The organism is Mycobacteriales bacterium (assembly GCA_036497565.1).
Classification (GTDB): Bacteria; Actinomycetota; Actinomycetes; order Mycobacteriales; family QHCD01; genus DASXJE01.
Genome location: DASXJE010000148.1, coordinates 1 through 41641 on the forward strand (window position 1 = coordinate 1; position 41641 = coordinate 41641).

The following is a 41641-nucleotide window of genomic DNA, read 5'->3' on the forward strand; positions in this document are numbered from 1 at the left end:
ACGGCGCTCGTTAGCATTTAGGTCATGACCCCGCCCCGCGTGCCCGACAAGCCCAGCCTCGACGGCCTCGAGGACAAGTGGCTCGCGGTATGGGACGAAGAGGCCACCTACCGCTTCGACCGCAGCCGCGGCCGGGACGAGGTCTACTCGATCGACACCCCGCCGCCGACGGTGAGCGGGTCGCTGCACCCTGGGCACGTCTTCTCCTACACCCAGACCGACGCGATCGCCCGGTATCAGCGGATGCGCGGCAAAGCGGTGTTCTATCCGATGGGGTGGGACGACAACGGCCTGCCCACCGAGCGGCGGGTGCAGAACGTCTACGGCGTGCGCTGCGACCCCGGCGTGCCCTACGACCCCGATTTCACCCCGCCGGCCAAGCCCGGCAAGCAGGAACTGCCGATCTCCCGCCGCAACTTCGTCGAACTGTGCGTGCAGCTCAGCGCGGAGGATGAGACGGCGTTCAAGGAGCTCTGGCGCCGGGTCGGGCTGTCGGTCGACTGGGATCTGACCTACCAGACCATCGGCCCGATCGCCCAGGCCACATCGCAGCGGGCGTTCCTGCGCAATCTGGCCCGCGGCGAGGCCTACAAGGCCGAGGCGCCCACCCTCTGGGACGTCACGTTCCGCACGGCCGTCGCCCAGGCCGAGTTGGAGGAGAAGGACGTCGAGGGTGCCTACGCCCGGGTCGCGTTCCACGGCGCCGCGGGTCCGGTGCACATCGAGACCACCCGGCCCGAGCTGATCCCGGCCTGCGTGGCCCTCGTCGCGCACCCCGACGACGAGCGCTATCAGCCGCTGTTCGGCCAGACCGTGCGGACGCCGCTGTTCGACGTCGAGGTGCCGATCGTCGCCCATCACCTGGCCGAGCCGGACAAAGGCTCGGGCATCGCCATGATCTGTACCTTCGGCGACACCACCGACGTCACGTGGTGGCGTGAGTTGGCGCTGCCGACGCGGTCGGTCATCGGCTGGGACGGCCGGCTGCAGCCGGACACCCCGCCCTGGCTGGAATCGGAGCCGGGCCGCGCTGCCTACGAGCAGCTGGCCGGCAAGACCCCGAAGTCGGCGCAGGCACAGATCCTCGACCTGCTGCGGGCCTCGGGCGACCTCGACGGCGAGCCGCGGCCGATCACGCACCCGGTGAAGTTCTACGAGCGGGGCAGCCGGCCGCTGGAGATCGTCACCACCCGGCAGTGGTACATCCGCAACGGCGGCCGCGACCTCGATCTGCGGGCGGCGCTGATCGAGCGGGGCCGCGAGCTGCGCTGGCACCCGCCGTTCATGCGGCACCGCTACGAGAATTGGGTGGACGGTCTGACCGGCGACTGGCTGGTCAGCCGGCAGCGCTTCCTCGGCGTGCCGTTCCCGCTGTGGTACCGCGTCAACGAGCTGGGCGAGCCGCAGTACGACGACCCGATCGTGCCGGCGGAGTCCGAGCTCCCGATCGACCCGGCGAGCGCCGTCCCGCCCGGCTACATCGAGGACCAACGGGGCAAGGCCGGCGGGTTCGCCGCCGACCCCGATGTCATGGACACCTGGGCGACGTCGTCGCTGACCCCGCAGATCGCCGGCGGGTGGGAGCGTGACCCCGACCTGTTCGCCCGGGTCTTCCCGATGGACCTGCGCCCCCAGGCGCACGACATCATCCGCACCTGGCTCTTCGACACCATCGTGCGGGCGCACCACGAGCACGACAGCCTGCCGTGGACCGACGCCGCGCTCTCCGGCTGGATCCTCGACCCGGACCGCAAGAAGATGTCGAAGTCCAAGGGCACCGCGGTCACCCCGATGCAGCCGCTCGAGCGGCACGGCACCGACGCCTTCCGCTACTGGGCCTGCAACGGCCGGCTCGGCACCGACATGGCCTACGACGAGGGCGCGATCAAGGTGGGCCGCCGGCTCGCCGTGAAGCTGCTCAACGCCAGCCGGTTCGCGCTCGGTACCGGCGTGACCGCGCAGCCCGCGGACGCCGCCGCCGCAGCGACGGTCACCTCCCCGCTGGACCGGGCGCTGCTCGCCGAGCTCGCCGCGGTGGTCGACTTCGCCACCGCGTCCTACGACGCGAACAACTACGCCGCCGCGCTCGAGCGCACCGAGGCCTTCTTCTGGTCCTTCTGCGACGACTACCTCGAGCTGGTGAAGGCGCGTGCGTACGGCGAACGCGGCGAGCCTGACGCCGCCTCGGCCCGGGCCACGCTGTCGATCGCGCTCGCCACGCTGCTCCGGCTCTTCGCCCCGGTCCTGCCGTTCGTGACCGCCGAGGTGTGGTCGTGGTGGCAGGACGGGTCGGTGCATCTGGCGTCGTGGCCCGAGGCTGCGCCGCTGCGCGCGGCTGCGGGCGAGATCGTGCCCGGCATGCTCGCCGCGGCCGCCGACGCGATCGCCGCCGTCCGCAAGGCGAAGTCCGACGCCAAGCTGTCGATGCGGGCCGACGTCGTCAAGCTGGTCGTCTCCGGCGACGATGCGGCGCTCACCGCGCTGCGGACGGTCCTCGACGACGTCAAGGCCGCCGGCCGGGTCGCCACGGTCGAGTTCGCCGCGTCCGACGCCGCTCCGCCGCAGTACGAGGTCACGTTGTGACCAGCCAGGGGCCGGTGCCCGACGAGGCGGCTGTGCACGCCGCCTTCGCCCGGGTCGAGGCCGAACTCGCAGCCCGGTGGCCGGAGTCGCGGCTCGACCCGACACTGGAGCGGATCGAGGCGCTGGTCGACGTACTCGGCTCGCCGCAGCGCAGCTACCCGGTCGTCCACATCACCGGCACCAACGGGAAGACCTCGACCGCCCGGATCGTCGACGCGCTGTTCCAGAGCTTCGGGCTGCGGACCGGCCGCAGCACCAGCCCGCACCTCGCGTCGGTCACCGAGCGCATCAGCATCGACGGCGACCCGATCAGCCCGGCCCGGTTCGTCGAGATCTACGACGACATCGCGCCCTATCTGGAGATGGTCGACGCCAAGCTGCCGATCCCGCTGTCCTACTTCGAGGTCCTCACCGCGATGGCCTTCGTCGCGTTCGCCGACGCGCCGGTCGACGTCGCGATCGTCGAGGTCGGGATGGGCGGCTCGTGGGACTCCACCAACGTCGCCGACGGGCGGGTCGCCGTCGTGACGCCGGTGGCGATCGACCACGCCAATTACCTCGGCGACACGGTCGAGAAGATCGCCACCGAGAAGGCCGGCATCATCAAGCCGGACGCGGTGGCCATCCTCGCCGACCAGCAACCGGCCGCGGCGCAGGTGCTGCTGTCCCGCGCCGTCGAGGTCGGCGCCACCGTCGCCCGAGAGGGGATGGAGTTCGGGATCCAGGAACGCCGGGTCGCCATCGACGGCCAGATGCTGTCCCTGCAGGGCCTCGGCGGCACCTACGACGAGATCTTCCTCCCGCTCTACGGCGCCCACCAGGCGCAGAACGCCGCCGTCGCTCTCGCCGCAGTGGAGGCGTTCTTCGGCGCCGGTCAGGACCGCGCGCTGGTCGTCGAGACCGTGCGGGAAGGGTTCGCCGCAGTCACCTCACCCGGCCGGCTCGAGGCGGTTCGCAGCTCGCCGACCGTGCTCATCGACGCGGCCCACAACCCGCACGGCATGCGCGCGACCGTGGCGGCGCTCGAGGAGTCCTTCCACTTCCGCCGGTTGGTCGGTGTGGTCGCGATGCTCGCCGACAAGGACGTGCGCGGCATGCTCGAGGTGCTCGAACCCGTGCTGGACGCGGTCGTCGTGACGGAGAACTCCTCGCATCGGCGGATGTCGGCCGACGAGCTGGCCGATGCGGTGGTCGACGTCTTCGGGCACGACCGGGTCACCGTCGAGCCCCGCCTCGACGATGCGATCGAATCGGCCGTCGCGCTGACCGAGGAGGACGCCGACATGGTCGGCGGGGCCGGCGTACTCGTCACCGGTTCGGTCATCACCGCCGGCGATGCCCGGCTGCTGCTCGCCGGACGATGACCGGCGACCCGAGCACGGAGCACGCGGAGCGCACGCAGCGCGCCGAGCGGGCCGTGCGCGGTGTGCTGGCCGGCACCCTCGGACTCGAGGCCCTGATGGTGCTGTTCGTGCCGCGGGCGATCGCCCAGACCGGCCCGGGGCTCACCACCGGCCGGCTGGTGATCCTGTTGGTCCTCTTCGCGCTGCTGCTGGTCACCGCGTTCGTCGTCCCGCGCCGGGCCGGGCTGATCCTCGCCACGGTGCTGCAGTTCGCGGTGATCGCCTGCGGCGTGTTCACGCTCGCGATGTACGTCCTCGGTGTGATCTTCCTGGCGATCTGGGTCTACGAGCTGCGGGTGCGGTCGCAGCTCTTACGCCGCTGACCTACGACAGTGGTGTAGTTGGCAGGTCGGGTCGGGCAGCACGATGGTGGCCCGGTGCGGGAGAATGGCTTGAGGTGCCGTCGCGCAGGCGGCGCCACGTCCGGGAGGTGCGTGCGGTGAGCGAGAGTCGACGGCCGGCCGGTGCCCTGGAGGCCGAGGTGCTGGCAACGCTCTGGGCCGCCGCCGCGCCGCTCACCGCCGCGCAGGTCCGCGACTCGCTCGGCGGCGATCTGGCCTACACCACGGTGATGACGATCCTGACCCGGCTGCACGACAAGGCGGTGGTCGAGCGGCATCGCAGCGGCCGCGCCTACGCCTACGCCCCGGTCCTCGACCAGGCCGGTATCGCCGCGGCCCAGATGCGGGCGCTGCTCGATCACGGCGCCGATCGGGCGTCGGTGCTCGCGCTGTTCGTCGACGGCCTCAGTGGCGAGGATGAGCGGGTGCTCACCGACCTGATCCGCCGGGCCGAGGGGACGGACGGGCCCAACTGATGCGGTTCGACGTCTACCTGCCCCTGGCGCTCTCCCTGGTCTTCGGTCTCGGCGGCCCGTGGGTGGCGCGCCGACTCCCGCCGGCCCACGCCACCTGGCTGCTGACCATCGGAGCCGTGACGTCCGCAGTCGGCGCGGCGGCGGCGCTCGGGATGCTCGCCCTGACGATCATCGGCCAGGTGCCGGACATCGCGGTCGCGGGGCACTGGACGGTCGCCGCCCTTCGGCACGCCGACCCGGTCGGGCGCCCGGTCGGGTGGGTCGCGCTGGCCTGCGTCGTCGTCGTCGGCGTCCTGGCCCTGACCGCGCTGGTCCGGCGCCTCGGCGCACTGGTGGAGGCCTACCGCACCTGTCACCGGCTGCCGCAACCGTCGACCCCGCTGCTCGTCCTGGCCGACGCCGGGATGAATGCCTACGCCGTCCCCGGCCGCCCGGGCCGCGTCGTCGTCTCCCGCGAACTCCTGGCCACGCTGCCGCCCGAGCACCGCCGGGTGGTCATCGCCCACGAACGGGCCCATCTCGAGCACCACCACCACTGGCACAACACCGTCGTCTCGGTGGCGGCCGCGCTCAACCCCATGCTTGCGGCGCTGCCCGCAGCCGCCCGGCTGGCCACCGAGCGCTGGGCGGATGAAAGCGCGGCCCGTGCCGCCGGCGACCGGAAGGTCGCGGCCGCGGCCCTCGCCCGGGCCGCGCTCCTCGGCCGGCACTCAGCCCGGGTGCCGGTCGGTGCGATGGCGGCCGGCGGAGCCGACGTCGTCGTCCGGGTGCGGGCCCTGCTCGCCGAACCGGTGCGTTCGCGGCCGCTGCTGCTGCTCGCCGCGGCCGTGCCCCTGGTCCTCGCCACGGTGGCGGTCGCCGCGGCGACCCACGACGTGCACGCCCTGTTCGAGTTGGCCCAGGCGACGTCGGTCTGATCCGGCGACGGCTCAGCCGGCGAGGAACGACAGCCGGACCTCGCGGGTCGCGTTGTCGACGTTGAGGTCCACCAGGCACAGGCTCTGCCAGGTTCCCAGCGCCAGCCGCCCGTCGAGCACCGGAACGGTCGCGTACGGCGGGATCAGCGCCGGCATGACGTGGGATCGGCCGTGACCCGGCGACCCGTGCCGGTGCCGCCACCGACCGTCGGCCGGCAGCAGATCGCGGAGCGCGGCGAGCAGATCCTCGTCGCTGCCCGCCCCGGTCTCGATGAGAGCCAGGCCCGCGGTCGCGTGCGGGACGAAGACCTGCAGCAGGCCGTCCCCGCCGCCGGCCACGAACTCCCGGCACTCGTCGGTCAGGTCGTACACCGTCTCGGCGGACCCGGTCCGCACGGTGATCAGCTCGGAGCGCATCCCCCCATTGTCCGGGACGGCCCGCGCACCCGTTACCGTCTGGCCCGTGACTGAACGCACTCTCGTCCTCGTCAAGCCCGACGGTGTCCGCCGCGGCCTCGTCGGGGAGGTGATCGGCCGATGCGAGCGCAAGGGTCTCGACCTGGTGGCGCTGCAATTGCGCACCCTCGATCGGGACAGCGCGCAGACGCATTACGCCGAGCACGACGGCAAGCCCTTCTTCGCCGACCTGGTCGACTTCATCACCTCGGGCCCGCTCGTCGCGATGGTCGTCGAGGGCCCGCGGGCCATCGCGTCGTTCCGCGCGCTCGCCGGCGCCACCGACCCGCTCAAGGCCGCGACCGGCAGCGTGCGTGGGGATTTCGCCCTCGAGGTGCAGGAGAACATCGTGCACGGGTCGGACTCTCCGGAGTCGGCAGCGCGCGAGATCAAGCTCTTCTTCCCCGACATCGGCGACTAGCCCGGCGGCTCGCCGGGTCGCAAAGATCACCAACCTGACCGAAAGTGCATCGCCGCCCGGTTAGGTTTTTCTCCTGTGGACCCCGATCGTGGCGAGCCGCTGATCCGTGCCGAAGGGCTGACCAAGCGCTTCGGTGACTTCGTCGCGGTCGACGGCATCGACATCACGGTCGAGCGCGGCGAGGCGTTCGGCTTCCTCGGGCCCAACGGCGCGGGCAAGAGCTCCACCATGCGGATGATCGGGTGCGTCTCCCCGGTCAGCGAAGGGGTGCTGCGCATCCTCGGCATGGATCCGGCAGCGGACGGCCCGGCGATCCGGGCGCGGCTGGGCGTGGTGCCGCAGGAGGACACCCTCGACCGCGACCTGACCGTGCGGGAGAACCTCTACATCTACGGTCGCTACTTCGGCATCCCGCGGGCCACGATCCGGGAGCGCTGCGACCGGCTGCTCGACTTCGTCCAGCTCACCGAGCGGGCCGACGACCAGGTCGAGCCGCTCTCCGGCGGCATGAAGCGCCGGCTGACGATCGCCCGGTCCTTGATCAACGAGCCCGAGCTGATGCTCCTGGACGAGCCGACCACCGGGCTGGACCCGCAGGCACGGCACGCGCTGTGGGACCGGCTGTTCCGGCTCAAGCAGCAGGGGGTGACGCAGGTACTGACCACGCACTACATGGACGAGGCCGAGCAGCTGTGCGACCGGCTGGTCGTCATGGACAAGGCGCGCATCGTCGCGCACGGCTCGCCGCGGGACCTGATCGCCCGCTACAGCACCCGGGAGGTGCTCGAACTGCGCTTCGAACCCGGTGAGCACGAGGACATGGCCGGGAAGGTCGACGGGCTCGCCGACCGGGTCGAGGTGCTGCCCGACCGGCTGCTGCTCTACACCGACGACGGCGACGCCGCGGCGGCCGCGGCCCACCGCCGCGGCCTGCGGCCGCTGAGCGTCCTGGTACGCCGCAGCTCGCTGGAGGACGTCTTCCTCCGGCTGACCGGCCGAAGCCTGGTGGAGTGACGCGTGTCGACGACCTTCGCCTTCCGGTCCATGCGGCACTGGGCCTACCAGTACAAGCGGGCCTGGCGTGGGTCGGTCGTCTCCAGCGTGATCAGCCCGGTGCTCTTCCTCGCCGCGATGGGGGTGGGCCTCGGCACCCTGGTCAACCACCATTCGGGCAGCTCCGCCTCCCTCGGCGGGGTCAGCTACATCGACTTCATCGCCCCGGGGCTGCTCGCGGCCACCGCGATGCAGACCGCCACGGGTGAGTCGACGTACCCGGTCATGGACGCCGTCACCTGGGGCAAGACGTACTTCGCGATGATGGCGACACCGCTCGGCGCGGCCGACGTCATGCTGGGGCACCTGGCCTGGATCGGGGTGCGGCTGCTCTCGACCTGCACGGTCTACCTCGCCGTGATGGCCGCGTTCGGCGCGGTCCGCTCGCCGCTGGCGCTGCTGGCGGTGCCGGCCGGCGTCCTGACCGGGCTGGCGTTCGCCGCACCGGTCATGGCCTACGCCGCGACCCGCCGCAACGATGCGGGCCTCGCGGCGCTGCTCCGCTTCGTGATCGTGCCGATGTTCCTGTTCTCCGGGGTGTTCTTCCCCGTCACCCAGCTCCCCGCGGTGATCCGTCCGATCGCCTACGCCACGCCGCTGTGGAACGGCGTCGACCTCTGCCGCAGGTTCACCCTCGGTACGGCGACCCCGGGCGCCAGCCTGCTGCACATCGGGTACCTGCTGGTCTGGGTCGTCCTCGGCGTGGCCCTGGCCCGCTGGGCCTACCGCACCAGGCTGGTCCGGTGAGTGGCCCGGCCGGCGGCGGGACCGCCACCCTGCTCGCCCGGATCGCGCCGCTGCCCCCGGTGAGCAGCCGGGCCTGGCTGATGGTCGAGCGCAACCTGATGGTCTACCGGCGGGCCTGGCTGATCATCGTGTCCGGCTTCTTCGAACCCCTGTTCTACCTGTTCTCGGTCGGCGTCGGCATCGGAGCCCTGGTCGGGCACGTCACGGTGGCCGGGCACTCGATCGGCTACACCACCTTCGTCGCCCCCGGACTGCTCGCCTCCTCGGCCATGAACGGCGCGGTCTACGACTCGACCAACCTCTTCTTCAAGCTCCACTACGCCAAGCTCTACGACTCGATCCTGTCCACACCGGTCGGCGCCGGCGACGTCGCAGTGGGGGAGATCACCTGGGCCCAGCTGCGCGGGCTGGGCTACTCCGCCGCGTTCCTGATCGTCATGCTGGCGATGGGCCTGGTCGACTCATGGTGGGCGGTGTTCGCCCTGCCGGCGACCGCCGTGATCGGCTTCGCGTTCGGCGCGGTCGGCATGGCCGCGACGTCGTACATGCGCAGCTGGCAGGACTTCGAGTTCGTCCAACTGGCCATCCTGCCCATGTTTCTGTTCGCGACGACCTTCTACCCGCTCTCGACCTACCCCCGGACCCTGCAGATCGTGGTGGAGTGCACGCCGCTCTACCACGGGGTCGAGCTGATCCGGGCGCTCACGACCGGGGTGGGCGTCGGGCCGGGCCTGCTCGGGCACGTCGCCTACCTGATGATCATGGGTCTGGCCGGCCTCGCGGTCACCTCCCGGCGGCTGGAGCGGCTGCTGCTGCGGTGACCGCCGGGGCGGTCCGGGGTGTGACCGGAACGAGACTTGCGCAGTTCGGGTAGTTCCCCGGCAATATCGGCATCCGACGGTACGATCGGACCGCTGTTGACTGACGAGATCTGGCCGCCGGGGGTCCCGCTAATGACACGAAGCTCACTGTCGTTCCTCGGTCGAGACATGGCCGTCGACCTGGGCACCGCCAACACGCTGGTCTATGTCCGGGGCCGCGGTATCGTGCTCAACGAGCCGTCGGTGGTGGCGATCAACACCAACACCGGTGAGATCCTCGCGGTCGGCAGCGAGGCCAAGCGGATGATCGGGCGGACGCCCGGCAACATCGTCGCGGTCCGCCCCCTCAAGGACGGCGTCATCGCCGACTTCGAGACGACCGAGCGGATGCTCCGCTACTTCATCCGCAAGGTGCACCGCCGCCGGCACCTGGTGCGCGGCCCCCGGGTGGTCGTGTGCGTGCCGAGCGGGATCACCGGAGTCGAGCAGCGGGCGGTCAAGGAGTCGACCTACAACGCCGGCGCCAACAAGGTCTTCATCGTCGAGGAGCCGATGGCGGCGGCGATCGGCGCGGGCCTGCCGGTCAGTGAGCCCACCGGCAACATGGTCGTCGACATCGGCGGCGGAACCACCGAGGTCGCGGTCATCTCGCTGGGCGGGATCGTGACCAGCCAGAGCATCCGGGTCGCCGGCGACGAGCTCGACGCGTCGATCATCCAGTACATCAAGAAGGAATACTCGCTCATGCTCGGCGACCGCACCGCCGAGGAGATCAAGATGGCCATCGCCTCGGCGTTCCCCATCGCCGAGGAGCAGCAGGCGGAGATCCGGGGCCGCGACCTGGTCAGCGGACTCCCGAAGACGATCGTGGTGAGCGACGCCGAGATCCGCAAGGCGATCGAAGAGCCGGTCAATTCGATCATCGACGCGGTCAAGACGACGCTCGACAAGTGCCCGCCGGAGCTCGCCGGCGACGTGATGGACCGCGGCATCGTGCTCACCGGCGGGGGCGCGCTGCTGGGCGGGCTCGACGAGCGGCTGCGGCACGAGACGGCGATGCCGATCATCGTCGCCGACAACCCGCTGCATTCGGTCGCGCTGGGTTCGGGTCGGTGCGTGGAGGACTTCGACGCTCTCCGGCAGGTGCTGGTATCCGAGCCGCGGCGCGAGCTGCGGCGCTGACCGCCCGGCGATCTGGTCGGGCGGGCCACATCAACGTGAAGATTCCACGATGAACCGGCCCACCCGTCGACAGCGGCGGGTCACCGTCGTCCTGCTCCTGGTGTGCATCAGCCTGCTCGCGCTCGATTACGGCGGCAACGGGTTGGGCGGGGCGCGCCACGCGACCTCCAGCGCGTTCGGGCCGGTGGAGCGCGGGTTCAACACCGTGGTGATGCCGGTCGGCCGCTTCTTCGCCGGGCTGCCCAAGATCGGCAGCACCACCGCCACGATCGACTCGCTGCGGCGCAAGAACGCCGAGCTGCGCAGCCGCCTGAGCACCAGCTCGCTGGACGGCGCCCGGTCGGCCGAGCTGCGCCGGCTCGGCCTGCTGGTCGGCGCATCGCACTTCACGGCCGTGACCGGCACCGTCCTGGGGCTCGGACCGTCGCTCGGCTACGAGTGGACCGCGCAGATCGATGCGGGCAGCCGTAACGGGGTCAAGGCGGGGATGACCGTGATCAACGCCAATGGGCTCGTCGGGCGGATCAAGATGGTCGGCCCCACCACCAGCACGGTCATCCTGGCCGTCGATCCGGGGTCGTCGGTCGGCGTCCGGGTCGCCCGCACCGGCGAACTCGGAATCGTCACCGGGGCCGGACTCAAGTCGATGTCCTACGTGCCACTCAATCCGGGGTCGACCTTCCGGGTGGGTGACGAACTCGTCACCGGCCCCTACGGCGCGTCGACCTACGCCGCCGGCGTCCCGTTCGGCAAGGTCACCAGGGTGATCCGCGGCGGCACGACGTCGACCCCCACGGCCAAGATCTCCCCGGACGTCGACTTCACCAGCCTCGACGTGGTGGCGGTCGTCCTGGTCGCCCCCCGACCGGTCGCGCGGGTGCCCGTGCCGCCGACGAAGCCGAAGAAGCACCAGCCGTGACCGGCCGCCCGGCCCGGCTGCTGGTCGCCGCGCTGTCGATCGTCCTCGCGCTGGCGCTGCAGACGACGGTCTTCTCCCGCCTGCCGCTACCCGGCGGCACCCCGAGCCTGCTGCTCGTCCTCGTGGTGGCGTGCGCCCTGGTCGGCGGAGTGCCGTGGGGCGTCGGGATGGGCTTCACCATCGGGCTCGCCGCCGACCTGCTCAGCAACCACCCGGCCGGCCTGTTGGCGCTGGTCTTCCTGCTGGTGGGGTGGGCGGTCGGTCTGGTCGAGGCCGACGGGACCCACCTGGTGCTGCGCGGGATCGTCGCGGTCGCGCTCTCGGCGGTCGGGTCGTTCGCGCTCTACGTCGCGCTGCTCGCCCTGATCGGACCCGACCGTGTGCAATGGGCGTCCCAACTGGCCGACCTTCCGACCACGGTTCTCTACGATGTGATCTTGACACCTGTCGTCGTACCACTCGTTGCGATGGTTGAGCGTCGGCTACGGGCGGCGAGCTACCGGTGAGGATCGGTCGATGAAAGACGCCGCGGGGCTTCGGCTTCTTGTGCTGCGGGTGCTGGTGCTGTCGTTGCTGCTGACCCTCGGCGCCCGGTTGTACTACCTGCAGGTGCTCGACAAGAACAAGCTGACCCAGACCGCCAACGCCCAGCACACCCGGCAGATCGTCGTTCCGGCGCCGCGCGGCTCGGTCGTCGACGACGTGGGCCGGCCGTTGATCGACAACCGCACCGCGCTCGTCATCGCCGTCGACCGCAGCGCACTGGATCGTCAGGCCGACGGCGGCAAGGCGGTGCTGGCCCGCCTGGCCGCGCTGATCCACGTTCCGGCGCAGCACCTGTCCCGGCAGGTGACGCCGTGCGCGCCGCACGTTCCGAAGCCCTGCTGGACCGGGTCGCCGTATCAGCCGGTGCCGGTGCTGAACAACGCCTCACCGGCGGCCGTGCTGCACATCTCCGAGCACCGCGAGGACTTCCCCGGCGTGGTCGCCGACGCGCAGGAGGTGCGCCAGTACCCCGCGCACACCGTCGCCGCCCACGAGCTGGGTTACGTCGGGCCGGTCACCCAGGAGGAGCTCGACACCAACGCCGCCGACGGCAAGTCCACACTCAACTCCAGCGATCTGGTCGGCCGCAGCGGTCTCGAGGAGAGCTACGACTCGACGTTGCGCGGCGTGGACGGGATCAAGACCGTGACCGTCAACAACTCCGGTCAGGTCACCGGAACCGCCTCCGCCACCGCCCCCCGGCCCGGCGACACGCTGGTCACCAGCATCGACGCGAAGGTGCAGGCTCTGGCCGACCAGTCGCTCGCCGCGCAGATCAAGAAGAGCCGGGCCACCTTCGACCCCAAGAGCGGGAAGAACTTCGCCGCACCCAGCGGCGCGGCGGTCGTGATGGATCCGCGCACCGGCCGCGTCCTCGCCCTGGCGAGCTACCCGACGTTCGACCCCAACGTCTTCGTCGGCGGAATCAGCCAGAAGGAATTCCAGCAGCTCAGCGGCCCCGACAGCGGCGATCCGATGGTGTCCCGGGCCACCCAGGGTCAGTTCGCCCCCGGGTCGACGTTCAAGCTGTCGACGTCGTCGGCGATCGTCATGGACGGGCAGACGACGCTCAACCAGACCGGCAACTGTCCCCCCAAGCTGCAGGTCGGCAACCAGACCAAGACCAACTACGACAGCGAGAGCATCTCCGGGCCGATCACCCTGGGCCGGGCGCTCGCCTTCTCCTGCGACACGTTCTTCTACCGCTACGCCATCCAGGCGTGGTACGCCGACCAGAACCAGGCGCTGGCCGGTAAGAAGCCGGCGGAGAACCTGCAGAACATGGCCCGCGACTTCGGATTCGGCAGCAAGCCCGGCATCGACCTTCCCGGGGGACAGCAGACGGCCGGGCAGATCGTCGGCCGCGCCTTCCTCAAGCAGCGGTGGGAGGCCAACAAGGCGCAGTACTGCGGCAACGCCAAGAAGGGCTACCCGCAGGTCAGCGACCCGACCCGGCGCGCGTTCCTGACCTTGCTCGCGAAGGAGAACTGCTCCGACGGCTGGCGTTACAACATCGGTGAGGCCGCCGACCTCGCCATCGGTCAGGGCGAGACCACCGTGAGCCCGCTGCAGCTGGCCACCGCCTACAGCGCGATGGCCAACGGCGGAACGCTCTTCCAGCCGACCATCGGCAAGGCGATCGTCAACTCCCACGGCAAGGTCGTCAAGCGGATCACCCCGCAGGTGCGCCGTAAGGTGCCGGTGCGCAAGGACGTGCTCAACTACATCAAGAACTCCCTGAAGTTCGGCAAGGGCCTGGCCTCTGGCGAGATCGCGTTCGGCGGCTTCCCGTTCGCGAAGGACTCCATCGGAGGCAAGACCGGCACCGCGGAGGTCTTCGGCAAGCAGGACACCTCCTGGTTCGCCTCCTGGTCGCCCACCAAGGATCCGAAGTTCGTCGTCGTCGGGATGATCGAGCAGGCCGGCCTCGGGTCCGGCGCCGCGGCGCCGATGGTGCGCAAGATCTACGACGGTATCTACGGTCTGACCGGACGCAAGCACACCCCGGTCATCGCGGGCAGCGAGCCTCCCTCGGCGCTGCCGAAGATCGCGCCCTACGCGCAGTCCGTTCCCCCCGGCGACATCGTCGGGTCCGGCGACGCGGCGACGCCGACGGCGACCCCGGCCGCGGACCGCCAGGTCCGACCAATGCCCTGGTCGCCGGACACGATCCTCGCGCTGCCGCCGCTGCGCTCCACCCTCCGGCGGTCCGGCCGACGAGCCCGACGCCGCGGACCACCTCGACGGGCGAGAGGGGCGCCGCCATGGTCCAGCTGATCCGGTCGTCACCCTCGCGCGGGCTGCGGTCGCTCTCGGAGCCGGTACGCCGTGAGCCGACCTGGCACCGGGTCGACTGGGTGCTGGCCGGCACCTCCATCGTGCTCGCGCTGCTCGGCGGGGTCCTGATCTGGGCGGCCACCCGCCAGCACCAGATCGACCTGCACGCCGACCCGCAGTACTACCTGAAGAAGCACCTCATCAACCTCGCCATCGGGTTGCTCATCGGCGGCGTCGTCGCGGTGGTCGACTATCGCGCACTGCGCACCTATGCGCCGATCGTCTACGTGCTGTCGTGCATCGGCCTGGTCGCCGTGCTCGCGGTCGGTTCCACGGTCAACGGTGCCCACTCCTGGATCCTGCTGCCGGCCGGTTTCGCCATCCAGCCGTCGGAGTTCGCTAAAGTCGCGCTCATCGTCGGGATGGCGATGCTGCTGACCGAACGCCGGGAGCGGGAAAATCGGCGCCCGGTCGCCGACGTGCCCCTGCTGCTGGCGCTGGCCGCCGTACCGATGGCGCTGATCATGCTGCAGCCGGACGTGGGCACCGTGATGGTCTTCGTCTTCACGATCCTCGGTGTGCTATCTGTGGCCGGCGTCTCGTGGAAGTGGATCCTGGGGCTGATCGCCCTCGGCGCGCTGGTGGCCTACGCCGCCGTCGCCCTGCACCTGCTCAAGAGCTACCAACTCGACCGGTTCCGCTCCTTCGCCAACCCCAACGTCAGCAACGCCGCGACCTACAACGTCACCCAGGCACGGATCGCGATCGGATCGGGCGGGTTGACCGGCAGCGGGCTCTTCCACGGCTCGCAGACCAACGGCCGCTTCGTGCCGGAGCAGCAGACCGACTTCATCTTCACCGTCGCCGGTGAGGAACTCGGCCTGCTCGGCGCCGGGGGCATCATCGTGCTGTTCGGGATCATGATGTGGCGGGCCCTGCGCATCGCCGGGCGCTCGCCCGACCCGTTCGGCCGGCTGGTCGCGGTCGGGGTCGTCGCCTGGTTCTCGTTCCAGATCTTCGTGAACATCGGGATGACCCTCGGCATCATGCCGGTGACGGGTCTGCCGCTGCCGTTCATGTCCTACGGCGGATCGTCGATGTTCGCGAGCTTCCTGGCGGTCGGCCTGCTCGAGAACGTGCACATGCGCACCCAGGAGACCGGGCGGGTCCGCGCCGCGCTCTGACCCCCAATCCCTTGATCAAGAGGGGATTCGTACGGCGTTTCGCACCTGAATCCCCTCTTGATCAAGATGGGGCCGCACCACGTATGCTGAAATGACCGTGGCGTTGATCCGGCCATCACCGGTGAGCCTCCGGAAGAACGGGCGCCGCTGAGCGAGCGGCGCCTCAGTAGAACCGGGCGGGTCCGGCCCGTCATAGCCGGCGACGAGCGGGCGATCGGCCTCCGGGCGGATCGCCAAGCGGGGTGGTACCGCGGGGCCCGTGCCTCGTCCCTGCACTGTGGTGGAGGTGACGAGGAAGGGAGCGAGCGGTGGCATACCCCTTGGACGGCTCGGGTCGCGACGTCGAGCCGTCGCCGTCATTCCCCGGTCTCGAGGAGCGGATCCTCGACTTCTGGGAGCGCGACGGCACCTTCCGCGCCTCGATCGCCAACCGGCCGGCGGGGGAGAACGGCAGCAACGAGTTCGTCTTCTACGACGGACCGCCGTTCGCCAACGGGGTCCCGCACTACGGGCACCTGCTGACCGGCTACGTCAAGGATCTCGTCCCGCGCTACCAGACCATGCGCGGCCGGCGCGTGGAGCGTCGGTTCGGCTGGGACTGCCACGGGCTGCCCGCCGAGATGCAGGCCGAGCACGAACTCGGCATCACCACCAAGCGCCAGATCCTCGAGATCGGCATCGCGAAGTTCAACGACACCTGCCGGCGCTCGGTGCTGCGCTACACCAAGGAGTGGGAGCGGTACGTCACCCGGCAGGCGCGCTGGGTCGACTTCGACAACGACTACAAGACCCTCGACCTGGGCTACATGGAGAGCGTCCTGTGGGGGTTCAAACGCCTGTGGGACAAGGGTCTGGTCTACGAGGGCTTCCGCGTCCTGCCCTACTGCTGGCGGTGCGAGACTCCGCTGTCCAACCACGAGCTGCGGATGGACGACGACGTCTACCGGCCACGGGCGGACCCGGCGGTGACGGTGTGGTTCGAGCTGGACAGCGGCGAGCGGCTGCTCGTCTGGACAACCACGCCGTGGACACTGCCGAGCAACCTTGCCGTCGCCGTCGCACCGGACGTGTCCTACGCCGTCATGGAGCGCGACGGCGAGCGCTACGTGCTGGCCGAGGACCGGCTGCCGGCGTACTCCCGCGAGTTCGGCGAGGACACCGACGCGCAGCGGGTCGCAACGCTGACGGGCAGCGAGTTGGTCGGTCGCCGCTACCGGCCGATGTTCGACTTCCTTGCCGACACCGACAACGCCTTCCAGGTGCTTGCCGGTGACTTCGTCACGGTCGAAGACGGCACCGGCGCGGTGCACATGGCGCCGGCCTACGGCGAAGACGACCAGAACCTCTGCGCGGCGGCCGGGATCCCGGTCGTGCTCACCGTCGACGACCGAGCCCACTTCACCGACGTCGTTCCCGACTACGCCGGCATGCACGTCTTCGACGCCAACCCGCGCATCATCGCCGACCTGAAGGCCCGCGGGATGCTGGTGCGGCACGAGACCTACGAGCACAGCTACCCGCACTGCTGGCGCTGCGACACCCCGCTGGTCTACAAGGCGCTGTCGTCGTGGTTCGTGTCGGTCACGTCGTTCCGCGACCGGATGGTCGAGCTCAACAAGCAGATCGACTGGGTGCCCGAGCACATCCGCGACGGTCTCTTCGGCAAATGGCTGGAGAACGCCCGGGACTGGTCGATCTCGCGCAACCGCTTCTGGGGCAACCCGTTGCCGGTGTGGCGCAGCGACGACCCGGCGTACCCGAGGATCGACGTCTACGGGTCGCTGGCGGAGATGGAGCGGGACTTCGGGGTGCGCCCGACCGATCTGCACCGACCGGCGATCGACGAGCTGACCCGGCCCAACCCGGACGACCCGTCCGGCCGGTCCACGATGCGCCGGGTCCCGGAGGTGCTCGACGTGTGGTTCGACTCCGGGTCGATGCCGTACGCGCAGGTGCACCACCCGTTCGAGAACGCCGAATGGTTCGAAGACCACTACCCGGGCGACTTCATCGTCGAGTACTTCGCGCAGAGCCGCGGCTGGTTCTACACGTTGCACGTGTTGGCGACCGCGATCTTCGACCGGCCGGCATTCGCCACGTGCGTGACGCACGGGATCGTTCTCGGCGACGACGGCCAGAAGATGTCCAAGAGCCTGGGCAACTTTCCCGACGTCTACGAGATGTTCGACCGCTACGGCGCCGACGCCATGCGGTGGTTCCTGATGGCCTCACCGATCCTGCGCGGAGGCGACCTCGTCGTCACCGAGCAGGGGATCCGCGACGCCGCCCGCCAGGTGATGCTGCCGCTCTGGAACGCGTACTACTTCCTCACGCTCTATGCCAACGCCGACAACTACCAGGCCACCTGGCGCGCCGATTCCACGCAGGTCCTCGACCGCTACATCGTGGCGAAGCTGCACGACCTGGTCGCCGACCTCACGACCCGGCTCGACCGCTACGACATCGCCGGGGCGTGTGCAGCGGTGCGCAGCTTCCTCGACGTGTTGACCAACTGGTACGTACGCCGTAGCCGGAGCCGTTTCTGGGGCTCGGACCGGGACGCCTTCGACACCCTCTTCACCACTCTCGAGGTGCTGACCCGGGTCGCCGCGCCGCTGCTGCCGATGGAGACCGAGGAGGTGCACCGCGGGCTCACCGGCCGGCGCAGCGTGCACCTCACCGACTGGCCGGACGCCGGCGGGCTGCCCGCCGACCCCGGCCTGGTGAGCTCGATGGACGCCGTCCGCGACGTGTGCTCTGCGGCGTTGTCAGTGCGCAAGTCGCTCGGACTGCGGGTGCGTCAGCCGCTGGCGTCGCTGACCGTCGCCGGCCCCGACGCGCAGTCGCTGGCGCCGTACACCGACCTCATCGCCGACGAGGTCAACGTCAAGGAGGTCCGGCTCTCGGCCGACGTGGACGCGTTGTGCACCCGGGTGCTGGCGCTGGTTCCGCGGGCGCTCGGCCCGCGGCTCGGCCGCGACGTGCAGCGGGTGATCGGCGCCGTGCGGTCCGGCGACTGGTCGGAGATCGACGGCGTGGTCACCGCGGGCGGAGTTCCGCTGCAGGAGGGCGAATACATCGTGCGACTGGAGCCCGCGTCCGGGCAGGCCGCCGCGGCGCTGCCCGGGCGGGCGGGCGTCGTGCTGCTCGACACCGAGATCGGTCCGGAGCTCGCCGCCGAGGGAGTGGCCCGCGACGTCGTGCGTGCGGTTCAGGCGGCCCGGCGCACGGCCGGGCTCGACGTGTCCGACCGGATCGAATTGACGATCGAGGCGTCGCCGGCCGTGCAGGCCGCGGTCGAGGCCCACCGGGCCTTCGTCACGGCCGAGACGCTGGCGACCGGGATCACCTTCGGGCCGGTCGCCGACGGCGCGCCGACGACCGAGGTCGGCGACGGCGAGTCGGTGCGGGTGGCGGTCACCCGGGCTTGATCCCCTCCTCGCCGACCGGCACCCGCCGGCCGGTCTCGTGGGACTCGATCGCCGCGTACGCGAGCAGCAGCGCCCGCCGGCCCGCGGTGGCCGGTACCGGCGGTGGCTCGCCCGCTCGCAGTGCCCCCAGCATGTCGTCGACGTATCGGTCCACGGTGTGGTGGAAGCTGCGCGCGGCGTCGTTGAAATAACCGGGGCGCCAGACGGTGGTGTCTTCCGCGCCGACCCGGGACAGCTCGAAGGACTGCACGGTGTCGGTCGCGACGGCCCGTCCGGCCGTCCCGTTGACCTCGAGCTGGTGCGTCCCGTGATACGCGTACGACGAGTCGTAGGAGCCCAGCAGGGTGCCAACCGCGCCGCGGCGGAATTCGAGGGCCAACGCCACGGTGCTCCATGCCCCGTAGGTCCTGTTCGTCATCTGCGCCATCACCGAGGTGATCGGCCCGAGCAGGTATTCGAGCATGTCGAAGGCATGACACTGCGTCTCGATGAGGTTCTTGTGCAGCGAGACGCCCCGATTGGGTTCGCCGCCGAAACGCCAGGTGGCGAACACCGGCTCGCCCACGGATCCGTCCTCGATCGCCGTTCGGGTGCGCAACACCGGTTCGGCGTATCGGTGGTTGAAGTGGATGGCGAAGAATGTGTTGTGCTCCTGCGCCCTGGCCAGCAGCGCGTCGGCCCGCTCGAGCTCAAACACCAGCGGCTTCTCCACCAACAGCGGGACACCGGATTCCAGGAGCCGCATGGTGGGCTCGAAGTGATGCTCGTTCGGCAGCGATACCGTCACCAGGTCGGGCCGCACCTTCTTCAGCATTTCGCCGATGTCGGTATATGCATCGACGCCGAGCCGGTTCGCCTCGGCCGACGTGCGCCCGAGGTCGCGCCCTACGACGGCGCACAGTTCGGTGTCCGGGTGCTGACTGAAGACCCGAGTGTGCTGGCGTCCCCAACCGCCCGGGCCGACGACGGCAACCCGCAGCAGATCCTGGGTCATCGAGCATCCTGCTCGACGACGACCTTGCCCGTCTCACCGGCGAAGAACAGTTCGAACGCGCGGTCCAGCTCGGCGACCGGCATCCGGTGGGTGATGACCTTGGAGATGTAGTCGGTGTGGACGCGCAACAGATCCAGGTTGCGGGGCAGGTCGTCGAACGGGAAGTACTCGCTGCCCAGCACTGCGTGCTCGGGCGCGATCAGGTCGCGGGAGACGTTCAGCGTCACCTGCTCACCGTGGCCGACACAGACCAACACGCCACGCCGGCCGAGGATGTCGACAGCGCTGCGGCGGGCCACCTCCTTGCCTGAGGCGTCGAAGGCGACGTCCGGGCTGCCGACGGGCGACAGGTCGGTCACGTCGACCGGTATTCCGCCGAGGGTGCCCGCGAACTCACGGCGCCAGGGCGAAACATCGCTGATGTACACCGGGATGTGCTGGCCAAGCAGGAGTTTCGACATCACCAGCAGGCCGAGCCCGATCGGTCCGGCACCGGCGACGTACACCGAGGTGATGTCGGTGCGCACCAGCCGGGCGCGCATGATCGCGTGGCCACTGGTGCCCATCACGTCGAGCAGCATCGTGGCGGTGGGGAAGTCGATGTCATCGGTGATGGGGAAGAAATTGCTTTCGTGGATCACCTCGTACGGCCCGTAACCGCCGTCGTCAGCGATGCCCATGTCACCGCGTTTGGCCAGGCACTGGTTGGTGACGCCCAGCCGGCAACTGCGGCAGTCACCGCAGAAGTCCATGAGGTACACCACGCCGCGGGTGCCAACCGGCGACGTGGTCCCGTCGCCGGCTTCGACAACCACGCCGGCTGTCTCGTGACCGGGCACGTGGTCAGCTCCGTGACTCCAGAAGCCGCGATCGGACCCGCACAGCGCGTTCGCGCGCGGCGAGATCAGCAACTCGCCCGCGCCGGGCCGGCGATAGCTGCGCTCGACGTACTCGATCCGCCCGTTTCCGCGGAACAGGGGTGCGCTGGCTCTGGTCATTGCGCCCATCCTCGTAGCGATGGTCGCCAACCGGTGGCGGGCCTACCCCAGGCCGATCGAGTCGGCGGCGACCGCGACCTCGCGGCCCTCCCGGGCCGAGGCGTAGCAGGCGTCGATGATGCGCGCGCGGGCCAGGGCGTCCGTGCCGATGTGCTGCGCCCAGTCGTCGCCGCGGACCTTCTCGACGAACGACCGGACGACCGCACGGTGGCCCTCGCCACGGCCTACCCGGGGCGCGATCACCGCCGGCGCGTCGGCGACGTCGGAGTAGAGCCGCAGGGTGTCCTCCCACGCATAGTTGGGGACGTTGATCTCCGCCCCGCCCTCGGTGCCGTAGAGCGTCACGCCGAAGTCGTCGCCATCGGGCCGGTAGGTCGCCCAGCTCGCCTCGAGCAACAAGGTCCCGCCGCCGGCCAGCCGCAGGAACGCCGTACCGAGATCCTCGACCTCGAAGCCGGAGCCGACCTGCTGCTTGTCGGTGCCGGCGGTGCCGCCGCGGCCGCGGGAGCCGAGCTCGGAGTAGGTGTTGGCGCTGACGCTGGTGACCTGCGGCTCGCCGAGCAGGAACAGCGTGAGGTCGAGCATGTGCACGCCGAGGTCGATCATCGGCCCGCCGCCGGACATCTCCTTGTTGGTGAACCAGCTGCCCAGGCCGGGGATGCCGCTGCGGCGTACCCACCGGGTCTTCGCGTAGTAGATGTCGCCGAGGCCACCGTCGTCGATGTGCTGCTTGAGGGTGTGCACGTCGCCGCGCTCGCGGTGGTTGAACGCGATCTGCAGGACTCGGCCGGCCTTCGCGGCCGCCCGCACCATCTGCTCGCCCTCGGCGCCCGTGCGGGCCAGCGGCTTCTCGCACAGCACGTGCCGGCCGCTCTCCAGCGCGGCGATCGTGATCGGCGCGTGCAGATGGGTCGGGGAGCAGACGCTGATCGCGTCGAGGTCGTCGCGGGCGACCAGGTCCTCCCAGCGGGCGTGCAGGTGGGGGACGCCGTGCTCCGCACCGAGCGCCTGGAGCCGGTCCGGCTCGAGGCCGGCCAGCGCGACCACCTCGACGCCCGGAATCGGAAGGTAGGAGGTGAGATGGGTGCGCCCGGCGTACCCGAGCCCGACCACGCCGACGCGGAGCGGCCGGGCCGCTGGATCTTCAAAAGGCATGCCCGAATGCCTACCACTCCGGTGCGACACGACCTCCGGCGGCCATCACCGTTACCCTCGGTCCATGAGCGTCGAGTCGGTCTTTCCGCGTCTCGAACCGCTGCTGCCGCGGGTGCACAAGCCCATCCAGTACGTCGGCGGCGAGCTCAACGCGACGACCAAGGACTGGGACGACGTCGACGTCCGGTGGGCGCTGATGTATCCCGACGCCTACGAGGTGGGCCTGCCCAACCAGGGCGTCATGATCCTCTACGAACTGCTCAACGAGCGCCCGGACGTGCTCGCCGAGCGCACCTACAGCGTGTGGCCCGATCTCGAGGCACTGATGCGCGAGCATCACCTGCCGCAGTTCACCGTCGACGGCCACCGGCCGGTCGGTGCGTTCGACCTGCTCGGTGTCTCCTTCTCCACCGAGCTCGGCTACACCAACCTGCTCACCGCGCTGGACCTGGCCGGCATCCCGATCGAGGCGGCCGACCGCAGCGCGGACCACCCGGTGGTGATCGCGGGCGGGCACGCGTCCTTCAACCCCGAACCGGTCGCCGACTTCATCGACGCCGCGGTGCTCGGTGACGGCGAGCAGGCCGTCCTCGACATCAGCGACGCGGTGAAGCAGTGGAAGGCGGACGGGCGGCCGGAGGGTCGGGACGGCCTGCTGCTCCGCCTCGCCGGTGTGTCCGGTGTCTACGTGCCGCGGTTCTACGACGTCGACTACCTGCCGGACGGGCGGATCCGGCGGGTGGCGCCCAACCGGTCCGGCGTGCCGTTCCGGGTGCACAAGCGCACCACGATGGATCTCGACGCCTGGCCCTACCCGAAGCAGCCGCTGGTGCCGCTGGCCGAGAGCGTGCACGAGCGGATGAGCGTCGAGATCTTCCGGGGCTGCACACGCGGCTGCCGGTTCTGCCAGGCCGGAATGATCACCCGCCCGGTCCGTGAGCGGAGCATCACCGGGATCGGCGAGATGGTCGAGAAGGGCCTGCAGGCCACCGGTTTCGAGGAGGTCGGCCTGCTCTCGCTGTCCAGCGCCGACCACTCCGAGATCGGCGACGTCGCCAAGGGACTCGCCGACCGCTACGACGGCACCAACACCAGCCTGTCGCTGCCGTCCACCAGGGTCGACGCCTTCAACGTCACCCTCGCCAACGAACTCTCCCGCAACGGCCGCCGGTCCGGGCTGACCTTCGCCCCGGAGGGCGGCAGCGAACGGCTGCGCCGGGTCATCAACAAGATGGTCTCGACGGAGGACCTGATCCGCACCGTCACGACCGCCTACGAGCACGGCTGGCGCCAGGTGAAGCTGTATTTCATGTGCGGCCTGCCGACCGAGGAGGACGACGACGTCCTCGCGATCGCCGACATGGCCCACCAGGTCATCCGCGCCGGGCGGTCGGCGACCGGTGGCCGCGACGTGCGCTGCACCGTGTCGATCGGCGGCTTCGTGCCCAAGCCGCACACGCCGTTCCAGTGGGCGTCGCAGGCCGACGCGGAGACCGTCGACCGGCGGCTGCGGCTGCTCCGCGACGCCATCAACGCCGACCGCAGCCTCGGCCGCCAGATCGGCTACCGCTACCACGACGGCCGCCCGTCGATCGTGGAGGGCGTGCTCTCGCGCGGCGACCGGCGGATCGGGGCGGTGATCCGCAAGGTGTGGGAGGACGGCGGCCGGTTCGACGGCTGGCGGGAGTATTTCTCCTACGAACGCTGGGAGAGCGCCTGCGCCGACGTACTTCCGGCGTACGGCCTCGACCTCGCCTGGTACACGACGCGCGAGCGGGGCGAGCAGGAAGTCCTGCCCTGGGACCACCTCGACGCCGGCTTGGACAAGGAGTGGCTCTGGTCGGACTGGCAGGACGCGATCGACGAGACCGAGCTCGACGACTGCCGGTGGACACCCTGCTACGACTGCGGCGTCTGCCCCGAGATGGGGACCGAGATCCAGATCGGCCCGACCGGCCGCAAGCTGCTCCCCGTCACGCCCCTGTGATGGCGCGTACGCCGGACGGGCCGCCGCCGGCGCCGGTCGCGGCGCGGGTGCGGATCCGCTACGCGAAACGGGGCCGGTTGCGGTTCACCTCCCACCGCGACGTCGCCCGCGCACTCGAACGCGCTCTGCGCCGCGCGGGCACACCCGTCGCGCACTCGGCCGGCTTCAACCCGCACCCCAAGATCTCCTACGTCGGCGCCTCACCCACCGGCGCCGCCAGCGAGGCCGAATACCTCGAGATCGGCCTGGTCCGGTCGGTCGACTCGCGGGCACTGGGAGAGGCCCTCGACGCGGCGCTCCCGGCCGGCATCGACGTGCTCGAGTGCGTCGCGGCGGGCCCGGGATCGCTCGCCGAGCGGATCGACGGAACCTGCTGGCGGCTCGACCTGCCCGGGGTCCCGGTCGAGCTGCTGCGGCGGGCGGTCGACGCCTTCCTGGCGACCGAGCACGTCGCCGTACCCCGGGTGACGAAGAGCGGCCGGCGGGAGGTCGACGCCCGGACGGCGGTGGTGTCCGCGGTCGTCGCAGAGCCCGACCCGAGCGCGTCATCAGGAGGCTCATCGGGTGACTGTGCGATACTGAGAATGGTCGTACGTCTGGTGACACCGGCCGTACGACCGAACGACGTGCTCGCCGCGTTAAGGATTGTGGCGGACTTTTCGCCGCCGGTGCCCGCTCTGGTCACCCGGCTGGCGCAGGGCCGACTCGATGACGGCGGCCGGCTCGCCGACCCGCTCGCGCCTGACCGCGCGACCACCGCACCCGGTGGCCCGCCTGCGGTCGGTGTGTCCGAGGACCCGGCGCCGTCGTTGCACGCACCATCCGCGGGCTGACGCATCCAGTCGCCTGGCCGGCGGACGACGACAGACTTGCGTGTCCGCCACCGGCGGCCACGATGACCCGCCCCGTGCGGATGTCGGCTCAGGCCGAGCGTCCCGGGGCCGAACGGAGATGTGCCGATGCTCGATTCCGAGCCCACCACTGGCCCACCGGCCACCCCAACGACAGAGACACCGGACAATCCAGCACCGCAGGACACGGGGGACGCGCCCGCGAAGGCCACCCGTCGCCGCCGGAGCGCAGCGAGCAAGTCGACCACCGAGCCGACGACCGCGAAGGCCACCAAGGCAACGAAGGCCACGAAGGCAGCCAAGGCCACCAAAGCGACGAAGGCTACTAAAGCCACCAAGGCGACTAAAGCCACCAAGGCGTCGAAGGCCACGAAGGCGGCGGCCGCCGATGCCGCCGCCCAGGCCGACGACAGCTCCGGCACCTCGCCGGCGGCGCCCACCGCCGACGCGGGCACCGACCGGCCGGCGGCAGACGCCGCCGCTCCCACCAAGGCCACCCGCGGCCGCGCGGCGACCTCGATGACCTTCATGGCGCCCCCGGCCGAGACGGCCGCGCCCGCGGCGACCGACGACAATGAGCCGGCCGCCCGCAGTCGCCCGGCGAAGGCGTCCAAGGCCGCGAAGGCCGCGACCCCGCCGGCCGAGCCCGAGCCGGCCCGTGCGGACGGCGACGAGGCCGAGGACGGTACCCGGCGCCGCCGCCGCGGACGGCGTGGGCGAGGACGCGCGCACACCGATGAGGCCACCGGGTCGGGTGACGCCCCGGCCGCTGCGGACGACTCGACGTCCGACGACACCGCGCCGCGGAAGGCCACCCGGTCCCGCAAGGCGACGAAGAAGACGTCCGCCGCCGAGGCCGACTCCGCCACGGGCGACGACACGGCGAACCAGGGCTCCCGGACCGATGACGCCCCGGCCGGCGACGCCGACGAGGATGGCGCGGGCGGGACCAGCCGGCGCCGCCGGCGTCGGCGCCGGCGTTCGGGAGGCGGCGACGGCGAGGCAGCCTCCGACGACCAGCCGACCCGCAGCCGGTCCGAGGGACGCTCCGAGAGCCGTTCCGACGGCGACGACGAGGTCAAGGCCATCCGCGGCTCGACCCGGCTCGAGGCCAAGCGCCAGCGTCGTCGCGACGGTCGCGACCAGGGCCGCCGCCGGGCCCCGATCCTCTCCGAGGCCGAGTTCCTCGCCCGCCGCGAATCCGTCGACCGCTCGATGGTCGTGCGGCAGCGCGGCGACCGGACCCAGATCGGTGTCCTCGAGGACGGCGTACTGGTCGAGCACTACGTCACGACCGCGAAGAGTTCGTCCTACGCCGGCAACGTCTACCTCGGTCGGGTGCAGAACGTGCTGCCGAGCATGGAGGCGGCGTTCATCGACATCGGCAAGGGCCGCAACGCGGTGCTCTACGCCGGCGAGGTCAACTGGGACGTCGCCGGCCTGGAAGGCCGGGCCCGCTCGATCGAGCACGCGCTGAAGTCCGGCGACACCGTCCTGGTGCAGGTCAGCAAGGACCCGATCGGCCACAAGGGCGCCCGGCTCACCAGCCAGATCAGCCTCCCGGGCCGCTACCTGGTCTACGTTCCTAACGGCTCGATGACCGGGATCAGCCGCAAGCTCCCCGAGAACGAGCGGGCGCGGCTGAAGACCATCCTTCGCAAGGTCGTCCCGGACGACGCCGGGGTGATCATCCGGACCGCCGCCGAAGGCGCGAGCGAGGACGAACTCACCCGCGACGTCGCCCGGCTGCAGGCGCAGTGGGAGGTCATCGAGAGCAAGGCGGAGAAGCAGAAGGGGTCGGCTCCGGTGCTGCTGCACGAGGAGCCCGACCTCGCGATCCGCGTGGTCCGCGACGTGTTCAACGAGGACTTCGCCAGCCTGATCGTGTCCGGGGACGAGGCGTGGGACACGCTCGAGCAGTACGTCGACCACGTCGCTCCCGAGCTGCGGCCGAGGCTGAAGCGCTATGAGGGCGACTCCGACATCTTCGAGGACACCCGGGTCCACGAGCAGCTCGCCAAGGCTCTCGACCGCAAGGTGTGGCTGCCCTCGGGCGGTTCGCTGGTCATCGACCGCACCGAGGCGATGACGGTGATCGACGTGAACACCGGCAAGTTCACCGGCAAGGGCGGAAACCTCGAGGAGACCGTCACGCGCAACAACCTCGAGGCGGCCGAGGAGATCGTCCGGCAGCTCCGCCTGCGCGACATCGGCGGGATGATCGTGATCGACTTCATCGACATGGTGCTGGAGAGCAACCGGGAGCTGGTCCTGCGCCGGTTGACCGAGTGTCTCGGACGCGACCGCACGCGGCACCAGGTGTCGGAAGTGACCTCGCTCGGCCTGGTGCAGATGACCCGCAAGCGGGTCGGCCAGGGTCTGCTGGAGGCGTTCTCCGAGCCCTGTGAGCACTGCGGCGGCCGCGGCATCATCGTGCACAGCGAGCCGGTCGACGAGAAGGGTCAGAACGGCCGGAGCAAGTCCGAGACCGCGACCAAGCGCATCGCCTCCGCCAAGGGCAAGAGTTCCGGCGGTGGCGGCCGGGACACGGCGAAATCCGGGTCCGGCGGCCGGGACGAGGCGGACGGCGGCTCCGACCGGCCGGCGTCCGAGAGCGCGGCGTCGGACAGCTCGGCGTCGGACAGCGCTGCCGCCGACAGCCCGGCGTCTGCCGGCTCGGAGGCGACCGACACCCCGCAGCTCGATTTGCCGGCCGTCGAGGCGGCCCGACCCGTCGACACGTCGCCCAACGGCAGGGTCGACGTCGACCCGCAGTTGGCGTCCGCCCTGCGCGAGCCGGCGCAGTCGGCCGACGACGACCCCGACGACATGCCCGACCCGGCCGGCGACGACGACGAGCCGGTGAGCCCGGCCGTCTCCGAGCCGGTCGATCTCGAGCCGACGGCGGGTTCCCGACGCCGGGGGCGCCGGCGGGCCGCGAGCCGACCCGCCGGACCGCCGGCTCCCGTCGAGGCGGGCTGACTGCAGGCGGGTCTGTTCAGTAGAGTCCACGTGCTGACGCGGGGTGCCCTGTCCCCAGGGCTGAGAACAGACCCGTCGAACCTGCTCTAGTTCGCGCTAGCGGAGGGACGTCACCGTGGCCGATGCTGCGACCGTGCTGCCCGGTTCCCTGGTGGCCGCCGACCTGGCCGCCGTACGCCTGCAGAATCCGCTCACCCAGTGCATCACCAACACGGTGGTGACCGGCTTCACCGCCAACACGCTGCTCGCGGTCGGGGCCTCGCCGGCAATGGTGGAGGCGGTCGAGGAGGCCGGCGAGTTCGCCGCCGTCGCCGACGCGCTACTGGTCAATCTCGGGACCTTGTCGGCGGCCCAGGTCGCCGGCATCCGGGCCGCGGTCGACGGCGCCACGACGGCCGGTACGCCGTGGGTCCTCGACCCGGTCGCCGTCGGCGGGCTGCGATTCCGCACCGGCTTCGCGGTCGAGCTGCTCGACCGTCGGCCCACCGTGGTGCGGGGCAATGCGTCGGAGATCATGAGCCTCGCCGGAGCAGGTGGGGTGGCCGGCAGGGGCGTCGACTCGCGGGCCGACTCCGGGGAGGCGCTCGATGCCGCCCGGTCTCTCGCCGCCGCGCGCCGGTGCGTGGTGGCGGTGAGTGGCGTGGTCGACTACGTGACCGACGGCGACCGCGTGATCGCCGTGACCGGCGGGCACCCGCTGATGACCCGGGTCACCGGGGTGGGCTGCGCGCTCGGCGCGCTGCTGGCCGCCTTCCTTGCCGTCGACCCGGACCCCGTGTCGGCGAGCGTCGCCGCGTCGACCGTGCTCGCCGCCGCGGGTGAGGCGGCCGCGGAGCGCGCAGCCGGACCCGGTTCGTTCGCCACCGCACTGCTCGACCAGCTCCACCTCGTCGACCCCGACGACCTCGCCGCCCGCAGGGGCGTGTCGTGACCCGGCTCGACCTCGCCCTCTATCTCGCCACCGACACCGGCCAGTGCGGACACCGTGGCGTGCCGGCCACCGTGCGTGCCGCGGTCGCCGGTGGGGTGACCGCTGTCCAGCTGCGCGACCCGCGGGCCACGACCCGGGCGCTCTACGACCAGACCAGGACGCTGGCCGCCGAGCTCGATGGCACGGGGGTTCCACTCCTCGTCAACGACCGGCTCGACGTCGCACTGGCGGCCGGGGCCGACGGTGTCCACCTCGGACAGGCCGACCTTCCCGTCGAGGAGGCCCGGCGGATCGCCGGTCCCCAGCTGGTGATCGGCTGGTCGGTGTCGACCGCGGAGCAGCTCGAGGCGGCGGTGGCGATGCCCGCCGGGACCATCGACTACCTCGGCGTCGGCCCGGTCTTCGCGACCGGCACGAAACCCGACGCCGGCCCCGCGCTCGGGCTCACCGCGTTGCGCCAGTTGTGCGAGAAATCGACCCTGCCGTGCGTCGCCATCGGGGGCGTCGGCATCGACAACGCCCGTACGGTGTCGGACACCGGGGTCGCCGGGGTGTGTGTGGTCTCGGCACTGTGCACTGCGCCCGACCCCGAACAGATGGCCAGGTCACTACGCCGGGAGGTCGCCGCATGAGGATCCCGAACGTGCTCTCGATCGCGGGTACCGACCCCAGTGGCGGGGCCGGGGTGCAGGCCGACCTGAAGACCTTCTCGGCGGTCGGCGGCTACGGGATGGCCGTGGTCACCGCCCTGGTCGCGCAGAACACCGTCGGCGTCGACGCCGTGCACCAGCCGCCGGCGGAGTTCGTGACGGCGCAGCTGGACTCGCTGTTCGCCGACGTGCGGGTCGACGCCGTGAAGATCGGCATGCTGGGCAGCGCCGACGTCGTCGGCGCCGTCGTCGCCGCGCTCGACCGGCACCACCCCCCGTACGTCGTGCTCGATCCGGTGATGGTCGCCAAGAGCGGCGACCGACTACTCCCCGCCGACGCGGTCGCCGTGCTCCGCGACGAGTTGCTGCCGCGCGCCGACCTGGTCACGCCCAACCTGCCCGAGGCCGCCGACCTGCTCAGCGAGGACGAGGTCACCGACCCGGCCAGCGACGAGGCCGTGATGGCCGACCACGTCGCCCGCCTGGTCAAGCTCGGTGCCCGCCGGGTGCTGCTCAAGGGCGGTCACCTCTACGGCGCGGCCAGCGTCGACCTGTTCTACGAGGACGGCGAGATCCGGCGTTTCACCGGCCCGCGGATCCCCACCCGCAACACGCACGGCACCGGGTGCACGCTTTCCTCGGCCATCGCGGCGCTGCGCCCCCAGCGACCCGGGTGGGGGAGTGCCATCACCGACGCCAAGCGCTACCTCACCGGCGCGCTGCGCGCCGCCGACCGGCTCGACGTCGGGCGCGGCCACGGGCCGGTGCACCACTTCCACGAGCTCTGGGCGCGCCAATGAGTTTCTGCGCCATGGCCTGGTCGCGTACCGCCGACCTGCAGCAGGCGATCCTGGAGCACCCCTTCAACGTCGCGCTCGCCGCCGGCACGCTGGACCAAGACCGGTTCGCCTTCTACCTCGTGCAGGACTCCCGCTACCTGGTCGGCTTCGCGAAGGCGCTCGCGGCGGCCGCCGCCCGGCTGCCGAACCCCGTCGACGCGGCCTTCTTCGCCGGCAGCGCCCAGACCGCGCTCGCCGTGGAGCGGAGCCTGCACGGGGAGTACCTCGCCGGGTTCGGCGTGTCCGCGGCGGAGACAGCCGGTATCGAGACCTCACCGGCCTGCGAGGCCTACACGTCGTACCTGCACTCGGTCGCCCTCACCGAGCCGCACCAGGTGCTCGTCGCGGCCCTGCTGCCCTGCTTCTGGGTCTACGAGCACGTCGGTAGGACGATCCGCGACAAGGCGGGTGATCTGTCCGGCCACCCGTACGCCCGCTGGATCGCCACCTACGCGCACGAGGACTTCGCCGAGTCGGTACGGCGGGCCCGCGAGGTCGCCGACCGGCTGGCCGCCGGGGCGGACCGGGAGCTCGAGCGCCGGATGGGCGCGGCCTTCACCCGCGGGTGCGAGTACGAATGGCTATTCTGGGACTCGGCCTGGCGCCTCGAGACCTGGCCCACCCGGCGGTGGCGGACGCCTGAGGACGCCCGGAATGGGATGTCGGGCGACGATCCGGTAACCTAGACCGTCGGTGCGCTCGACGCGCCCCTTCTGCACGTGCCGCACGCAGGGCACGCACCTCGACGAGCAAGGAAGTAGGTCCCGCGGTGTACGCGATCGTGAAGACCGGCGGACGGCAGTACCGCGTCGCGGTCGGCGACGAGGTGGAGGTCAACACCCTCGACGGCGAGCCGGGCAGCAGCGTCACGCTGCCCGCGCTGCTGCTGGTCGATGGTGGCACCGTCACCGCCGACGCCGACGCGCTGGCAGCGGCCACCGTGACCGCCGAGGTCGTCGGCCACACCAAGGGCCCGAAGATCAAGATCCACAAGTTCAAGAGCAAGACCGGCTACCACAAGCGGCAGGGGCACCGCCAGGCGCTCACCCGCGTCAAGGTCACCGGCATCGAGAGCGGAAAGTAGGCCGCGACATGGCACACAAGAAGGGCGCTTCGTCCTCCCGTAACGGTCGCGACTCCTCCGCGCAGCGGCTCGGCGTCAAGCGCTTCGGCGGGCAGGAAGTCAACGCCGGCGAGATCATCGTGCGGCAGCGCGGCACCCACTTCCACCCCGGTGTCGGGGTCGGGCGGGGCAAGGACGACACGCTGTTCGCCCTCTCGGCGGGCGCCGTCCAGTTCGGGTTGAAGCGCGGCCGCAAGATGGTCAACATCGTCCCGGCCGCCGCCGACAACTAAGCCAACACACCATCCCTCGACGTCCATGAGGTGAGCAATGACCTCGTTCGTCGACCGCGTCGTGCTGCACGTGTCCGCCGGAAACGGCGGCCACGGTGCTGCCTCCGTGCACCGCGAGAAGTTCAAGCCGCTGGGCGGTCCGGACGGCGGTAACGGCGGCGACGGCGGCGACGTCGTCCTGGTCGTCGACTCCGGCGTCCACACGCTGCTCGACTTCCACCACCATCCGCACCAGCGGGCGACCAACGGGCGCGGCGGGCAGGGCAGCAACCGCGGTGGAGCGGCCGGCTCCTCGCTGGAGCTCCGCGTCCCGGACGGCACCGTCGCGCACACCCCCGCCGGCACGGTGCTCGCCGACCTGGTCGGCGCCGGCACCCGCTACGTCCTGGCCCGCGGCGGCAAGGGCGGCCTCGGCAACGCGGCCCTGGCCAACCGCCGGCGTAAGGCCCCCGGCTTCGCGCTGCTGGGAGAGGCCGGCGAGCAGCTCGATGTGGTCCTGGAGCTCAAGAGCGTCGCCGACGTCGGCCTGATCGGCTTCCCCAGCGCCGGGAAGTCCTCGTTGGTCGCCGCGTTGTCCGCCGCCCGGCCCAAGATCGCCGACTACCCCTTCACCACGCTGGTGCCCAACCTCGGCGTCGTGACCGCGGGGGACACGATCTTCACCGCCGCCGACGTCCCCGGGCTGATCCCCGGTGCGGCGACGGGGCGCGGCCTCGGGCTGGAGTTCCTGCGGCACGTCGAGCGCTGCGCCGTACTCGTGCACGTCGTCGACTGCGCGAGCCCGGAGTCCGGCCGCGACCCGGTGTCGGACGTCGACGCCGTGGAACACGAGCTCGCGCAGTACGTCGGCGACCTGTCCGGCGATCTGGCCGACCGGCCACGCATCGTGGCGTTGAACAAGGTCGACGTGCCCGAGGCGCGGGACCTGGCCGAGCTCGCCCGGAGCGAGCTCGAGGCGCGTGGCCTGCCGGTGTTCCTGATCAGCGCCGCGACGCACGAGGGGCTGCCGGCGCTGCGTTACGCGATGGCCGAGCGGGTCAACGAGCACCGCTCGGCGACCCGGTCGGAGGAACCGACCCGGATCGTGCTCCGCCCGGCCGCCGTCGACGAGATCGGCTTCACCGTCGTGGCCGACCCGGAGATCCCCGACGGCTTCCTGGTCACCGGCGACAAGCCCCGGCGCTGGGTGCAGCAGACCGACTTCTCCAACGACGAGGCGGTCGGCTACCTCGCCGACCGGCTCGCCCGGCTGGGGGTCGAGACGGCGCTGGCCGAGGCCGGCGCCCACCCCGGGGACGCCGTACGCATCGACGACGTCACCTTCGACTGGGAGCCCAGCAGCGGTGCCGACGAGGAGCTCGCGCCGGGGCCGCGTGGGGAGGATTCCCGGCTGGATCGGTCGACCCGGACCCGGGCCGACGAGCGGCTGGCCGCCAAGCGGGCCCGCCGTCGCCCCGACCAGCCGTGAGCGCCGACGCCGCCGGCAGGCGAACCGTCCGCGACGCCTCCCGGGTCGTGCTCAAGATCGGGTCGTCCTCGCTGACCACGGTCGAAGGCGGCCTCGATCCGGCCCGCCTCGACCGGCTCGTCGACGCCGTTGCGGCCCGCCGCCGCGCCGGGCACCAGGTGGTGCTGGTGTCCTCGGGGGCGATCGCCGCCGGGCTGGCGCCGCTCGGGCTGCCGCGCCGCCCCCGCGACCTCGCGACCCAGCAGGCCGCCGCGAGCGTCGGCCAGATGATCCTGGTCGAGCGCTACGCCGCGTCCTTCGCCCGGCACGGCCTGACGGTCGGCCAGGTCCTCCTGACGGTCGACGATCTGGTCCGCCGGGCCCACTACCGCAATGCCCTGCGCACCCTCGACCGCCTGCTCGGGCTCGGCGTCGTGCCGATCATCAACGAGAACGACGCCGTGGCCACCGACGAGATCCGGTTCGGCGACAACGACCGGCTGGCCTCGCTCGTCTCCCATCTCGTCACGGCGCAGGCGCTCGTCCTGCTTTCCGACGTCGACGCGCTCTACACCAACGATCCGCGCAAACCCGACGCCCGCCGGATCCCCGTGGTCCGCAGCGAGGCCGAACTCGCCGACGTACGCGCTCGGCGGACCGGCGCCGGTGGCGTCGGCACCGGCGGGATGGCCAGCAAGCTCGACGCCGCACGGATGGCCGGCGGCGAGGGAATCACCGTGCTGCTCGCCTCGGCCGAAGACGTGGCGCCGGCCCTGGCCGGCGAGGAGGTCGGCACCGTCTTCGCGCCGACCGGGCGCCGGGCGACCTCCCGGCTGTTCTGGCTGCGGCACGCCACCACCGCGCGGGGGGCTCTGGTGCTCGACGCCGGAGCCGTCGCGGCCGTCGTACGCCGACGCGCCTCGCTGTTGCCGGCCGGGGTCACCGCCGTCCGCGGGGACTTCACCGCTGGTGAGCCGGTCGAATTGCTCGGGCCGGACGACACGGCCGTGGCTCGCGGACTTGTCGGCTACGACGCGGGGGAGTTGCCGGCGATGCTCGGTCGTTCCACCCGCGAACTCGACGCCGAACACCGACGCGAGGTGGTGCACCGCGATGACCTCGTCCTACTCTGACCGGGCTCTGACGGGCGCCGTCGCGGTCCGGCCGTGTGCGACCCTGAGGCAGATACGGACAGTGTCGGCGCCCTGGATGAGCTGCGCGGACCACACAACCGAGTAGGGGATTCGATCCATGGTGGGCGGTTTCGAGCGGGATGTCGTGGTGATCGGTGGCGCCGGTCGGGTCGGCCTGCCGTTGGCGATCGCGTTGGCCGACCGGGGCGCGTCGGTGACGATCTACGACGTCAGCGACGAGGCGGTCAAGCTGGTCAACGATGCGGTGATGCCGTTCGACGAGCCGGGCGCGGCCGAGATCCTGGCTCGGGTGCGGGCGGCGGGGTCGTTGGTGGCCACCACCGATCCGGGTGCGGTCGGCGACGCCGAGCACGTCGTCGTGGTGATCGGCACGCCGGTGGACGAGCATCTCAACCCGGATCCGCAGGCGATCCCGGTGGCGCTGGCGGCCTGTGCGGAGTACCTGCGGGACGGTCAGTTGATCATCCTGCGGTCGACCGTCTACCCGGGCGTGACCGCTCTGGTGGAGTCGATGGTCGCGCAGTGGGGCCGCGACATCGAGGTGGCGTTCTGCCCGGAGCGGATCGCCGAGCATCAGGCGATGACCGAGCTGGTGAGCCTGCCGCAGATCATCTCGGCCCGGTCGGACTCGGCGCGGGAGCGGGCCAGCGCCCTGTTCTCCCGGCTCACCTCGACGCTGGTGCAGTTGGAGCCGGAGGAGGCCGAGCTCGCGAAGCTGTTCACCAACACCTGGCGCTACATCAAGTTCGCCACCGCCAACCAGCTGTTCATGATGGCGAACGACCGGGGCCTGGACTTCGACCGGATCCGCACCGGGCTGATGACCGACTACCCCCGCGCCGCGGACATGCCCGGCCCAGGGTTCGCCGCCGGGCCCTGCCTGTTCAAGGACACCATGCAACTGGCGGCATTCAGCGACAACAACTTCGGTCTCGGGCATGCCGCGATGCTGGTCAACGAGGGCCTCCCGCTCTACCTGGTCAGCCGGCTCGCCGAACGCCACGACCTGGCCCGGATGACCGTCGGGATCCTCGGGATGGCCTTCAAGGCGCGGTCGGACGACACCCGCTCCAGCCTCTCCTACAAGCTCAAACGGGTTTTGGCGTTCAAGGCCGCCCGGGTGCTCACCACCGACCCCTACGTGAAGACCGACCCCACCCTGATCCCGCTCGAGCAGGTCCTCGCCGACGCCGATCTCCTCATCATCGCGACCCCCCACCCCGACTACGCCGACCTGTCCACCCACAAACCCGTCATCGACATCTGGAACCTGCTCGGTCACGGGACGCAGGTGTGAGTACGTCGAACCGGCCTCGGGTGTCCGTCGTCGTACCCGCGTACCAGGAGGGGCCGGCCATCGTGCCCTTCCTCGACCGGCTCTTCGAATCGGTCACCCTCGACTGTGAGGTGTTGATCGTCGTGGACACCGACCAGGACATCACCATCCCGGTCGTCGGGCACTACGCCGAGGACGAGCCACGGCTGCGCTGTGTGGTCAACAGCTACGGACCAGGACCGGCGAACGCTATCCGCTACGGCATCGACGTCTCCCTGGCACCGACCGCCGTCGTGACGATGGCGGACGGTAGCGACGATCCCCGCCAGATCGACGAACTCGTCCGACTCGTCGAACGCGGCGTCGTCATCGCCGCCGCCTCCCGCTACATGCCCGGCGGTCAGCAGGTCGGTGGCCCGCTCCTCAAGTCGCTGCTCTCCCGCACCGCCGGGCTGTCGCTGCACACCCTCGCCCGGGTCGGCACCCGCGACGCAACCAACTCCTACAAGGCCTACAACACGCAGTTCGTGCGCGACGTCGGCATCGACAGCAGGCACGGGTTCGAGATCGGACTCGAGCTCACCGCGAAGGCGAAGCGACTCGGCCGTCCGATCGCCGAGATCCCCACCATCTGGCTCGATCGTCAGGTCGGTGACTCGCACTTCGACCTCACCCGGTGGATTCCGCGCTACCTCCACTGGTACCGCTACGCCTTCGGCCCGACCCGCACCGTCGAAGAGATCAACAAGGCGGCCCCGGATTCCCGAGATGCCTAGCCGCAGAATCGGTTCCGACGCGTCGCACACGTCCATGGATTCCCAGGAGTTGGCACTGTGAAGGTATTGGTCAGCGGTTCGTCCGGCTTCATCGGCGGATACGTCGTCGAGGAACTGCTGCGGCGCGGGCACACCGTCGTCGGCGTCGACAACTTCTCCAAGTACGGGCGGGTCGCCAAGTCCTACGACGACCACCCGAGCTACCAACTGGTCGAGGGCGACGCGCGCGACACCGAGCTGATGACCCGGCTCCTCTCCGACTGCGACCACTTCATCGCCGGTGCGGCAATGATCGGCGGGATCTCCTACTTCCACGCCTACGCCTACGACCTGCTGGCCACCAACGAACGGATCATGGCGGCGCAGTGCGACGCGGCGATCGCCGCGCACCGCGACGGCCGGCTGGCGAAGGTCACCTACCTGTCCAGCTCGATGGTCTACGAGTCGACCGACCACTGGCCGTCGGCGGAGGGCGACGAACGCCGGATCGCGCCGCCGCTCTCGTCGTACGGGTTCCAGAAGCTGGCCGTGGAGTACTTCGCCCGGGCCGCGTGGGACCAGTACCAACTGCCCTACACGATCGTGCGGCCGTTCAACTGTGTCGGGACCGGCGAAGGACGCGCGCTCGGCGACGTGGAGGTCGCGTCGGGCAACGTCAAGCTGGCGATGAGCCACGTCGTCCCGGACCTGGTGCAGAAGATCGTCAAAGGTCAGGATCCGCTGCACATCCTCGGCGACGGCAACCAGATCCGGCACTACACGTACGGCGGCGACCTCGCCCGCGGGATCGTCACCTGCATGGAGTCACCCGCCGCGGACAACGACGACTTCAACATCTCCACCGCCGAGTCCACGTCCGTGCAGGCGTTGGCCGAGACGATCTGGCGCAAGGTGAAGGGCGACGCGCCGCTGACCATCGCCCACGACCCGGCGTACGAGTACGACGTGCAGAAGCGGGTGCCGTCGGTGGCGAAGGCCAAGCGGGTGCTCGACTTCGAGTGCACCACCACCCTCGACCAGATGCTCGACGAGGTCATCCCGTGGATCACCCAGGCCGTGGCCGAGGGCCGGATCTGAGCGCCGTTCGGGCGGCCTAGGCTTAAGGGCACGGAAGGGGGTTGCGGCGATGGACGACGCGCAGGTCGCCGATCAGGTGCACGCCGCGGCGCGTCGTGCCCGGGAGGCCGCCGCGCAGTTGGCGCCGCTGACCCGCGCGGTCAAGGACGGCGCCCTGGGCGCGATGGCCGACGCCCTGGTCGAGCACACCGCCGACGTGCTGGCAGCCAACCGCGCCGACGTCGACGCCGGCCGGGCCGACGGCCTCGCCGAGTCGCTGCTCGACCGTCTCACCCTGACCGCCGAGCGCATCGAGACGATGGCGCAGGGACTGCGGGACATGGCCGCGCTGCCCGATCCGGTCGGCGAGGTGATCCGCGGGTTCGCCCTCCCGAACGGCCTCAGTGTCGAGCAGCGGCGGGTCCCGCTCGGCGTCGTCGCGATCGTCTACGAGGCCCGTCCCAACGTCACCGTGGACGCGGCCGGGCTCTGCCTGAAGAGCGGCAACGCCGTGCTGCTGCGCGGTTCGGGGTCGGCGTACCGCTCGAACGCGGCACTTGTCGACGTGCTCGCCGCCGCCGGGGAGAAGGCAGGGCTGCCGGCCGACGCAGTCACGCTCGTGCCCGGCACCGACCGCGCCTCGGTCACCGCGTTGCTCAAGGCGCGCGGCCTGGTTGACGTCGTGATCCCGCGCGGCGGCGCGGGCCTGATCCGCCACGTCGTCGACACGGCGGTGGTCCCGGTGATCGAGACCGGGATCGGCAACTGCCACGTCTACGTCGACGCGGCCGCCGACCTCGACATGGCGCTGGCCATCACGGTGAACGCCAAGGTCTCCCGGCCCAGTGTCTGCAACGCGGCCGAGACCCTGCTTGTGCACCGCGACGCCGCCGAAGCATTCCTCCCCCGGATCCTGCCCGCCCTGCATGACGCCCGGGTCACCGTGCACGGCGACGAGACCGTCTGCGGGCAGGACCCGCGCGCGGTCCCGGCCACCGACGAGGACTGGGCGGTCGAATACCTCTCCCTCGACCTGGCGGTCCGGGTCGTCGACACGCTCGACGACGCCGTGGCCCACATCCGGCGATGGGGGAGCGGGCACACCGAGGCGATCGTCAGCGACTCGCAGCCGGCGATCCGGCGGTTCGTGGCGCACCTGGACAGCGCCGCGGTCATGGTCAACGCCTCGACCCGGTTCACCGACGGCGCCGAGTTCGGCTTCGGCGGCGAGATCGGCATCTCGACCCAGAAATTGCACGCTCGCGGGCCGATGGGCCTGCCGGAACTGACCAGCACGACCTACGTCGTCACCGGCGACGGTCAGGTGCGCTGACGGCCCGCCGAGGTCGGATCGAAAAAACATTGCGAAAACCGCGTCATAACCGCACGCCTGCGTCGTGTCTTCACTGCACGCGGCGAGTCGGGGGAGCGCCGGGCAGGCGGCGGGGTCTCGCGGCCATGGGGGTACTGCGAGACCCGCCCCACTAGCATCGGTGTGATGACCGGACGAAGCGCCCAGGACGCGGGAAAGCCGCGATTGGGCATCATGGGCGGCACCTTCGACCCGATCCACCACGGCCACCTCGTCGCGGCCAGCGAGGTCGCCGACCTCTACGCGCTCGACGAGGTGCTGTTCGTCCCGACCGGCCAGCCGTGGCAGAAGGAGGGCGTGACGGTCAGCCCGGCCGAGGACCGCTACCTGATGACGGTCATCGCGACCGCGTCAAATCCACGCTTTTCGGTCAGTCGGGTCGACATCGACCGCGGCGGTCCGACGTACACCATCGATACGCTGCGCGACGTCGCCGCCGAGCGCCCCGACAGCGAGCGGTTCTTCATCACCGGGGCGGACGCGCTCGACGCGATCCTGTCCTGGAAGGACGTGGACGAACTCTTCGGGCTCGCCCACTTCGTCGGGGTCACCCGGCCGGGCTATTCGCTCACCGACGCCCACGTGCCGCCGGACAGCGTCAGCCTGCTGGAGGTGCCGGCCATGGCCATCTCCTCCAGCGCCTGCCGGGCCCGGGTCGCCGCCGGCCGCCCGGTCTGGTACCTCGTGCCCGACGGGGTCGTGCAGTACATCGAGAAGCGTCGGCTCTACCGCGCGTGAGAGGCTTGACTGCGTGACCGCATCTGACCGCGCCCGCGATCTCGCCGATGTGGCGGCCCGGGCCGCCGCCGAGAAACTTGCCCACGACATCATCGCTCTGGATGTGAGCGACCGGCTCGTGATCACCGACGTCTTCCTCATCGCCTCCGCGCCTAACGAGCGGCAGGTGTCCGCGATCGTCGACGAGATCGAGGAGCGGCTGCGGCAGGCCGGGGCGAAACCGGTCCGCCGCGAGGGCGAACGCGACGGGCGGTGGGTGCTCCTGGACTACGTCGACATCGTCGTCCACGTGCAGCACGCCGAGGAGCGGACCTACTACGCCCTCGAGCGGCTATGGAAGGACTGCCCCGTCCTCCCGCTGCCGGAGAACGTGGCCAGCGGGATCGGCGACGGAGACCGCTCCTGACCGGCGACCGTCGGGTCGTGCTGTGGCGACACGGACAGACCCGATGGAATGTCGAACACCGCTTCCAGGGCAGCACCGACATCGCACTCGACGAGGTCGGCCGCGAGCAGGCGGTGCGCGCGGCCAAGCTCCTGGCCGGGCTGCGGCCCGACGCGATCATCTGCTCCGACCTGAGCCGGGCCACCGAGACCGCGGCGGAGCTGGCGAAACTGACCGGGCTGCCGGTGGCCACCGACCCGCGGCTGCGGGAGCGTTCGGGCGGCCTGTGGGAGGGCCTCACCGGCACCGAGATCCGGCAGCGTTACCCCGAGGAGTGGGCCCGCTGGGACCCGCCGCAGGGCGAGGCCGAGGTCGACGTCGCCGCGCGGGTGGTCGCTGCGGTGCAGGAGGCCATCGTGGGCCTGCCCGCCGGGGCTACCCTCGTGGTGGCGAGCCACGGCGGCGCGATCCGCGCCGGGATGGCGGCGATGCTGGGCCTCGACCCGGCGACCTGGGACCGGCTCGGCCCGCTGGCCAACTGTGCGTGGTCGGTCGCCGGGGAGGCGCCGGCGGGATGGCGGCTGACCGGCTGGCGCCTGCTCGAGCACAACGCCGGCACGCTGCCCGAGCCGGTGCTGAGCGACGACAGATAGCCACACCGGGAGTTGCAGCAGTCGACGCCTACACCTGGGCCAAGACCGCCCTGATCCAGCGGCTGGTCGACCGGGCCCGCGACGACCGCGGGCTGCCCAGAGTCGATGTATGGGAGGACTAGCGATACTATGAGCGGGTGATCACAGTAATTCGCCTGCTCCTTATCGGGCCGCGCTGACCGGCGATATTCCGGCAGTGCGGCGAGCCCTTGCGACAGCAGGGGCTTTTTTCGTGGCATTTCTGCCCCCGAAGCACCCCGACGAGGAGCCCACACCATGACCAGCACCCCGCAGGTGCCGCCGTACCGGTACACCGCCGCGATGGCGGACCGGATCGAGACGGCGTGGCAGGACAGATGGGCGCGGGAGGAGACCTTCGCCGCGCCCGACCCGGTCGGGCCGAGGTCGAAGGGCTTCGACCGGGTGGCCGACCGGCCCAAGCTGTACGTGATGGACATGTTCCCCTACCCGTCCGGGGCGGGTCTGCACGTCGGGCACCCGTTGGGGTACATCGGCACCGACGTCTACGCGCGCTACGCCCGCATGACCGGGCACAACGTGCTGCACACCATGGGTTTCGACGCGTTCGGGCTGCCCGCCGAACAGCGTGCGGTCGAGACCGGCCAGCACCCGCGGGTGTCAACGTACGCGAACATCGACATCGCCCTGCGCCAGCTACGCCGGCTGGGCCTGGGCCACGACGAGCGGCGCCGGGTCAACACCACCGACCCGGAGTTCTACCGGTGGACGCAGTGGATCTTCCTGCAGATCTTCAACTCCTGGTACGACACCCACGCCGACAAGGCCCGGCCGATCGCCGAGCTGATCGAGGAACTAGACGCCGGCAGCCGCGAGCCGGCTGAGGGCACGAACGAGACCGGCCGGCCCTGGGCCGAGCTGTCCGACGTCGAGAAGCGGCGCGTCGTCGACAACCACCGGCTGGCCTACCGCGCCGAGGCGATGGTCAACTGGGCGCCCGGGCTGGGCACGGTGGTGGCCAACGAAGAGGTCATCGACGGGCGCAGCGAGCGCGGCAACTTCCCGGTGTTCCGCAAGCCGCTGATGCAATGGATGATGCGCATCACCGCGTACGCCGACCGATTGCTGGCCGACCTGGACCAGCTGGACTGGCCGGACAAGGTGCGCACCATGCAGCGCAACTGGATCGGCCGGTCGAGCGGTGCGCACATCGCGTTCCCGACCCCGGTAGGTCCGCTGGACGTGTTCACCACCCGTCCGGACACGGTGTTCGGCGCCACCTACATGGTGGTGGCGCCGGAGCAC

General features: G+C 71.0%; 38 protein-coding genes and 1 riboswitch. Of the genes, 34 read left to right on the top strand and 4 right to left on the bottom strand.

The genetic code is table 11. From position 1 onward, the window contains the following. Positions 1 to 24: 24 nt before the first annotated feature. The 5 genes from valS (at position 25) to VGH85_12995 (ending at position 5720) form a co-directional block, all read left to right on the top strand. Positions 25 to 2583 carry a valine--tRNA ligase gene (gene valS / locus VGH85_12975; protein HEY2174713.1) on the top strand — a complete coding sequence of 853 codons (2559 nt, stop codon included), beginning with the start codon at positions 25 to 27 and terminating at the stop codon, positions 2581 to 2583. After that, complete coding sequence (locus VGH85_12980) at positions 2580 to 3947, top strand: folylpolyglutamate synthase/dihydrofolate synthase family protein (GenBank protein HEY2174714.1); 1368 nt, start codon at positions 2580 to 2582, stop codon at positions 3945 to 3947. Before valS ends, VGH85_12980 begins: the two co-directional genes overlap by 4 nt. Beyond that, positions 3944 to 4309, top strand: coding sequence for a DUF4233 domain-containing protein (locus VGH85_12985; protein HEY2174715.1), 366 nt, complete (start codon positions 3944 to 3946; stop codon positions 4307 to 4309). Before VGH85_12980 ends, VGH85_12985 begins: the two co-directional genes overlap by 4 nt. A gap of 116 nt (positions 4310 to 4425) precedes the next feature. Next, a complete protein-coding gene (locus VGH85_12990) occupies positions 4426 to 4803 on the top strand; it encodes a BlaI/MecI/CopY family transcriptional regulator (protein ID HEY2174716.1) in 378 nt (125 codons plus the stop codon). Then, positions 4803 to 5720, top strand: a complete 918-nt coding sequence (locus VGH85_12995; GenBank protein ID HEY2174717.1) for a M48 family metalloprotease — start codon at positions 4803 to 4805, stop codon at positions 5718 to 5720. The genes VGH85_12990 and VGH85_12995 overlap by 1 nt, the downstream gene beginning before the upstream one ends. 12 nt (positions 5721 to 5732) lie before the next feature. Here the strand turns inward: VGH85_12995 and VGH85_13000 are convergent, their stop codons facing one another. Further along, a complete protein-coding gene (locus VGH85_13000) occupies positions 5733 to 6137 on the bottom strand; it encodes a YjbQ family protein (protein ID HEY2174718.1) in 405 nt (134 codons plus the stop codon). A 46-nt stretch (positions 6138 to 6183) separates the two neighbouring features. On the opposite strand from VGH85_13000, the gene ndk reads away from it, so the two are divergent. From ndk to ileS, 10 genes are all read left to right on the top strand, one after another. Beyond that, positions 6184 to 6597: a nucleoside-diphosphate kinase gene (gene ndk / locus VGH85_13005; GenBank protein HEY2174719.1), complete on the top strand. Its 414-nt coding sequence runs from the start codon at positions 6184 to 6186 to the stop codon at positions 6595 to 6597. 75 nt (positions 6598 to 6672) lie between these two features. Continuing rightward, positions 6673 to 7611: an ABC transporter ATP-binding protein gene (locus tag VGH85_13010; protein ID HEY2174720.1), complete on the top strand. Its 939-nt coding sequence runs from the start codon at positions 6673 to 6675 to the stop codon at positions 7609 to 7611. A 3-nt stretch (positions 7612 to 7614) separates the two neighbouring features. Then, a complete protein-coding gene (locus tag VGH85_13015; GenBank protein ID HEY2174721.1) occupies positions 7615 to 8397 on the top strand; it encodes an ABC transporter permease in 783 nt (260 codons plus the stop codon). Beyond that, positions 8394 to 9218 carry an ABC transporter permease gene (locus tag VGH85_13020; GenBank protein HEY2174722.1) on the top strand — a complete coding sequence of 275 codons (825 nt, stop codon included), beginning with the start codon at positions 8394 to 8396 and terminating at the stop codon, positions 9216 to 9218. The genes VGH85_13015 and VGH85_13020 overlap by 4 nt, the downstream gene beginning before the upstream one ends. Before the next feature lie 147 nt (positions 9219 to 9365). Further along, the gene (locus tag VGH85_13025; protein HEY2174723.1) at positions 9366 to 10400 is read left to right on the top strand and encodes a rod shape-determining protein; all 1035 of its coding nucleotides are present in this window, start codon (positions 9366 to 9368) and stop codon (positions 10398 to 10400) included. Positions 10401 to 10449: 49 nt separating this feature from the next. Continuing rightward, complete coding sequence (gene mreC, locus VGH85_13030) at positions 10450 to 11319, top strand: rod shape-determining protein MreC (GenBank protein ID HEY2174724.1); 870 nt, start codon at positions 10450 to 10452, stop codon at positions 11317 to 11319. After that, positions 11316 to 11825 (top strand): rod shape-determining protein MreD, encoded by a 510-nt coding sequence (gene mreD / locus VGH85_13035; protein ID HEY2174725.1) that lies wholly within the window; start codon positions 11316 to 11318, stop codon positions 11823 to 11825. Before mreC ends, mreD begins: the two co-directional genes overlap by 4 nt. Positions 11826 to 11835: 10 nt before the next feature. Further along, entirely contained in the window at positions 11836 to 14142 is a 2307-nt protein-coding gene (gene mrdA / locus VGH85_13040; protein HEY2174726.1) for a penicillin-binding protein 2, read from the top strand. After that, positions 14130 to 15326: a rod shape-determining protein RodA gene (gene rodA / locus VGH85_13045; protein ID HEY2174727.1), complete on the top strand. Its 1197-nt coding sequence runs from the start codon at positions 14130 to 14132 to the stop codon at positions 15324 to 15326. The genes mrdA and rodA overlap by 13 nt, the downstream gene beginning before the upstream one ends. A 308-nt stretch (positions 15327 to 15634) precedes the next feature. Then, the gene (gene ileS, locus VGH85_13050; protein HEY2174728.1) at positions 15635 to 18757 is read left to right on the top strand and encodes an isoleucine--tRNA ligase; all 3123 of its coding nucleotides are present in this window, start codon (positions 15635 to 15637) and stop codon (positions 18755 to 18757) included. Here ileS and VGH85_13055 read toward each other — a convergent pair. From VGH85_13055 to VGH85_13065, 3 genes are read right to left on the bottom strand one after another with little or no spacing between them, the layout of a single operon-like run. After that, entirely contained in the window at positions 18744 to 19751 is a 1008-nt protein-coding gene (locus VGH85_13055) for a Gfo/Idh/MocA family oxidoreductase (protein HEY2174729.1), read from the bottom strand. The genes ileS and VGH85_13055 overlap by 14 nt on opposite strands. After that, on the bottom strand, positions 19748 to 20749 hold the full coding sequence (locus tag VGH85_13060; protein ID HEY2174730.1) for an alcohol dehydrogenase catalytic domain-containing protein: 1002 nt from the start codon (positions 20747 to 20749) through the stop codon (positions 19748 to 19750). The genes VGH85_13055 and VGH85_13060 overlap by 4 nt, the downstream gene beginning before the upstream one ends. 42 nt (positions 20750 to 20791) lie before the next feature. Continuing rightward, entirely contained in the window at positions 20792 to 21904 is a 1113-nt protein-coding gene (locus VGH85_13065; protein ID HEY2174731.1) for a Gfo/Idh/MocA family oxidoreductase, read from the bottom strand. 64 nt (positions 21905 to 21968) lie between these two features. Between VGH85_13065 and VGH85_13070 the strand changes: the two genes are divergently transcribed. The 19 genes from VGH85_13070 to VGH85_13160 all read left to right on the top strand — a co-directional run. Beyond that, positions 21969 to 23891, top strand: coding sequence for a TIGR03960 family B12-binding radical SAM protein (locus tag VGH85_13070; protein HEY2174732.1), 1923 nt, complete (start codon positions 21969 to 21971; stop codon positions 23889 to 23891). Further along, on the top strand, positions 23891 to 24724 hold the full coding sequence (locus VGH85_13075; protein HEY2174733.1) for a TIGR03936 family radical SAM-associated protein: 834 nt from the start codon (positions 23891 to 23893) through the stop codon (positions 24722 to 24724). The genes VGH85_13070 and VGH85_13075 overlap by 1 nt, the downstream gene beginning before the upstream one ends. Positions 24725 to 24850: 126 nt before the next feature. Next, positions 24851 to 27724 carry an Rne/Rng family ribonuclease gene (locus tag VGH85_13080; protein HEY2174734.1) on the top strand — a complete coding sequence of 958 codons (2874 nt, stop codon included), beginning with the start codon at positions 24851 to 24853 and terminating at the stop codon, positions 27722 to 27724. A gap of 29 nt (positions 27725 to 27753) precedes the next feature. Next, positions 27754 to 27849: riboswitch (TPP riboswitch) on the top strand. Continuing rightward, the gene (gene thiM / locus VGH85_13085) at positions 27840 to 28655 is read left to right on the top strand and encodes a hydroxyethylthiazole kinase (GenBank protein ID HEY2174735.1); all 816 of its coding nucleotides are present in this window, start codon (positions 27840 to 27842) and stop codon (positions 28653 to 28655) included. (Overlaps the previous riboswitch by 10 nt.) Then, the gene (thiE, locus tag VGH85_13090) at positions 28652 to 29287 is read left to right on the top strand and encodes a thiamine phosphate synthase (protein ID HEY2174736.1); all 636 of its coding nucleotides are present in this window, start codon (positions 28652 to 28654) and stop codon (positions 29285 to 29287) included. The genes thiM and thiE overlap by 4 nt, the downstream gene beginning before the upstream one ends. After that, the gene (gene thiD / locus VGH85_13095) at positions 29284 to 30105 is read left to right on the top strand and encodes a bifunctional hydroxymethylpyrimidine kinase/phosphomethylpyrimidine kinase (protein ID HEY2174737.1); all 822 of its coding nucleotides are present in this window, start codon (positions 29284 to 29286) and stop codon (positions 30103 to 30105) included. The genes thiE and thiD overlap by 4 nt, the downstream gene beginning before the upstream one ends. Before the next feature lie 11 nt (positions 30106 to 30116). After that, entirely contained in the window at positions 30117 to 30830 is a 714-nt protein-coding gene (gene tenA, locus VGH85_13100) for a thiaminase II (protein ID HEY2174738.1), read from the top strand. An 83-nt stretch (positions 30831 to 30913) separates the two neighbouring features. Next, positions 30914 to 31228: a 50S ribosomal protein L21 gene (rplU, locus tag VGH85_13105; protein HEY2174739.1), complete on the top strand. Its 315-nt coding sequence runs from the start codon at positions 30914 to 30916 to the stop codon at positions 31226 to 31228. 8 nt (positions 31229 to 31236) lie between these two features. Further along, positions 31237 to 31500 carry a 50S ribosomal protein L27 gene (gene rpmA, locus VGH85_13110; protein ID HEY2174740.1) on the top strand — a complete coding sequence of 88 codons (264 nt, stop codon included), beginning with the start codon at positions 31237 to 31239 and terminating at the stop codon, positions 31498 to 31500. A gap of 37 nt (positions 31501 to 31537) precedes the next feature. Continuing rightward, positions 31538 to 32968 (top strand): GTPase ObgE, encoded by a 1431-nt coding sequence (obgE, locus tag VGH85_13115; protein ID HEY2174741.1) that lies wholly within the window; start codon positions 31538 to 31540, stop codon positions 32966 to 32968. Then, positions 32965 to 34080, top strand: a complete 1116-nt coding sequence (proB, locus tag VGH85_13120) for a glutamate 5-kinase (protein HEY2174742.1) — start codon at positions 32965 to 32967, stop codon at positions 34078 to 34080. Before obgE ends, proB begins: the two co-directional genes overlap by 4 nt. A 118-nt stretch (positions 34081 to 34198) precedes the next feature. Next, positions 34199 to 35398, top strand: coding sequence for a nucleotide sugar dehydrogenase (locus tag VGH85_13125; GenBank protein HEY2174743.1), 1200 nt, complete (start codon positions 34199 to 34201; stop codon positions 35396 to 35398). Further along, a complete protein-coding gene (locus VGH85_13130; protein HEY2174744.1) occupies positions 35395 to 36153 on the top strand; it encodes a glycosyltransferase family 2 protein in 759 nt (252 codons plus the stop codon). The genes VGH85_13125 and VGH85_13130 overlap by 4 nt, the downstream gene beginning before the upstream one ends. 57 nt (positions 36154 to 36210) lie before the next feature. Then, complete coding sequence (locus VGH85_13135) at positions 36211 to 37230, top strand: NAD-dependent epimerase/dehydratase family protein (protein ID HEY2174745.1); 1020 nt, start codon at positions 36211 to 36213, stop codon at positions 37228 to 37230. Positions 37231 to 37279: 49 nt separating this feature from the next. Further along, on the top strand, positions 37280 to 38542 hold the full coding sequence (locus tag VGH85_13140) for a glutamate-5-semialdehyde dehydrogenase (GenBank protein HEY2174746.1): 1263 nt from the start codon (positions 37280 to 37282) through the stop codon (positions 38540 to 38542). Between the two features lie 165 nt (positions 38543 to 38707). Then, the gene (gene nadD, locus VGH85_13145) at positions 38708 to 39319 is read left to right on the top strand and encodes a nicotinate-nucleotide adenylyltransferase (GenBank protein HEY2174747.1); all 612 of its coding nucleotides are present in this window, start codon (positions 38708 to 38710) and stop codon (positions 39317 to 39319) included. 13 nt (positions 39320 to 39332) lie between these two features. Beyond that, positions 39333 to 39725: a ribosome silencing factor gene (rsfS, locus tag VGH85_13150; protein ID HEY2174748.1), complete on the top strand. Its 393-nt coding sequence runs from the start codon at positions 39333 to 39335 to the stop codon at positions 39723 to 39725. Between the two features lie 17 nt (positions 39726 to 39742). Beyond that, positions 39743 to 40357: a histidine phosphatase family protein gene (locus VGH85_13155; GenBank protein ID HEY2174749.1), complete on the top strand. Its 615-nt coding sequence runs from the start codon at positions 39743 to 39745 to the stop codon at positions 40355 to 40357. Positions 40358 to 40633: 276 nt separating this feature from the next. Continuing rightward, a partial coding sequence (locus tag VGH85_13160) for a class I tRNA ligase family protein (GenBank protein ID HEY2174750.1) occupies positions 40634 to 41641 on the top strand: 1008 nt, incomplete at its 3' end.

What these genes read in the sequence shown, in the direction of transcription:
- valS (HEY2174713.1), top strand. Translation starts at nt 25, where the DNA reads ATGACCCCGCCCCGCGTGCCCGACAAGCCCAGCCTCGACGGCCTCGAG.
- VGH85_12985 (HEY2174715.1), top strand. Translation starts at nt 3,944, where the DNA reads ATGACCGGCGACCCGAGCACGGAGCACGCGGAGCGCACGCAGCGCGCC.
- VGH85_12995 (HEY2174717.1), top strand. Translation starts at nt 4,803, where the DNA reads ATGCGGTTCGACGTCTACCTGCCCCTGGCGCTCTCCCTGGTCTTCGGT.
- VGH85_13000 (HEY2174718.1), bottom strand. Translation starts at nt 6,137, where the DNA reads ATGCGCTCCGAGCTGATCACCGTGCGGACCGGGTCCGCCGAGACGGTG.
- mreC (HEY2174724.1), top strand. Translation starts at nt 10,450, where the DNA reads ATGAACCGGCCCACCCGTCGACAGCGGCGGGTCACCGTCGTCCTGCTC.
- mrdA (HEY2174726.1), top strand. Translation starts at nt 11,836, where the DNA reads ATGAAAGACGCCGCGGGGCTTCGGCTTCTTGTGCTGCGGGTGCTGGTG.
- rodA (HEY2174727.1), top strand. Translation starts at nt 14,130, where the DNA reads ATGGTCCAGCTGATCCGGTCGTCACCCTCGCGCGGGCTGCGGTCGCTC.
- VGH85_13055 (HEY2174729.1), bottom strand. Translation starts at nt 19,751, where the DNA reads ATGACCCAGGATCTGCTGCGGGTTGCCGTCGTCGGCCCGGGCGGTTGG.
- VGH85_13060 (HEY2174730.1), bottom strand. Translation starts at nt 20,749, where the DNA reads ATGACCAGAGCCAGCGCACCCCTGTTCCGCGGAAACGGGCGGATCGAG.
- VGH85_13065 (HEY2174731.1), bottom strand. Translation starts at nt 21,904, where the DNA reads ATGCCTTTTGAAGATCCAGCGGCCCGGCCGCTCCGCGTCGGCGTGGTC.
- VGH85_13070 (HEY2174732.1), top strand. Translation starts at nt 21,969, where the DNA reads ATGAGCGTCGAGTCGGTCTTTCCGCGTCTCGAACCGCTGCTGCCGCGG.
- VGH85_13075 (HEY2174733.1), top strand. Translation starts at nt 23,891, where the DNA reads ATGGCGCGTACGCCGGACGGGCCGCCGCCGGCGCCGGTCGCGGCGCGG.
- VGH85_13080 (HEY2174734.1), top strand. Translation starts at nt 24,851, where the DNA reads ATGCTCGATTCCGAGCCCACCACTGGCCCACCGGCCACCCCAACGACA.
- thiD (HEY2174737.1), top strand. Translation starts at nt 29,284, where the DNA reads ATGAGGATCCCGAACGTGCTCTCGATCGCGGGTACCGACCCCAGTGGC.
- tenA (HEY2174738.1), top strand. Translation starts at nt 30,117, where the DNA reads ATGGCCTGGTCGCGTACCGCCGACCTGCAGCAGGCGATCCTGGAGCAC.
- rpmA (HEY2174740.1), top strand. Translation starts at nt 31,237, where the DNA reads ATGGCACACAAGAAGGGCGCTTCGTCCTCCCGTAACGGTCGCGACTCC.
- obgE (HEY2174741.1), top strand. Translation starts at nt 31,538, where the DNA reads ATGACCTCGTTCGTCGACCGCGTCGTGCTGCACGTGTCCGCCGGAAAC.
- VGH85_13125 (HEY2174743.1), top strand. Translation starts at nt 34,199, where the DNA reads ATGGTGGGCGGTTTCGAGCGGGATGTCGTGGTGATCGGTGGCGCCGGT.
- VGH85_13140 (HEY2174746.1), top strand. Translation starts at nt 37,280, where the DNA reads ATGGACGACGCGCAGGTCGCCGATCAGGTGCACGCCGCGGCGCGTCGT.
- nadD (HEY2174747.1), top strand. Translation starts at nt 38,708, where the DNA reads ATGACCGGACGAAGCGCCCAGGACGCGGGAAAGCCGCGATTGGGCATC.